The organism is Kitasatospora saccharophila, assembly GCF_039529925.1.
Lineage (GTDB): Bacteria > Actinomycetota > Actinomycetes > Streptomycetales > Streptomycetaceae > Kitasatospora > Kitasatospora saccharophila.
Genome location: NZ_BAAANS010000017.1, coordinates 1 through 57,149, shown reverse-complemented (window position 1 = coordinate 57,149; position 57,149 = coordinate 1). Strand labels below are relative to the sequence as shown.

Genomic DNA, 57,149 nt, shown 5'->3' with positions numbered 1-57,149 from the left:
CGAGCTGCGCGAACTGCGGCAGCTGCGCGAACTTCGCGCCCGGGAGCAGCGCGGCCGCCGCGAGGAGCGGCCGTCCGCCTCCTCCGGCTCCCGCTCCCGGCTGGACCAGCCGCGCACCGGCCGGCCCGGGCTGATCCGGCTGCCGGCCTGGGACCCGGAGGCGTTCGGCAAGCTCTCCGAGCGGATCGCGCGCTTCCTGGGCACCGGGCGGTTCATCGTCTGGATGACGGTGGTGATCGTCGTCTGGGTGCTCTGGAACACCCTGCTGCCGGAGGCGGTGCACTTCGACAGCTACCCCTTCATCTTCCTCACCCTGGTGCTCTCCCTGCAGGCCTCGTACGCGGCCCCGCTGATCCTGCTCGCGCAGAACCGCCAGGACGACCGGGACCGGGTCAACATGGAGCAGGACCGGGCCCGCAGCGACCGCAACATCGCCGACACCGAGTACCTGACCCGGGAGGTCGCGGCGCTCCGCCAGGGCCTCGGCGAGGTCGCCACCCGGGACTTCGTCCGCTCCGAACTGCAGTCGCTGCTCAAGGAACTGGACGACCGCCGGGAGTCCGCCGACACGTTGTGACCCGCGGCACGCTACCGGCGAGTCGGGGGTGGGGCCCGGCGCCGTACCATCAACACATGGCCAACGAGACAGAGGTGGCGACCGGGGTGACGGAGCAGTCCGTCCGGGAAGCCCTGGCGAGCGTCCACGACCCGGAGATCAACCGCCCGATCACCGAGATCGGCATGGTGAAGTCCGTCGAGATCGGCGACGGCGGCGCGGTGAAGGTCGCGGTCTACCTCACCGTCTCCGGCTGCCCGATGCGCGAGACGATCACCCAGCGGGTCACCGACGCGGTGTCCGCGGTGCCGGGGGTCTCCTCCGTCTCCGTCGAGCTCGACGTGATGAGCGAGGAGCAGCGCCGCGAGCTCTCGCAGCTGCTGCGCGGCGGCGCCCCGGAGCGGGAGATCCCGTTCGCCAAGCCCGGCACCCTGACCCGGGTGTACGCGGTGGCCTCCGGCAAGGGCGGCGTCGGCAAGTCCTCGGTGACGGTCAACCTGGCGGCGGCACTGGCCGCGGACGGCCTGAAGGTCGCCGTGGTGGACGCCGACATCTACGGCCACAGCGTGCCCCGGATGCTGGGCGTCGAGGGCCGGCCCACCCAGGTCCAGGACATGATCATGCCGCCGTCGGCGAACGGCGTGAAGGTCATCTCGATCGGCATGTTCACCCCGGGCAACGCCCCGGTCGTGTGGCGCGGCCCGATGCTGCACCGCGCCCTCCAGCAGTTCCTCGCCGACGTCTACTGGGGCGACCTCGACGTCCTCCTGCTCGACCTGCCGCCCGGCACCGGCGACATCGCCATCTCGGTCGCGCAGCTCGTCCCGAACGCCGAGATCCTGATCGTCACCACCCCGCAGATGGCCGCCGCCGAGGTCGCCGAGCGGGCCGGCACGATCGCCCTGCAGACCCACCAGAAGATCGTCGGCGTGATCGAGAACATGTCGGGCATGCCCTGCCCGCACTGCGACGAGATGATCGACGTCTTCGGCACCGGCGGCGGCCAGACCGTCGCCGACGCCCTCACCCGCACCGTCGGCGCCACCGTCCCCGTCCTCGGCTCCATCCCGATCGACGTCCGCCTCCGCGAGGGCGGCGACGACGGCCGCCCGGTCGTCCTCTCCAACCCCGACTCCCCCGCCGGCGCCGCCCTGCGCACCATCGCCGGCAAGCTCTCCGGCCGCCAGCGCGGCCTCTCCGGCCTCTCGCTGGGCCTGACCCCGAAGAACAAGTTCTGACGGCCCACCAGCCAGCAGGACGAACGGCCCCGGGCACCGCGCCCGGGGCCGTTCGCGTGGGGTCACTCCGGGCGGCGGGCCGGGGGCGTCGAGGCGGTGACGGCCGCGGCCTGGGCGGCGGCGTGCTGGGTGGTGGGGCAGTGCGGGTGGGAGCGGATCGCGGCGGCGATCGCGAGCAGGGCTTCGACCTGGGCGACGGCGGCTGCCTCTTGGGCGCTGAACCTGCCGTTGTAGCGGCGGTGGCAGTCGGTCAGCAGTTGCCTGGCCGCGCTGACGTGGATGTCGTAGTTGTCCATCGTGCCGTCCCCCCTCGGGTCGTGTAGGGCTCACCGTAGCGGGCGCCGGGGCTGCGGAACCGGGAGGGTGGGCGCGGCTGTCCACAGGGTGTGGACGAGCGACGGAGTACGGGGTGCCTGGCGGCGGTGGTGCTGGGCCTGGGCCTGCTGCTGGTGCTGGCGGCGGGGGTGGCCGCCGCCCTGTCCGGCAGCCGCCGCGCCTGGGTCGCGGTGCTCGTGGTGGCCCTGCCGCTGCTGCTGCTCGGGGTCTGGCGGGCGACGGCGCTGGCCCCGATGCTGGAGTGCGGCGGCGGCTGGATCGAGCGGGCGGGGAACGGCTCGTACCGGTGCTACGGGTGAGGTACGGCGCTACCGCCCGTCGTACGCCGCCAGGTCGGTGACGGCGGTGAAGCCGACGCCGTACGCGGAGACCGAGCGGCCGTAGGCGCCGATCAGGACGCCGGGGGCCTCGCCGGCCAGCACCCAGCCGTGTTCGGACTCGCGGTAGCGGAAGGGCTGCGGGAGGCCGTTGACGGGGAGGGTGAGCGAGGACCAGGCGGGGCCCTCCAGGTCGTCGGCGAGGTCCCAGGCGAGGGCGGACTGCTGGTCGAGCCAGTTCTGCCGCAGGGCGCGGTCGAGGTTGCCGGGCCAGGTCGCGGCGAGCAGGCCGGCGCCGGCCAGCCAGGCGGCGGAGGAGGCGGAGGTGGCCTCCAGGGTGCCGGTGTTGTCGGCGCTGCGGCGGACGTCGCGGCGGGCGACGGTGACGACCACGGCGAAGCGGCGGGTGTCGCGGGCTTCGGGGCCGCGGGCGGGTTCGTCGCCGTGGCCGAGGGTGCCGTAGTCGGGGGCGCCGGTGTCGGCGGCGGCCCGCTGGCCGGTGCCGACCTGGCCGAGCCAGCGGCGCCCGGTCCAGCCCTCGTCGAGGCCGTACCAGGGGAAGTCGGCGGCGTGGTACCCGGCCAGCGGGTCGGCGGCGCGGCGGGCGGCGGGGGCGCCTGCCGTACGGTGCGTGACGTCCACTGCGGGCCTCTCCTCTGCTGTGCTCCCCGGGCGCTCCATGGTCGCGCACCCGGGCCCCCGCGTCCGGGAAAACCGGGCCGGACGCGGCCGGTCGTGACGGAGCCCACAGGGTCCGCCGTCCGGAGGGGCAGTGCACACGATAGCGGCGCGGACGGCGATGCCCCGCCTTGCCGGAGCAGGACGGGGCGTCGTCGGGGCGTCGCGGGGGGCGCGGGTCGGCTCAGGTGGCGTCGGGGTCGAACGGGGGGCGTTCGCCGACGCTCAGGGCCGGGCCGGGGTCGGCGGCGGCCTTGGCGAAGTCCACCGAGGCGGTGGGCGTCCGGGTGGCGCCGCCGGAGTCGCCGTTCAGCGCGGACTTGATGTCGACGCTGTCCTTGAGGTCCTTGAGCCCGAGCGGGTCGTTGCCGTCGCCGATCAGCTGCTTGCGGACGAAGGTCTTCGGGTTGAGGTCCTCGAAGTCGAAGTTCTGGAACTCCGGCCCGAGTTCGCTGCGGATGTCCTCCTTCGCGTTGTCCGCGAAGGAGCGGATCTTGCGAATGAAGCCCATCGTGTCCTGGATCAGCTTGGGGAGCTTGTCCGGGCCGAAGATCACGATGGCCATGACGATGATCGCCACGACCTCCAGTCCGCCTATGTCTCCGAACACCTGAACTCCCAGCACCCGACAACGCTGAATCAAGGGTAAACGCGGGCGGCCGTTCCCCCGGCCCCCGGAGGATGAAACCGTGGTAAAGACCACCCGGGTGACCGGCGTCGACGGCGTGCCGGTGAAGGCAGGCTAGCGCAGGAGTTGCCGCGGGTCACCGGTGGGCGGGGACGTCGCGTCCAGTTGGTAGCGGGTGCGCAGCGAGTACTCCTGCACGTCCACCTGCTGCTGGGCGTTCACCGGCTGCTGGGCGTTGACCGGGACGATCGCCCCGCCGACCGGGGTGACGCTGCTGGGCTGCCGTTCGGTGCCCTGGCCCGCGGTGACGCTGCCGACCCCGCCGAGGGTGACGGCGGCGACCGAGAACGCCCCGGCGGCGGCGAACACCAGCCGGCGGCCGCGGGCGGCGGGCGGCCGGGCGACGGGCGGCTCGCCGAGCGCGGCGGCCAGCGGGCGGGGCAGCGCGTCCGGGCGGCGGCGCGGGACGGTGGTGGGGCGGACGCCGAACAGGCCGGCCCGCGGGTCGATGCCGGGTATCGGCGCGTCCGCGCCGAGGGCGCCCCCGCCGAAGCCCGCGCCCCGGCCGAACGAGCCGCCGTTCAGCCGACTGCCGCCGAACACGCCGCCGGACCCCGACGGACCGTCAGGGCCCGGCTCTTCCTCGGGGAGCGCGGCGACCGCCATCAGTCTCGCCATCAGGGCCGCCGACGGGCCGGGCCCGGCGGCCTCGCTGAGGGCGCGCTTGACCGACCGGGACTGCTCGGCCTCGGCCAGGCAGTCCGGGCAGGTCGCCAGGTGGGCCTGGACCCGCTCGCGGGCGTCGTGGCCCAACTCGCCGTCCAGGTAGGCGGAGAGCCGGTCGCCCAGGTGGTGTTCCTCGGCCGGCGGCTCGACCGGGCGGACGGCCACCGGGCGCAGCTCGGCCCCGGCCGGGGCCGGCTCGGCGCGGCGCAGCGGCGCCCAGCGCGAGCGGCCGTTGGCGTCCGCGCGCTCGGGGGCGCGATCGCTCATGACCCCCTCCGGTCGCTGACGGCCTGCTCGGCGCCGACCGGCACGGGCTCGGCGGAACCGCCCCGGCGCGAACGGCCCGCGGCGGCGTTCGGCGCCCGGTGCTTGAGGGCGGCGCGCAGGTGCGAGCGGCCGCGGTGGATCCGGCTGCGGACGGTGCCGAGCTTCACGCCGAGCGTGGCGGCGATCTCCTCGTACGAGAGGCCCTCGATGTCGCAGAGCACCACGGCGGCCCGGAACTCCGGGGCGAGGGTGTCCAGCGCCTGCTGGACGTCCGCGTCGAAGTGGGTGTCGCTGAAGTGCTGGGCGGGGCTGGGCTCGCGGCTGGCCAGGCGCTCCGCCGCGTCCTCGGCGAGGGCGTCGAAGCGGATCCGCTGGCGGCGGCGCACCATGTCCAGGAACAGGTTGGTGGTGATCCGGTGCAGCCAGCCCTCGAAGGTGCCGGGGGTGTACGTGGACAGCGAGCGGAACACCCGGACGAAGACCTCCTGCGTGAGGTCCTCGGCGTCGTGCTGGTTGCCCGTCAGCCGGTACGCCAGGCGGTAGACGCGGGCGCTGTGCGCCTCGACGATCTCCTCCCAGCTGGGCGGCGTCCAGCTCTGCGCGTCGGGCCCCTCCGCGAAGGACGCGAGCGTGCCGGCGGCCCCGGCCACCGAGTCGTCGGCTGCGGTCGACTTGTCCAGGGGGGAGTGCACAGACTGGTTCATCACGGGCTTCGGCGTACGGATCGACGTGATGCCGCGGGAGTGCCGCTGCACAGGGACGTCGCCCTCGGCCACACCTCCTCGGTCGGCTCTTCTGCCCAGCAGAGCCACCACCATATCCACCTCACCCGTCAAGCCAGGATAAGAGCGGTCGAACAGCGGCCGCCCCGGGCGGTCCGGCCACCCGTAGCAGTTCAACGGCCAGCCGTCGAACGCGGTTCCCGGGCGGCCAGTAGTCTGTCGCTGGAATTTGTCGACTTGGGTCGGCAACGGCGCTCCGGAAGAGGCAGCCATCACCGAGTTCGGGCCCCAGCGAGCGGCCCTCGCCGACACCTACGTCGGCGAGGACGCGGTGCTGACCTACGCCCGGGCCCAGTCGGCCCGCACCGGCATACGCGCGATCGGCCCCAGCGGCGGCGCCGCCCTGCGCCTGCTCGCCGCCGCCCTCGACGCCAAGGCCGTGGTCGAGATCGGCACCGGCACCGGCGTCTCCGGCGTCTACCTGCTGCGCGGCATGCGCGCGGACGGGGTGCTCACCACCGTCGACTCCGAGCCGGTCCGCCAGCAGTACGCCCGCGAGGCGTACCTGGCCGCCGGGTTCACCGGCAACCGGGCCCGCTTCATCCCCGGCCGGGCCCGGGACGTGCTGCCGCGGCTCGCGGACGGCCAGTACGACCTGGTGTTCTGCGACGGGGACCCGGCGGACTCCGGGTTCCACCTCACCGAGGCGCTGCGGCTGCTGCGGCCGCGCGGCGTGGTCTGCTTCGAGGGCGTCTTCCAGGAGGGCCGGCTCGCCGAGCCCGAGCTCGACGACCCGCAGACCCGCGCGGTGCGCGACCTGGTCGCCGACATCCGGGAGAGCGACGTCCTGCTGCCCGCGCTGCTGCCGGTCTCGGACGGGCTGCTCTGCGCCGTCAAGCGCTGACCCGTCGCAGGGCGCGGGGACGCGGGCGCGGGACGCGGGTACGGACGCGGGCGCGGGTCGTTCCGCACGCGGAACGGGCCCGGCCCCGTAGCGGGGAACCGGGCCCGTCGAGCACCTCGCCGATCGCCGGGGAGATGCGGGGTCACCTGCCTGCAGGTCAGCCGCAGGCCTTCTTGAGGGCCTCGCCCAGAGCGTCCGCCTCGTCCGGCGTCAGCTCCACCACCAGGCGCCCGCCCCCTTCGAGCGGAACTCGCATGATGATGCCCCGCCCCTCTTTGGTGACCTCCAGCGGGCCGTCACCCGTCCGCGGCTTCATGGCCGCCATGCTCGTTCCCCTTCCTGCAACCGTTCAGGTACGCACCGGACAGTCCGTCCACCGCCGGTATCGAACGCATTGATCGGAAGCCATTATCCCGCATGCAACGGCTGGATGACCAACATCACTCTCTGCGCCAACCGCCCCCAACCTGCCACAAAGCGCCCATTACCTGCTGAAAGCCGCATCCCGCCGCACTCCGACACGCCTACCGAGGGTGTGACACCTCACACTCCCCGTGCCCGCGGCCGCTCCGGCATGCTGGCCCCTGAACAGCCACCAGTGGCAGCCACCGCGTCCCGGGGAGCCCCACCATGTCCGACACCGTGCGCCACGAGCGCGACGGCGCCCTCGCCGTCCTCACCATCGACCGGCCCGACGCCATGAACGCCCTCGACACCGCCACCAAGGCCGCCCTCCGGGACGCCGTGGCCGCCGTCGGCGCCGACCCCGCCGTCCGGGCGGTGCTGCTCACCGGCGCGGGCGGCAAGGCGTTCTGCGTCGGCCAGGACCTCAAGGAGCACGTCGGCCTGCTCCAGCGGCAGCGCGAGACCGGCGAGGGCGCCCTGCGCACCGTCGCCGAGCACTACAACCCGCTGGTCCGCGCGCTGGCCGGGATGCGCAAGCCCACCGTCGCCGCCGTCAACGGCGTCGCGGCCGGCGCCGGGGCCTCGCTCGCCTTCGCCTGCGACTTCCGGATCCTCGCCGACACCGCGGGCTTCAACACCTCCTTCGCCGGGGTCGCCCTGACCGCCGACTCCGGCGCCTCCTGGACCCTCCCCCGGCTGGTCGGCCACGCCCGCGCCACCGAGCTCCTGATGCTCCCCCGCACCGTCCGCGCCGACGAGGCGCTCACCCTCGGCCTCGCCACCCGCGTCGTCCCGGCCGCCGAACTCGCCGCCACCGCCCACGAGTTCGCCCTCGCCCTGGCCAACGGCCCGACCGTCGCCTACGGCGCGATCAAGGAGTCGCTGGCCTACGCCGCCTCGCACTCGCTGGACGAACTCCTCGACAAGGAGGACGAACTGCAGACCCGCGCGGGCAACAGCGAGGACCACCGCATCGCCGTCGACGCCTTCCTGGCCAAGCAGAAGCCGCTCTTCACCGGTCGCTAGCCGCTCCCCGGCGGGCCGGTGGCGCTAGCGCGCGTGGCAGTCGGCCAGGTGGTCGTTGACCAGTCCGCAGGCCTGCATCAGGGCGTACGCGGTGGTCGGGCCGACGAAGCGGAAGCCGGCCCGCTTGAGGGACTTGGCGAGCGCGGTCGACTCCGGGGTGACCGCCGGGACGTCCGCGAGGGTGAGCGGGGCGGGGCGGGCCGGGTCGGGGGCGTGGCTCCAGACCAGGGCGTCGAGTTCGCCGTCGGCCATGGTCCGGGCGGCCCGCGCGTTGGCGATGGTGGCCAGGACCTTGGCGCGGTTGCGGATGATGCCGGTGTCGTTCAGCAGCCGTTCGACGTCCGCGTCGCCGAACCCGGCGACCTCCGCGGTGTCGAAGTCCCGGAAGGCCGCCCGGAAGCCCTCCCGGCGGCGCAGGATGGTGATCCAGGACAGGCCGGACTGGAACGCCTCCAGCGAGATCCGTTCGAACAGGGCGCGGTCGCCGTGGACCGGGCGGCCCCATTCGGTGTCGTGGTAGGCCCGGTAGTCCTCGGCCGACTCGCCCCAGCCGCAGCGCCGCAGCCCGTCGGCCCCGAGGACCGCACCCGTCACGCGCGGTCGCCCTTCGGCTCGGCCTTCGGCTCGGCCTTCGGCTCGGCGTCCTCGTCGGAGACCACCTCGGTGGCCTCGGTGACGACCGGCCCCCGGGGCTCCTTCTCCAGGACGGCGGTGAAGGACTCCAGGCCGGGCAGCGGTTCCCCGGCCGCGGCCGCGGCCCCGGACGCCGCCACCGAGCCGCCGACCACGCCGACGGCCTCCAGTTCGGCGATCCGGGCGTCCCGGAGGGCGAGTTCGGCGCCGAGGCGGTCGAGGACGTCGTCCACCTCGTCCATCCGGTAGCCGCGCAGCGCCATCGGGAGGCGGAGTTCGTCCACGTCGGTGCTGCTGAGCGCGCGGTCCTGCGGGAGGCGCACGGCGAGCCGGTCGTGTTCGGCCTCGGGCAGCGTTCCGCCGCCGCCGAGCGCCACCACTGCGGCGCCGCCGACCACCAGGGCCATCGCGATCACGATCACCACGAACACGAGCTGTCCTCCGTCAGTTCCCGGCAGTTCCCGGTCGGCTTCGGCCCGCCCGCGAGGGCTACGGTGGGATCATGGTCCCTGTACAGGCCGGGGCCCATCATTGCACCCGGGAGCGCTGAGGAGGAGACACCGGTGGCACTACGCCTCGGCACGCGGGAGTTCGGCCCGGACGAACCGGTCATCATGGCGATCGTCAACCGCACCCCGGACTCGTTCTTCGACCGGGGGGCGACCTTCGCCGACGAGGCGGCGTTCGCGGCCGCGGACCGGGCGGTGGCGGAGGGCGCGGCGATCCTGGACATCGGCGGGGTGAAGGCCGGTCCGGGCGAAGAGGTCACCGTGGCGGAGGAGTTGCGCCGCACGGTGCCGTTCGTGGCGGAGCTGCGCAAGCGCCACCCGGACGCGGTGATCAGCGTGGACACCTGGCGGCACGAGGTCGGCGAGGCGGTCTGCGAGGTCGGCGCGGACCTGCTGAACGACGCCTGGGGCGGTTTCGACCCGAAGCTCGCCGAGGTCGCGGCCCGGTACGGCGCGGGCCTGGTGTGCACGCACGCGGGCGGCGCCGAGCCGCGCACCCGCCCGCACCGGGTGGGGTACGAGGACGTGATGGCGGACATCCTGGCGGTGACCGTCGGGCTGGCCGAGCGGGCGCTCGAACTGGGCGTGCGCCGCGACGGGTTGCTCATCGACCCGGGGCACGACTTCGGGAAGAACACCCGGCACTCGCTGGAGGCGACCCGGCGGCTGCCGGAGATGACCGCGACCGGCTTCCCGGTGCTGGTCTCGCTCTCCAACAAGGACTTCGTCGGCGAGACGCTGGACAAGCCGGTGGACGAGCGGCTGCTCGGCACCCTGGCCACCACGGCGGTCTCGGCCTGGCTGGGCGCGCAGGTCTACCGGGTGCACCAGGTCGCCGAGACCCGCCAGGTGCTGGACATGGTGGCCTCGATCCGCGGCACCCGTCCCCCGGCGGTGGCCCGCCGGGGGCTGGCCTGACCGCCCCTGCCGGGAGCGGCGCTACGCGGGGGTGCCCTTCGGCCCCCGCGCGGCGTCCAGGACCTTCAGGACCTCCGCCACGTCGTCGGTGACGTGGAACAGTTCGAGGTCGGCGGGGTTGGCCTTGCCCTGGGCGACCAGGGTCGACTTGAGCCACTCCACCAGGCCGCCCCAGTAGGCGCTGCCGAACAGGACCACCGGGAACCGGGTGACCTTCTTCGTCTGCACCAGGGTGAGCGCCTCGAACAGTTCGTCCAGCGTGCCGAGGCCGCCGGGCAGCACCACGAAGCCCTGGGCGTACTTCACGAACATCGTCTTGCGGACGAAGAAGTAGCGGAAGTTCAGGCCCAGGTCGACGTACTCGTTGAGGCCCTGCTCGAAGGGCAGCTCGATGCCCAGGCCGACGCTCAGCCCGCCGGCCTCGGTGGCGCCCTTGTTGGCCGCCTCCATCGCGCCGGGGCCGCCACCGGTGATCACCGCGTAGCCAGCCTCGGCCAGGGCCCGGCCGATCTCCACCCCGGCCTCGTACTCGGGCGAGCCGACCGGCGTCCGAGCCGAGCCGAACACGCTGATGGCGGTGGGGAGTTCGGCGAGCGCGCCGAAGCCCTCGACGAACTCCGAGGTGATCCGCAGCACCCGCCACGGGTCGGTGTGCAACCAGTCGCTCGGCCCGGTGGTGTCCAGCAGCCGCTGGTCCGTCGTACTCGTCTCGACCTGGTCGCGCCGCAGCAGGACGGGGCCCTTGCGCTTCTCGGGCCACGGCTTCTTCGGTCGGCGGACGGGGTCATCTCCGTTGGCTGTCATGACGAAACCCTACGCCTGACGAGGCACGATCCGGGGTAAATAACGGCCGTCGCGCGGACGGGGGTCGGGCGAACCCCCGGCTGCGCGACCGCCGTTCGCGGGCTACCGGGTGAGCCAGTCGCGCAGCCGCCGCTCGACGTCGGCGATCGCGCCGAGCGAGCAGTGCTCGTCCCGCTTGTGGGCCAGGTTCGGGTCGCCGGGGCCGTAGTTGACGGCGGGGACGCCGTGCGCGGAGAACCGGGCCACGTCCGTCCAGCCGAACTTGGCCCGGGCCTCGCCGCCGATCGCGGCCAGGAAGTCCCGGGCGGCGGGCAGGCCGAGGCCGGGCAGCGCGGCGGGCGAGGCGTCCACGACCTCCAGCTGGTAGCCCTCGAAGACCGACCGCAGGTGCTCCTCGGCCTGCTCCAGCGAGCGGTCGGGGGCGAACCGGAAGGCGACGTGGATCTTGCACTCGTCGGGGATGACGTTCCCGGCGACGCCGCCGTCGATCCGGGTCGCGTTCAGGCCCTCGCGGTACTCCAGGCCGTCGATCTCCACCCGGCGCGGGCTGTACTCGGCGAGCCGGCGCAGCACCTCCGCGGCCTTGTGGATGGCGTTGTCGCCGAGCCAGCCGCGGGCGGCGTGGGCCCGGACGCCGGTGAGCGTGACGTCGGCGCGCAGGCTGCCCTGGCAGCCGCCCTCGACGACGGCGCCGCTGGGCTCCAGCAGGACGGCGAAGTCGCCCGCCAGCCAGTCCGGGTGGGTCGCGAACAGGTGGCCGAGGCCGTTGCGGGCGGCCTCGACCTCCTCGCAGTCGTAGAAGACGTAGGTGACGTCCCGGTTGGCGTCGGTGAGAGTGGCGGCGAGCCGCAGCTGCACGGCGACGCCGGACTTCATGTCGGAGGTGCCGCAGCCGTAGAGCAGGTCGCCCTCGACGTGCGAGGGCACGTTGTCGGCGATCGGCACGGTGTCCAGGTGCCCGGCGAGGACGACCCGCTCGGCCCGGCCGAAGTGGGTGCGGGCCACCACGTTGTTGCCGTACCGGTCGACGGTGAGGTGCGGCAGGGCCCGGAGCGCGGCCTCGACGGCGTCCGCGAGGGCGGCCTCCTCGCCGCTGACGGAGGGGAAGTCGACGAGGCGGGCGGTCAGGGTGCCGCCGTCGAGGCTCAGGTCGAGGGGCGCGTTCGGGCTGCTCATGGCCGTTACCTTATCGATAGGACGCGGCCCCGCCGGTGCGCCGGGCGGCCCGTCGGCCCCCACCGCGGGCGGCCGCGCAACCGCGCGGGCCCGTACGGCCGTCCGAGCGGTTACGGTGTCCGCGAACAGCGCGCGCCGGGTCGCGCGCGCCGCGACCGCATCACCGGAGAAGGGGGCCCCCGTGGGCGAGGACGCCGAGTACGACGCGCAGGAGGCCGGGTACGACGCGGCGGGCGCCGAGTACGACGAGCGGCCCCGCCGGCGGCGCCCGTGGCGGCGGGTGCTGGTCGGCGTGCTGGCGCTGGCGGTGGTCGGCGGCCTGGTGGTGTGGCTGAACCGGGACAAGATCACGCCCCCGGACGAGGGCTGCACGGTCACCACCGCGACCGGCACCGGGACGCTGGAGCTCCCGGCGGCGGCGAACGCGGCGACCATCACGGCGGTGGCGATGTCGCGCGGCCTGCCGGAGCGGGCGGTGACCATCTCGCTGGCGACGGCCATCCAGGAGTCGAAGCTGCGCAACCTGCCGGGCGGCGACCGGGACTCGGTGGGCCTGTTCCAGCAGCGCCCCTCGCAGGGCTGGGGCACGGTCGACCAGATCATGGACCCGGTGTACGCGACCAACAAGTTCCTGGACGCGCTGGTGAAGGTCGACGGGTACGCGCTGATGCCGCTGACCGACGCCGCCCAGCAGGTGCAGCGCAGCGGCTACCCGCAGGCGTACGCCAAGCACGAGAACAACGCGACGCTGCTCGCCACCGTGTTCACCGGCCGCGAGCCGGCCTCGCTGGACTGCGTGGTGCACCGGCTGCCGGACCCGCACCCGACCGACCCGGCCGGGGCCGCCCCGGACGCGGCGAACCTGTCCGAGCGGGTGCGCCGGGAGTTCGGCAAGGCGGTGGCGGTGGCGGACGCCGAGAAGGCGGCCAAGGACCCGCGGGAGGTGCTGGCGTTCACCCCGCGGCCGACCGCGAGCACGGCGGGCGCCGGCGGCGAGCACCAGACCGGCTGGGCGCTGGCGCAGTGGTCGGTGGCGCAGGCCGCGCAGCTGGGCATCGGCCAGGTCGCGTACGACGGCAAGGTGTGGCGGGTGGACAGGCCGGGCGAGGGCTGGAAGCCGCTGGCGGGCGCCCCGTCCGACCGGGTGCTGGTGACGCTGGGCGAGCCGGTCAAGCGGAAGTGACGCCCCGGCGGTGCGTTGACGCACTGGTGCGCGGGTGACCGCCCACCGGGTGATTCGGGTCAACTCCCGCTGACGGAGGGCCGGTCGGCGGCCGCTCCGGGGACGGTCCGCCGGTGGCCCGCGCAGGGCCCGGCCCGCAAGGGGAGTGACGGTTCGGCGGCGGCGGCCGCTCGACCGGTACGTCCGTGATGCCCGAAAAAGGATCGTCCGATCTTTGCCAACCCTTGACCTTGACCGGCCGAAACCTTCCCGGTGCTCTTGCGGTCATACACGTCGCCCGCCGGGCGGACCGCCCCGCGCCGTCCGCCCGGCGGACCGTCGACCTCACCTCTTAGGAGCACCATGTCCCTCCCCCTCACGCGCCGGATCGCCCAGGCCGCGCTGCTCGTGGCCGCCACCGCGGCGCCGCTCGCGGCCGCGGCGGGCGCCGCCTCCGCCACCGAGGTGGTGCCGCAGACCGACCTGGGCGCCGGCGTGACCAAGCTGGCCGACGTCCCCAACTCGGGCGACACGGTGCAGGGGGCCGCCCACGAGCTGGGCCACGTGGTCGGCACCACCGGCGCCGCGACCCTCGCGGCGGGCGGCCCGGCCACCGCCGACGCGGCCGGCAGCACCGTCGCGCACAACCTGCCGTCCACCGACGACGCGCTCGGCAAGCTCGGCCCGGTCGGCAAGGCCGGCCAGCTGACCGGCTCGCTGGAGACGCTCACCGACAAGGTCGCCCCGGCGGTCGAGGAGAAGGTCGGCCCGGCGGTCACCGACAAGGTCGTCCCGGCCGCCCAGCGGGCCACCGGCACCCCGCTGTCCACCGTCGCCGGCAACCTGCCCACCGAGCGGCTCACCCAGAGCCTGCCGGCCGCCGACAAGCTGGGCCCGGTCACCGGAGCCGTCCAGTCCCTCCCGGTCGCGGGCGCCGTCGCGGGCCTGACCGAGCACGAGTCCGCCAACCGCCTGGGCGGCGTGCCCTCGCTCGGCGGCGACAGCCCGCTGGGCGGCCTGACCGGCGCGCTCGGCCCGGTCGGCGGCCTGCTCGGCGGCGTGGGCGGCGGCGGCCTGCCGATCGGCTGACCCGGCCGCGCGGAACACGACGGGAGGGGCGGAGCCGACCGGCTCCGCCCCTCCCGTTCCGCGCGCGTCCCAGTGCCGCGTCAGCGCTTGAGCCGCTCCACGGCCGAGGCCACCCGCTCGTCGGTGGCGGTGAACGCCACCCGCACGAACCGGTCGCCCGCCGGGCCGTAGAAGTCGCCGGGGGCCACCAGGATGCCCAGCTCGGCGAGTTCGGCCACGGTCTCCCAGCACGGCTTGTCCTGGGTCGCCCACAGGTACAGGCTCGCCTCGGAGTGCTCGATCCGGAACCCGTACGCCTCCAGCGCGGCCCGCAGGGCGCTGCGCCGCTGGGCGTAGCGGGCCCGCTGCTCGGCCACGTGCGCGTCGTCGGCGAGCGCGGCCGCGGTGGCGGCCTGCACCGGCGCGGGCACGATCATGCCGCCGTGCTTGCGGATCCCCAGCAGTTCGGCGACCACCACCGGGTCGCCGGCCACGAAGGACGACCGGTAGCCGGCCAGGTTGGAGCGCTTGGACAGCGAGTGCACGGCCAGCAGGCCCTCGTGCGAGCCGCCGCAGACCGACGGGTGCAGCACCGACACCGGCTCGGCCTCCCAGCCGAGTTCGAGGTAGCACTCGTCGCTGACCAGCAGCACCCGGTGGGCCCGGGCCCACTCGACGGCGCGGCGCAGCTCGGCCGCGTCCAGCACCCGCCCGGTGGGGTTGGACGGCGAGTTCAGCCACAGCAGCCGGACCTTGGAGCCGTCCAGCTCCTCGACGTCCTCGTAGGCGACCGGTTCGGCGCCGCAGAGCAGCGCGCCGACCTCGTAGGTGGGGTAGGCGAGCTTCGGGTAGGCGACCTGGTCGCCGGGGCCGAGGCCGAGCTGGCCGGGCAGCCAGGCCACCAGTTCCTTGGAGCCGACGGTGGGCAGGACGGCCTCGGGGCCGATCTCGGCGCCGCAGCGGCGGTTCAGCCAGCCGGCGATCGCGTCGCGCAGCGACAGCGGGCCCCACACGGTGGGGTAGCCGGGGGTGTCGGTGTGCGCGCCCAGGGCCTGCTGGATCAGCTCGGGCACCGGGTCCACCGGGGTGCCGACGGAGAAGTCGCAGAGCCCGTCCGGGTGCGCCTGTGCGGTGCGCTTGTGCGGTTCGAGCTTGTCCCACGGGAAGACCGGCAGGCGGTCGGAGACGCGGCGCGCCGCCCCCGGGTGTCCCGGGAACGGCGCGTGCGTGCTGTCGTTGGTGCTCACAGCGTGGATGCCACCGATCGGCTCAGTGTTCGGCGTTCTGCGGGGGCAGCGCGGCGATGAACGGGTGGTCGCGCTCGATCAGGCCGAGCTTGGAGGCGCCGCCGGGCGAGCCCAGGTCGTCGAAGAACTCGACGTTCGCCTTGTAGTAGTCCTTCCACTCCTCGGGGGTGTCGTCCTCGTAGAAGATCGCCTCGACCGGGCAGACCGGTTCGCAGGCACCGCAGTCCACGCACTCGTCCGGGTGGATGTAGAGGGACCGCTCGCCCTCGTAGATGCAGTCCACGGGGCACTCTTCGATGCACGCCTTGTCCTTGACGTCGACACAAGGCTGCGCGATGACGTAGGTCACGCTGTCGTTCCTCCTCGGAAGGGCTGCCGCCCTACTGTTTACTCGGTCGCGCTTTGCGCGCGGCGTCGTCGATGCCCGCCCCTAGTATCGCGGGTCGGGGCACGCAAATGCACAGGAGGTGCGCTCGATGGTCGGCCCAGTGCCGCTGGAGGCCCGTCCGGAGGTCCGGATAGACCCGTCTGACGTGGGACGACGCGTGTCGGTCCGGCGTGTCGACGGCGTGGCGGACGGCCGTCCGGTGTTCCGCGATGTGATCGGTGTGCTCACCTCGTGGGACGACACCGGGTTGACGGTCGAGCCGCGCTCCGGAGCGCCGGTGCGCTTCGCGGCCGAACTGCTGGTGGCCGGCAAGCCCGTCCCGCCGTTCCCGGCCCGCCGCACCGCCGCGCCCGCGGCCGACCCGGTCGACCTGCAGCGGATCGCCGCCCGCGGCTGGCCCGCCGTCGAGCAGGAGCCGCTGGGCGAGTGGACGCTGCGCGCCTCGTCCGGTTTCACCCGGCGGGCCAACTCGGCGCAGGCGCTGGGCGATCCGGGCCTGCCGCTGGACGCGGCGCTGGAGCGGGTGCGCGCCTGGTACGCGGCCCGTTCGCTGCCCGCGTACGTCGAGGTGGTCTCCCCCGGCTCGCCGCCCGCGCTGGCCGCCGAGCTGGACCGGCTCGGCGCGGCCCTCGCCCCGACGCTGGTGCGCACCGCCCCGCTCGGCGAACTGGCCCGGGCCGGGCGCCCGGCGGACGTCCGGCTGGCCCGCACCGCCGGGCCCGAGTGGCTGGCGCTGTACCGCCGGGTGGGCGGCGACCCCGCCCTGGAGGCGGCGGCCACCGCGGTGGTGCACGGCGGCCCCTCGGTCTGGTTCGCCCGCGTCCCGGGTCCGGACGGCGCCCCGCTGGCCATCGGCCGGCTGGTGGTGGACGGCGCCTGGGCCTGCTTCGGCGCGGTCGAGGTGGCCCCGGCCGCCCGCCGCCGCGGCCTGGCCACCGCCGTGATGGCCGCGCTCGCCGCCCGCGGCGCCGAGGAGGGCGCCACCGGCGGCTACCTGCAGGTGGAGGCCGACAACGGGGGCGCGATCGCGCTGTACGACCGGCTGGGCTTCACGACCAGTCACACTTACCACTACGCCCGCCTCCCCCAGCGGTAGCGTGCACCACCAGAGGTGAGCCACCACCAGCCACGACCGCTGCTGAACCGAAGGCCGCAGTGACCGAGCAGAGCAGAACCCGCTTCCGCACCGAAGCCCGGGGCGAACACCCCGACCCGGTGCTGCTGTGCCTGCTCGCCGCCGCCGAGCACACCCTCGGCGACCCCGGCGACAGTGCCGAACAACCGTCCCTGGACGCCCTGCTGACCGCCTGTCAGGCGGCCCTCGACCGGCACGCCGCGGCGATCCGACAGGCGGTCGCCGAGCGCCGTCCGAACGGCCCGGAGGAGACCGCCGCGCTGCTCGCGGCGGTGCTCGGCGGCCGGGAGCGCTTCCACGGCCGCCAGTCCGACTACCTGCGGCTGGAGTCCTCGCTGCTGCCGGAGGTGCTGCGCCGCCGCCGCGGGCTGCCGATCATGCTCTCGCTGGTCTGGCAGGCGGTGGCCGCCCGGGCCGGGCTGACCGTGCACGGCGTCGCGCTGCCGGGCCACTTCATCGTCGCGGTGGGCGACCCGGCGGGCGGCGACGAGTACGTCCTGGCGGACCCGTTCCACGGCGGCCGGCTGCTCGACGTCCCGGACGTGGAGCGGCTGCTGGCCGCCTCCGGCCAGCACTTCTCCCCCGAACTCCTCACCCCGGCGCAGCCGTTGGACACCGTGCTGCGCGTCCTGGGCAACATCCGGCGCTGGGCCGCCGACCGCCCCGAGCACGCCCGCACCCAGCTCTGGGCCGCCGAGCTCGCCCTGCTGCTGCCCCGCCACCCCGCCCAACTCCGGCTGGAGCGGGCCGAGTTGCTGGTCAAGACCGGCGACTTCCTGTCCGGTGCCGCCGAGATGGAGGCGTACGCGAAGATCCTGGACGCCTTCGACCCGGAGAGCGCGGCGAAGGTCCGGCTGGAGGCGAGGTCGGCCAGGCACCGCCTCAACTGACGGCCGGCCGGCCGCTCACAGCCAGCCCTTCTCCCTCGCGACCCGCACCGCCTCCGCGCGGTTGCGGGCGGCGGTCTTCTGGATCGCCATCGAGAGGTAGTTGCGCACCGTGCCCTCGGAGAGGTGCAGCCGGGCCGCGATGTCCGCGTTCACCGAGCCGTCCGCGGCGGCGGCGAGCACGTCGCGCTCGCGGGCGGTGAGCGGGTTGGCCCCCTCCGAGAGGGCGGCGGCGGCCAGTGTGGGGTCGATGACCTTCTCGCCGCGCAGCACCCGGCGGATCGCCTCGGCGAGTTCCGCGGCGGGGGCGTCCTTGACCAGGAAGGCGTCGGCCCCGGACTCCATCGCCCGGCGCAGGTAGCCGGGCCGGCCGAAGGTGGTGGCGATGACGACCCTGGTCTGCGGCCGCACCCGGCGAACCTCCGCGCAGGCGTCGATGCCGGTCATGCCGGGCATCTCGATGTCGAGCACGGCGACATCCACCCGGTGCTCGGTCACCGCCGCGGCGACCTGGTCGCCGCGGGAGACCTGGGCGACCACCTCCAGGTCGTCCTCCAGCGAGAGCAGCGCGGCGAGCGCCTCCCGCACCATGCCCTGGTCCTCGGCGAGCAGTACCCGCACCGGTCGTCCACCCGTTCCGTCCGTCACGCCGGGCAGCCTATTCCCCTCCGCCGCTGGGGCCGGGCCGCAGCGGGACGAGGGCGCGCAGCCGGAAGCCCCGGCCGCGTTCGGCGGGGCCGGTCTCCAGCCGTCCGCCGGCCTGTTCCAGCCGTTCGCCGAGGCCCGAGAGCCCGTTGCCGGCACCGGACTTGCCCGGTCCGGCGCCGTTGTCGACGACCTCCAGGACGGCGTAGCGGCCGTCCTCCTCCCAGGTCTCGTCGAGCTGGACGGTGCACCGGGTGGCGCCGCTGCCGTGCCGGACCACGTTGGTGACGGCCTCGCGCAGCGCCCAGGCGAGCACGCCGGACTCCTCGGCGCCGAGGCCGGGGCGCTCCTCGGCCAGCCGGGGGTCGGCGTCGAGGGCGATCTGGCTGGCGGCGAGCGCGGTGCGGGCGGCGGCGAGTTCGACCGGCAGGGTGGGGCGGCGGAAGCCGCTGACGGCGCTGCGGACGTCGGCGAGGGACTGCCGGGCGACCTGTTCGATGTCGCCGACCTGGGCGCGGGCGGCGTCGGCCTTCCCGGCGTCCATCAGGCGGCCGGTGAGCTCGCTCTTGATGGCGATCAGCGAGAGCGAGTGGCCGAGCAGGTCGTGCAGGTCGCGGGCCAGCCGCAGCCGTTCCTCGGAGGCGGCGAGGTGGGCGACGGCGGCCCGGGCCTCGCGCAGTTCGCGCATGGTGGAGACCAGGCGCTGCATGGCGAGCATGGCGAGTCCGGCCATCAGGCAGGGCAGGCCGATGCTGACCAGGATCTCGGCGTCGGCGCGGCTGGTGAGTCCGACGACGGCGAAGAGGCCGGTGGTGGCGAGCACGCCGACCAGCCCGAGCCGGCCGGGGAGGATCACCGAGGCGCACACCGAGGTGTACGTGAACAGGGTCAGCCAGGACTCGCCGAGGGTGTACGAGGTGGCGACGGCGATCACCGCCATCGCGGCGAGCGGCAGGTACCGCTTGGCCCGCCGGAGGCCCGGGTGGTTGCGGATCACGATCAGCGACAGGTAGCAGGCCAGGAAGACCACCAGCGCGACGCCGCCGGCGGCGCTCGCCGCCGGGGTGTGCTGACCGGTGGTCAGGTCCTGGACGGGGTAGGCCAGGTAGAGCGCCCAGATGGACGTCCAGGCGAGCTTGGCCAGCAGTTGCCGCCGGGTGTCCACCGGCGCGCCGGGGTAGGTGGTCCAGCGCCCTTCCATGCCGTCCGGCCCGTCCTCCCCGTTCTGGTCGGGGTGGCGGGCCGGCGCGGTGCTCTGCATGCGGGACATCATGCCCGTCGCGCGTCCTTGCGGTACAGGACGGCCGCGGCGGCGGTGAAGAGCGCCAGGAAGGCGGCCAGCACGGCGATCGCCGCGGTGGCGACGCCCTGGCCGTGGACGAACGACGCCAGCTGGTTGTAGTCGTAGACCGGGTTGAACCGGGCGTAGCCCTTCAGCGAGTCGGAGACCGGGAACCAGGTGCCGCCGAACAGCGCCATCAGCATGTAGACGATCATCACCACGGGCTGGACGGCGTCCGGTTCGGCCGCGTAGCCGAGGGCGACGCCGAGCGCGGCGAAGACGAAGCTGCCGAGCCACAGGGCGGCGGCCAGGCCGAGCCACTGGGCGGCGGTGAGGTCGACGCCCTCGATCGCGCCGATCGCGAAGACCACCAGGATGGCGGGCAGCGTGGTGACCGCGCAGGCGGCGATCTTGCCGAGCGTGTAGGCCCGGCCGGGCAGCGCGGTGAGCCGCAGCTGCCGGGTCCAGCCGCTCTTGCGCTCCAGCGAGATGCGCTGCGCCGAGCCGGTCAGCACGGCGCCGACCGCGCCGAAGGTGGCCATCGAGACCATGAAGTACGACTTGACGGAGACGCCGCCGTCGACCGTGCCGCCGCTGCCGTAGGCGCTGATGAAGAAGACGTACAGCAGCGCGGGGTAGAGCACGGTGAACATCAGGTACCGCTTGTTGCGCAGGGTGCGCAGGATCTCCAGCCGGACCAGGGTGGTCATCGGACGCTCGCCTCCTCTTCCTCGGTGCGGTCGGCCTGCTCGGCCAGGTCCTGCTCGCCGGTGATGGTCAGGAACGCCTGCTCCAGGCCGAGGCTGGTGACCTCCAGCCCGCGCGGGTACAGGCCCGCCGCGTACAGCGCGGCGACGCCCGCGTCGGCGTCGGCGGAGCGGATCCGGACGGTGCGCACGCCGTCGGCGCGGGTGCTGACGTCCAGCCCGACGGTGCCGGGCAGCGCGCGCAGCACCGCCTCGTCGGCGGGGGCGCCGTCGGCGGGGTGGAGTTCGAAGCCGATCCGGCGGGCGCCGGCCCGGGCCTTGATCTCGGCGGAGGTGCCGTCGGCGATCAGCCGGCCCTTGTGCAGGACGAGGACGCGGTCGGCGATCGAGTCGGCCTCCTCCAGGTAGTGGGTGGCGAACAGCACGGTGCGCCCGGCGTCGGCCTGGGCCCGCATGGCGTCCCAGAACTGGCGGCGGACGGTGACGTCCATGCCGGTGGTGGGCTCGTCCAGGACGATCAGGTCGTTGCGGCCGGCCACCGCGAGGGCGAACCGGACCCGCTGCTCCTGGCCGCCGGAGAGCTTGTCGACCCGGCGGTCGGCGATCTCGGTGATCCCGGCGGTGGTCAGCACCTCGTCGACCCGGTGGCCCCTGGGGTGGACCTTGCAGGCCAGTTCGACGATCTCGCGGACCTTGACGTCGCTCATCAGGCCGCCGCTCTGCAGCATCGCGCCGACCCGGCCGGCGGTGATCGCCGCCCGCGGGGTGCCGCCGAACAGTTCGACGGTGCCGCCGTCGGGTTCGCGCAGGCCCAGCAGCAGGTCGAGGCTGCTGGACTTGCCCGCACCGTTGGGGCCGAGCAGCGCGACCGTCTCGCCGGGTCGCAGCACCAGGTCGAGGCCGTTCACCGCCTTCACCCGGCCGTAGCTCTTGCTGACGTTCCGGAAGGCCGCGACCTCCCCCGTTCCCGTCGCCATCTGGACCAAGTCCCTTCGAAGACGTCCTTCTTCCGACTCCTCAAGGCTCCTCGGAACGGGGGTGTCCGCGGCAGTGCGCGCCGTCGTGACCTCCGCATGACGGATGTCACGGCCGGGGCCGTTACAGCAGGCCGAGCGACTCCTTCAGGAACCGGACCTGGAGCAGCAGCAGGTTCTCCGCGACCTGCTCCTGCGGGGTCATGTGGGTCACCCCGGACAGCGGCAGCACGGTGTGCGGGCGCCCGGCGGCGAGCAGCGCGGTGGACAGCCGCAGGCTGTGCGCGACCACCACGTTGTCGTCGGCCAGGCCGTGCACGATCATCAGCGGCCGGCGCAGCGAGGGGGCCATCTCCACCAGCGAGTTGGCCCGGTAGACCTCGGGCTCCGCCGCCGGGTCGCCGTAGTAGCGCTCGGTGTAGTGGGTGTCGTACAGGTCGTGCTCGGTGACGGGCGCGCCGGCCACCGCGGCGTGGAAGACGTCCGGTTCGCGGAGCACGGCGGCGGCGGCCAGGTAGCCGCCGTACGACCAGCCGCGGATCGCGACCTTCGCCAGGTCGAGCGGGAACTCCTCGGCGAGCGCGTGCAGCGCGTCGACCTGGTCCTGGACGGAGACCTCGGCGGTCCGCCGGCTGATCGACTTCTCCCAGCCGGGGCTGTGCCCGGGGGTGCCGCGCCCGTCGGCGACGAGCACCGCGAAGCCCTGGTCGGCGAACCACTGCGAGACCAGGTGCGGGTTGTGCGCCCGCACCACCCGCTGCCCGTGCGGGCCGCCGTACGGGTCCATCAGGACGGGCAGTTCGCCGTCGACGTCGGGGTCGTAGCCGGTGGGCAGCAGCACCGCGCAGGGGATCCGCCGCTCGCCGGCGAACCGGAACACCGGGCGGGCGGCCAGCAGCGGGACGGCCGCGTGCGAGGCGACCACCAGCGGTTCGGCGCCCGCGCGGTGCACGGTGACGGTGGTGCCGGGGCGCATCGGGTGGGCGGTGGTGAGCACGGTGGTGCCCGCGCCGCGCACCGCGCCGAGCGCGCCGTCGCCGACCTCCCGCACGCCGTCCGGCCCGGCCTCGAAGACGCCCAGCCAGCCGGGCGGGCGGCGCTCGAACTCGGCGGCCCCGGCGGAGGCGGTGAACAGCACGGTGTCGCCGTCGGTGCCGAGCACCGAGCGGACGTGCAGCCCGGCGTCGGTGCGCGCCCGCTCGCCGACGGTCAGCACCCGGGCGCCGTCCCGGTCGGCGATCCGCACCAGCCGCCCGTCGGCCAGCCGCACCGGCACGCCGCCGAACAGCTCCAGCCAGTCCGCGTCCCGCTCGGTGACCAGCGCGGTGGTGGCGCCGGTCGCGGTGTCGGCCTCCAGCACCAGCTGCTCGCGCTGGTCGCGGGCCTGCACCTGGAGCAGCGGCGGCCCGCCGGCCGACCAGTGCACCCGGGCCAGGTACGGGTACGCCGCCCGGTCCCAGCGGATCTCGGTGCGGCTGCCGTCCAGGCCGAGCAGCCAGAGCCCGACCTCGGCGTTGGGCGTGCCGGCCGCCGGGTAGGCGACCTCGGCCGGCGGGCGGCCGGGGTTGGCCGGGTCGGCGATCCACCAGCGGCGCACCGGGGTGTCGTCGACCCGGGCGGCCAGCAGCGCGCCGCCGCCGGGGGCCCACCAGTACCCGCGGTCGCGGCCCATCTCCTCCTGGGCGATGAACTCGGCCTGGCCCCAGCTGACGCCGTCCGCCTCCGGCCCGGCCAGCAGCCGGTCGCCGCTGCCGTCGGCGGCGCTCACCCGCAGCTCGCCGCCCGGGGTGGCGTAGGCGACGTGCGCGCCGTCGGGGCTGGGCCGCGGGTCCAGCAGCGGGGTGGCGGCGGGCAGCTCGCGGGCCTTCCCGCTGTCGGTGTCGACCGCGAACAGCCGCCCGGAGAGCGCGAAGGCCGCGGTGCGGCCGGTGGCGTCCAGGGCGTAGCCGACGATCCCGGCGGAGGTCTCCCGGCTGCGCTCGCGGCGGGCCCGCTCGGCGTCGGACAGCTCCTCCGCGCCGCCGCCGAGCAGGTCCTCCGGGTCGGCGAGCACGCTCTCGGCGCCGGTGGCGACGTCGAGCCGCCACAGCAGGTTGGCCGGCCGCTCCTCGCCTCGGGAGCGCAGGAACAGCACCCGGGCGCCGTCCGGGGAGACGCTGAACGAGCGGGGCGCGCCCGCGGTGAAGCGCCCGGTGCGGGCGTACTGCCGGGGGAAGGTGTCGTGCGGCTTCTCGGTCGTCATGCGGTCGACACTACGGCCCGGGCCGCCGGTGATCACCCGGACGGCGCAGCTCACCCGGACGGCGGCGTACGGCCGTTCGGAGGGCCGCTGACCGGGGGCGCAGCGGGTGGGGGCGGGTGGCGCGACACCCCGGGCGGGCTCACGGAACGTTATCCAGTGGTCACTGATCGGGTATCAGTTGACCATCGTTCCGCCCGCTGCCCCGTCCCCGGGGCCGCGCACCCGAGGAAGGGTGTGAGCCGTCATGGCTTTGTCCGTCTCCGCCGTCTTGCTGATGCTGGTCGTGGTCGTGGTCCTGGTCCGCCGGTCGACCCTGAAGGTGAGCCACGCGCTGGTGTGCGCGCTGCTCGGCTTCTACCTGGCCTCCAGTTCGATCGCGCCGTCGATCCAGCAGGTGACGGCCAACCTGGCCGGGATGCTGAACGGTCTGAACCTCTAGCCGCCGGACGCGTCCGGCCTGCCCGGGGAGTCCCCTCCGGGCGGGCCGTTAAGCTGCCGGACATGACCTCCGTTCCCCCGGCCGACGCGCGCGGGCTGCTGCTGGTGCACGCCCACCCCGACGACGAGTCGATCAACAACGGCTCCACGATGGCCCGGTACGCGGCCGAGGGCGTCCGGGTCACCCTGGTGACCTGCACGCTGGGCGAGGGCGGTGAGGTGATCCCGCCGGAGCTGGCCCACCTGGAGCAGGGCCGCGACAATACCCTGGGTGAGCACCGGATCGGCGAACTCGCCGCCGCGATGCGCGAGTTGGGCGTCACCGACCACCGCTTCCTGGGCGGTCCGGGTCGCTGGCGGGACTCCGGGATGATGGGCACCGCGGACAACGACGACCCGTCCTGCTTCTGGCGGGCGGACGTGGACGAGGCCGCCGGGCTGCTGGCCGGGGTGATCCGCGAGGTCCGGCCGCAGGTGCTGGTGACGTACGACGAGAACGGCGGGTACGGGCACCCCGACCACATCCAGGCGCACCGGGTGGCGCTGCGCGGCTACGAGCTGGCCGCCGACCCGGCCTTCGGCCCGGAGCTGGGCGCGCCCTGGCGGATCGCCAAGGTCTACTACAACCGGATGCCCCGCTCGGTGATCGAGGCCGCGCTGGCCCGGACCGCCGCCGAGGCGCCGTTCCCGGGCACCGCCCCGGTCGGCGAGATCCCGGGCGTGGTGGACGACCGGGTGGTCACCACCGTGCTGGACAACGCCGCGCACGCCGGGGCGAAGGCCGCCGCGATGCGGGCGCACGCCACCCAGATCACCGTGGCCGGGCGCCACTTCGCGCTCAGCAACGACCTCGGGCAGCCGCTGCTGGCCACCGAGTACTACGAGCTGGTGCGCGGCCCGCTCGGCCCGGGCGCCCCGGAGACCGACCTGTTCGCGGGGGTGGCGGAGTGAGGTTCACGCACGCCCTGCTGGGCACCCGCGAGGAGCGCCTGGGCGAGCCGATGCCGCCGCGCGGCGTCCGGATCGCGGTCTACGCCGTGCTGTTCCTGCTCGGCGCGGCGGTGTCGGTGTGCGGAGCTTTCGTGCAGACCCTGTGGGGCGGCGCCGGCGTCGTGCTGGCGCTGGCGGGCTGCGCCGGGCTGTTCTACGGGGGCCTGCGGGCGACCGGCACCAAGCTCGGCGCGGGCTGCGCGCTGGGCGGCTGGTTCCTGGTGCTGGCGGCGCTGCTGGCACCCCGCCCCGAGGGTGACCTGGTGCTCTCCGCGACGCCGTCCGCGTACCTGTACCTGTTCGGCGGCGCGGTGCTCGGGGTGGTCTGCGCGACCCTGCCGACCCGCTCCGGGTTCCTGTTCGGCGTACCGGCGCCGGAACCCCGACGGACCGTCAGGGACGGCGACCGCTAGCGCGTACCGGGACGATCCGGAGCCGCGGGTTCCGGCGGTCGCCCGACGGCCCGGATCCCTTGTCGGTAAGGTGGTGCCCCGGCGGGCCACCCCCCTGTCCGGTCCGGCCGGGCCGGGCGGTAGCTTCGGCACCACTCGCGTGGCGGGGGCGCTCGCCGTAGCCGACACGTGAACAGCTGATGTCCCCGGGGCCGGTCGGCCCGCCGCGCGCCGCTCGCCGTCGTCCGGCGGTCAGCCGCCCCATACGCAGCGGACGGCCCGGCCGGCCCGGCCGCGAACCCGGAGCAGAGCAGCATTGAGCAGCCGCGAACCTGACAACGCCCACCCGCAGCCGCGCCGTGGCGGCCCTGACGCGTACCCGTCGGGCACCCCGCCGTACGGCACCGGCGTGCCCGGCGGGCTCGGCGCGGACCCGGCCGCCGGGCGGAACGCTCCCGACCGGCGCCCCGAGGAGCCCGAGGCCCCGAAGGCGACGGAGACCAAGCTGACCACCCGGGTGCGGATCAACATCCCCGGCTCCCGGCCGATCCCGCCGGTCGTGGTGCAGAGCAAGGTCAAGGAGGAGAAGCCCGCGAAGCCCGAGCAGCCCGCGGAACCCTCCGGCCCGCGCCACCGCGGCGGCGCCGGGGACCCGGTGCTCGGCGTGATGGACTCCGGCGCGCGCACCGCCACGCCGCCGAACCTGCCGCCGGAGTGGCAGGAGCCGGCCGCGCCCCGGCCCGGCGGCCCGAAGGGGTCCGAGTCGGACTCCACCGGCGAGTGGTTCAAGCCGCGCCAGAAGGGCCGCCCGGAGCCCGCTCCGGCGGCGTCCGCCCCGGCGGCTCCCGCGCAGCCCGCCCCCGCCGCCCCGCCCGCCCCGGCGGCCCAGCAGCAGGCCGCGCCGCTCCCGTCCGGCGCGCCCGCCTCGCCGTTCGCCCCGGCCGACCCGGCGTCCTCCCGCACCGGCGACCACCGGCTGCCGCGCCAGGACGACCGGTTCGCCGCGGCCCAGGACCCGTTCGCGGCCCCGCAGGACCCGTTCGCCCAGCAGCCCGCCCAGGACCCCTTCGCCCGGCCGCAGCCCGGACCGCAGCCCCCCGCCGCCGCCCGCGACCCGTTCGCCGACGGCCCGCAGGGCGCCCCGGCCGCGAACCACCCGGCCGACCCGTTCGCGCCGCAGCCCCCGCAGGACCCGTTCGCCCAGCAGCCCGCCCAGGACCCCTTCGCCCGGCCGCAGCCCGGACCGCAGCCCCCCGCCGCCGCCCGCGACCCGTTCGCCGACGGCCCGGGCCCGGAGCGGCGCCCGCAGGCCGCCGCCGGGGAGCCGGAGGACACCCAGATCGGCGGTTTCGACCCGATCACCGGCGAGGAGCCCGCGCCGGGCGCCGCCATATCGGACCCGCCGACCACCCAGCTGTTCCTGAAGGCCCCCGGCACCCCGGGCGACCCGTTCACCGACCCGTTCGCCGAGGCGCGGGGGCCCCGGCCGACCGGTGACGGCGGCGGCCGGTTCGGCGACCTGCCCGCCGAGCAGCCGTTCCCGGGCGGCCCGCGGGCGGCCGCGCCCAAGCGCGAGCAGGCTCCCGCGGCCCAGCCCCCGGCGGCCCGGCCGGCCGCCGGGGAGCCGAAGCCGGCCGCCCCGGCGGCGCCCGCCGCCAAGAAGAAGGGCGGCCGCGGCAAGAAGCTGGTGGTGACCGGGGTCGGCGGTGTGCTGTTCCTCGGCGCGGCCGCGTACGGCGCGGGCCTGATGATGAACCAGTCGGACATCCCCAAGGGCACCACGGTGCTGGGCACCGACATCGGCGGCGACTCCCGCGACCAGGCGGTGAAGGTGCTGGACGGCTCGGTGGCCAAGGTCGGGCAGCAGCCGGTCCGGCTGAAGGTCGGCGACCAGTCGCTCACCCTGGACCCGGCCAGCGCCGGTCTGAGTTTCGACACCACCGCGACGGTGGACGGGCTGACCAAGCACAGCTACAGCCCGGTCGACGTGCTGGGCTCGCTGACCGGCGACGCCAAGGCCGTCGCGCCGCAGGTGCGGATCGACCGGGCGAAGCTGAAGGCCGCGCTGGACGACCTGGGCGGCAAGTCCGGGCAGTCCCTGCAGGAGGGCTACGTCAAGTTCACCAGCTCCGGCGGCACCGAGGTGGTCCCGGGCGCGGGCGGCAAGGCGCTGGACTCGGCGGCCTCGGTCGAGCTGGTCGAGCAGGCGTACCGCGGCCGGGCGGCCGGCCAGGCGGACGCCGAGGTGGTGCTGCCGGTCACCGACGCCCAGCCGAAGGTCGGCCAGGACGCGCTGCAGGCCGCCGCCGACGGCCTGGGCAAGCAGGTGACGGCCGGCAACGTGACGGTGACGGCGGGCGGCAAGCAGTTCCTGTTCGGCCGCAACACCGCCGCCGGTGCGCTGACGCTGGCGCCGGACGCGAGCGGCGCCGTGGCCCTCAAGTGGGACCTGGACGCGCTGGCCTCCTCCGTCGGCACCGTCTTCGACAGGGTGCGGATCACCAAGAACGGCCAGCAGGTGCCGGTCACCACCCAGGACGTGGCCGACGCCATCGCCCAGGGCATCACCAAAACCGGCAAGGAGCGCTCGGTCAAGATCCCGTCCTGACGGCGCGTCAACCCGCGGGCCGGTCCGGAGCGCTGAGTCGGCGCCCCGGGCCGGCCCGTTGGCGAGTCCTCGCCAATGGCGTCACGGAACAGGACAAACCGGACGCGCAACCGGGCGGCCACGTCGCGTTACCAATCCTTGATCCGCCGCAGGTCGACAAGTCAGTTCACCGGTACGCAAGATGTGCCGCGTGCCGAGACCCCGCTTCCTCCCGCTCACCCTGACCGCCACGGCGGCGGCGCTGTCCGTCGCGCTGTGCTCCTGCAGCCCCACCTCGGGCTCCGCCGGCGGCGAACCGGCCCGGGCGGCGGCAGCGGCGGGCGGGGACGCGCCGCGGATGACCCAGCAGGAGATGAACTCCCGGCCGCGCGACGCGCTGCGCCAGGGCGGCACCCTGGTCTGGGCGATCGACCAGTACTCCACCCAGTGGAACCCGGTCCAGGCGGACGGCTCCGAGGCGTCCACCAACGACGTGGTCAAGGCGCTGCTGCCGACCTTCTGGCGCTCCGACGCGGGCGGCGTGCAGACCCCCAACCCGGCCTACCTCTCCGACGTGAGGAGCGAGACCCGGCAGGGCAAGCAGGTCGTGGTGTGGACGCTCAACCCGAAGGCCCACTGGTCCGACGGCACCCCGATCACCTGGCGCGACCTGCAGGCCGACTGGCAGGCGCTGGGCAGCCTGAACACCGACTTCAAGACCGCCACCACCAACGGCTTCGACCAGGTGGAGAGCGTGGTCCGCGGCAAGGACGACTTCCAGGCCGTGATGACCTTCAAGGAGCCGTACTCGGAGTGGCAGGCGATGTTCAACAACGCCGGCAACGCCCCGCTGCTGCCCGCGAAGTACGTCTCCACCCCCGAACTGTTCAACACCTCCTTCAAGAACCGGATCCCGGTCACCGCGGGCCCCTTCAAGGTGGACTCGCTGGACGCCGCGGCGCGCACCGTCACCGTGGTCGCCGACCCGGGCTGGTGGGGCGACAAGCCGCTGCTGGACAAGATCGTCTTCAGGGCGTACGACACCGGCGCGATGCCGCAGGCCTTCGCCAAGGGCGAGATCGACTTCTACAACAACGGCCCCAACACCGAGGGCTACCGGCTGATCCGGTCCACCGCGGGCGGCGAGGTGCGCAAGGCCGGCGGCCCCAACCTGCGGCACCTGGTGCTCAACGGCAGGAGCCCGCTGCTGGAGGACGCCCGGCTGCGCCAGGCGCTGATCCAGGCGATCGACCGGGCCGAGATCACCCGCACCGACCTGGCCGGCCTGGACTGGCCGTACGTGCCGATGAACAACCACTTCCTGGTGCCCTCCCAGCACGGCTACCAGGACAACTCGAACGGCCTGAGCCGCTTCGACCCGGACGCCGCGAGGGCCGTGCTCGACTCGCTGGGCTGGAAGCCCGGCCCGAACGGCGTGCGCGCCAGGGACGGCAAGGAGCTGGTGCTGCGCTACGTGGCGCCGGCCGCGAACAACCTGGCCGCCAACGAGAGCGAGGAGGTCACCCGGATGCTCGCCGCGATCGGGGTGACCGTCCAGGTCCATACCGTGCCGGCCGGCGAGTACTTCGACGGCTACATCTACAAGCACGACTTCGACCTGACCTCGTTCTCCCTGCTGGGCACGCCCTTCCCGGTCTCCAACTCGATCAGCACCTTCCAGCAGGACTCCGGCTCCAACTGGGCCCAGGTCGGCAGCAAGGCGCTGGACCGGGCGATGGCGGACGCCGCCAAGGCGGACACCGCCGACGAGGAGACCACGGCGCTCAACCTCGCCGACTCGGAGGCCTGGCAGGTCGCCGGCCTGGTGCCGCTGTACCAGCGCCCGGCCATCTACGGGGTGCGCAAGGAACTCGCCAACATCGGTGCGGCCGGCCTCGGGGATGTCGTCTACGAGAACATCGGCCTGGTGAAGTAACAACGTCCGCGGTAACGCTGCGGCGAGGACTCGCCAATGGCGGGAAAATGCCAGCCGGGCGGCGCCCCGAGTGCCGCCCGAATTGGGTGAGCCATACCCGTGAATTCGCTTCGGCACGCCCGAAAACACCGATGTCCGATAATCGGACACTCAATTGCACTCGCCAATTGCGATGAACAGGGCCAAACCGGACATCGTCTCTACGCGCGTCATCCGACCTCGGAGAGCAACTCGACGTCCTGATACCGGACCTGACAGTGCGTCGTTACGGACATGTGAACGCGACTTGATCGATTCTGTCCGGTTTTGACCGTCTTGCCAGCCCGGTGTCAAGAGTCCGAGAACTACGAAGTGGTTGACATTCCAGCACGAAGGAGGAAATGCGCCATCGACAACTGGGGAACTCTTGACGTTCGATAAACGACTTGCAAGAGTCCATTCATCCAAGTTCTTACTCCTTGCTTCTGCACGGACCACGGTCGGGAGCTTTAGCACCATGACGACGCCTACTGGGGCCACGACGGACGGGAACACCTCCCGTCCCGGGTCGACGTCGGACCTCGCGGACAACGCCACGGCCGACGCGCCCGCCGATCCGGGCTTCCGCGGCCTCTCTCCCGGGAAGCTGATGTGGCGCCGCTTCCTCCGTGACCGCACCGGCGTGGTGAGCGCGTGCGTGGTGCTCTTCTTCGTCGCGGTGGCGATCCTGGCCCCGCTCATCTCCATGCTGTACGGCAAGGACCCGAAGACCCACTACGGCCAGAACGCCAGCGACCTGCTGACCGACTCCGGCCTGCCGACCGGTCCCAACGGCGGCATCAGCGGCGACTTCTGGTTCGGCCTGGAGCCCGGCCTCGGCCGCGACGTGCTCACCCTGCTGATCTACGGGATCCGCACCTCGCTGATCATCGCCGTCGCCACCTCGGTGCTGACCACCGCGATCGGCGTCGCGCTCGGCATCGCGGCCGGCTACCTCGGCGGCAAGACCGACTACTTCATCGGCCGGGTGATCGACGTCCTGATGTCGTTCCCGTCGCAGATCTTCCTGATCGCGACCATGCCGGTGGTCACCGGCCTGCTGGTCGCCCGCGACCAGAACCCGCCGGGCTGGCTGCCGTTCGTCTCGGTCACCCTGGTGCTGTCGCTGCTCGGCTGGATGAGCCTGGCCCGCATCCTGCGCGGCGTGTCGCTCTCGCTGCGCGAGCGGGAGTTCATCGAGGCCGCGAAGGTCACCGGCGCCTCCCCGATGAGGATCATCTTCAAGGAGATCCTGCCGAACCTGTGGACCCCGATCCTGGTGCAGTCCACCCTCGCGCTGCCCGCCTTCGTCACCGCCGAGGCCGGCCTGTCCTACCTCGGCGTGGGCGTGACCGAGCCGACCCCGGACTGGGGCCGCATGATCGCGGACGGCGCGACCTTCCTCCGCACCGACGTCACCTTCCTGCTCTTCCCGGGCATCGCCATGGTGGTGTTCGTGCTGGCCTTCAACCTGCTCGGCGACTCGGTCCGGGACGCGTTCGACCCGAAGACCAACCGCTGACGGACCCTCAAGACTCCGGGGGGACGGGAAAGCCAGGCCCCGGGCACACCCACGAAGATTTCCGCACAACTATCCCAGGCAGGATGAAGATGAGCTCTCACAAGACACGGCTCGCGGCAGCCATTCTGGTGGCCGGGGCCCTGACCGTCACCACGGCGTGCTCCAGCGGCCACAGCAACGGCGACGGCGCCAGCGCCTCGAAGGCCCCCGCCAAGATCTCCTCGATCTCGATCGGCACCGCCGAGGACTCGAAGGGCCCCGCCGCCGCGGAGCCGGGCGCGAAGACGGGCGGCACGGTCAACATGATCGACCGCGACGACTTCTCGCACCTCGACCCGGCCCAGATCTACCTGAACTACAACAGCGAGGTCTCGCTGCTCTTCACCCGCCAGCTGACCGGCTACAAGCTCCAGGCGGACGGCTCGCAGAAGCTCGTCGGCGACCTCGCCACCGACACCGGCAGCACCACCGACGGCGGCAAGACCTGGAAGTTCACGCTGAAGGACGGCGTGAAGTGGCAGGACGGCTCGCCGATCACCTCGGCCGACGTCAAGTACTCGATCGAGCGCACCTACGCCAGCTTCATCAAGTCCGGCCCGACCTACATCCAGGGCTGGATCTCGGGCTCCGACTACCGCACCGCCTACGAGGGCCCCTACGGCGGCAAGCAGCTGGACGCGGTCCAGACCCCGGACGACAAGACCGTGGTCATCACCTTCCAGGACATCCACCCGGACGCCAACTTCACCCTGGCGATGACCGGTTACGGCATCGTGCCGCAGGCCCACGACACGAAGGAGGAGTACGACAAGAAGCCGTTCTCCTCCGGCCCGTACCAGATCACCGAGCACGTCACCGACCGCTCGCTGGACCTGGAGCGCAACCCCAACTGGGACCCGGCCACCGACCCGATCCGGAACGCCTACCCGGACAAGTGGCACATGAGCTTCGGCGTCCAGCTGCAGCAGTCCACCGAGCGCTTCATGGCGGACAACGGCGACGACAAGACCGCGTTCACCTTCCACAACACGGTCCACCCGAACTACACCGACAAGGTGAAGGGCGACGACAAGCTCAAGTCGCGCACCCTGGAGGGCCTGACCCCGTACGTCGACTACTACTACATCAACAACGACCGCATCAAGGACAAGAAGGTCCGCGAGGCGCTCATCAAGGCGTTCCCGCACAAGCAGACCCGCCAGCTCCAGGGCGGCACCTCCTACGGTGACTACGCCACCTCGTACATGAGCCCGACCACCCTCGGCTACGAGTCCTACGACCCGTACGGCATCCTGCAGAAGCCGGAGGGCGACCCGGAGGCGGCCAAGAAGCTGCTGACCGAGGCGAACGCGGTGGGCACCACCATCGTGTACCCGTACAACAACACCCCGATCCAGCAGAAGGTCACCGAGGCCATCCGCGACGCGCTGGAGAAGGCCGGCTTCAAGTTCGTCCCGAAGCCGCTGGACGCCAAGACCTACTACGACACCATCGCGCTGGTCGACAACGGCGCCGACCTGTACTGGGGCGGCTGGGGCGCCGACTGGCCGACCGGCTACACCTCGCTGCAGCCGGTGTGGGACGGCCGGGGCATCGCCGACGGCGGCCAGAACCTGGCGCACGTGAACGACCCGGCGATCAACTCCGCGATCGACGCCGCCGCCAAGATCGCCGACCCGGTCGCCCAGGGCAAGGCGTGGGCCGCGATCGACAAGCAGCTGCAGGACAACGCGTACTCGATCCCGGACGTCTACCAGCGCTCGCTGAGCCTCTACGGCTCGGGCCTGGGCGGCGTGAAGTTCGACTCGCTGATGGGCCTGCAGTACCCGCTCAACATCTACGTCAAGTAGTAGTCGTCACCGAGCAGCAGCTCACGGCGGGACACCGGCACGACCTGCCGGTGTCCCGCCCCGATCAGGAGAGCCCCGTCCGATGCTCCGATTCCTCGTCCGCCGAACCCTCGGCGCGCTAGTCATCCTGTTGATCGTCTCGATGGTCACGTACGCGCTGTTCTTCGCGATTCCGGCGGATCCGGCGAGGCTCTACTGCGGCAAGACCTGCACGCCCGAGAACCTCGCCCTGATCAGGCACGACATGGGCTTCGACCACGCTTGGCCGGTCCAGTACTGGAACTGGCTGACCACCATCTTCACCGGCGGCACCTTCAACGGCGTGCACTGCGGCGCCCCGTGCTTCGGCTACTCCTTCGACAAGAAGGAGCTGGTCGGCGGCATCCTCGCGGACCGCTTCCCGACCACCCTGTCGCTGACCGTCGGCTCCGCCGTCGTCTTCCTGATCGTCGGCATCGGCACCGGCATGCTGGCCGCCCACAAGCAGGGCAAGCCCGCTGACAAGATCGCCAGCTCCTTCTCGCTGCTGGCCTCCTCGATGCAGATCTACGTGGCCGGCCCGCTGGCCCTGTGGGCGCTGTGCTACAGCACCGACCTGCTGGAGCTGCCGACCTACGTGCCGATCACCAAGGACCCGGTCGGCTGGGCCAGCGGCCTGCTGGTGCCGTGGATCGTGCTGTCGCTGATCTGGACCGCGAACTACACCCGGATGACCCGTTCCTCGATGGTCGAGCAGCTGTCCGAGGACTACGTGCGGACCGCCCGGGCCAAGGGCATGTCGGGCACCTCGGTCTTCATGCGCTACGCCTGGCGCGGCGCGATGGGCACCATCGTCACCGTCTTCGGCATCGACCTGGGCGTGCTGCTCGGCGGCGCCATCATCACCGAGACGACGTTCAGCCTGCACGGCCTGGGCGAGCTGGCGATCCACTCCTTCAACGACTCCGACCTGTCGCTGCTGGTCGGCGTGACCATGGTGGCCGCCACCCTGATCGTCTTCTTCAACATCATCGTCGACGCCGCCTACGCCCTGATCGACCCGCGCATCCGCCTGGCCTGACGGCCACACCCCGGCCGACCGCAGTCCCGACCTCACGTACCGCACCGAGGAGCCCAGTCCATGACCACCCAGGCCAAGCCCGAGGAGGTGTCCGCCGGCAGCGGCGGCACGCCGTTCCTCTCAGTCCGCGACCTCTCGGTCCGCTTCAGCACCGAGGACGGCGTGGTCCGGGCCGTGGACAGCCTCTCCTTCGACGTCGCCCCGGGCTCCACGCTCGGCATCGTCGGCGAGTCCGGTTCCGGCAAGTCGGTGACCAACCTGGCCGTGCTGGGCCTGCACAACCCGGACCGGACCGAGATCACCGGCTCGATCAAGCTGGACGGCCAGGAGCTGGTCGGCGCGTCGAACCGGGAGCTGGAGAAGCTCCGCGGCAAGAAGATGTCGATGATCTTCCAGGACCCGCTGACCGCGCTGTCGCCGTTCCACACCATCGGCAAGCAGATCGCCGAGACCTTCCGCAAGCACACCGGCGCCTCCAAGAAGGAGGCCCGGGACCGGGCGATCGAGATGCTGACCCGGGTCGGCATCCCGCAGCCCACCAGCCGGGTCGACGACTACCCGCACCAGTTCTCCGGCGGCATGCGCCAGCGCGCGATGATCGCCATGTCGCTGGTCTGCGACCCCAAGCTGGTCATCGCGGACGAGCCGACCACCGCGCTGGACGTCACCGTGCAGGCCCAGATCCTCGACCTGCTCAAGGACCTCCAGCAGGAGATGGGCACCGCGATCATCCTGATCACCCACGACCTGGGCGTGGTCGCCCGGACCGCGCAGGACATCATGGTGATGTACGCGGGCCGGGCCGTGGAGCGCGGCACCGTCCGCGAGGTGCTGAAGGCCCCCCAGCACCCGTACACCTGGGGCCTGCTGTCCTCGATGCCGAGCCTGACCGGCGACGTGGACGTGCCGCTGCGGCCGGTCCGCGGCACCCCGCCGAGCCTGATCAACCTGCCGTCCGGCTGCCCGTTCAACCCGCGCTGCGACTTCCCCGCGCAGGTGGCCGGCGGTCGCTGCACCACCGAGCGCCCGCCGCTCTCCCCGGCCGCCGGGCACGCCGCCGCCTGCCACCTGGAGCCGGCCCGGCGGCAGGACATCTTCATCGACCAGATCAAGCCGCGGCTCGGCTGAGAGGCACACCATGAGCAACGAGACGACCCTCAAGCCCGCCTCCCGGTCCGCCCTCTCCGGCGATCCGCTGCTGTCGATCACCGGCCTGAAGAAGCACTTCCCGGTGATGGACGGCTTCCTGTTCAAGCGCCAGGTCGGCGCGGTGCACGCGGTGGACGGCGTGGACCTGGAGGTGTTCCCCGGCGAGTCGGTGGGCCTGGTCGGCGAGTCCGGCTGCGGCAAGTCGACCACCGGCCGCCTGGTGACCCGGCTGCTGGAGCCGACCGCCGGCGAGATCCGCTACGCCGGGCAGGACATCACGCACGCGAGCCGCAAGGAGCTCGCGCCGATCCGGTCCGAGATCCAGATGATCTTCCAGGACCCGTACTCCTCGCTGAACCCGCGGCACACCGTCGGCTCGATCATCGGCGCGCCGATGGAGATCAACGGCATCCAGCCGGCCGGCGGCGTCCAGCGCCGGGTGCAGGAGCTGCTGGAGACGGTCGGCCTCAACCCGGAGCACTACAACCGCTTCCCGCACGAGTTCTCCGGCGGCCAGCGCCAGCGCATCGGCGTGGCCCGGGCGCTGTCGCTGAACCCGAAGCTGATCGTCGCGGACGAGCCGGTCTCGGCGCTGGACGTGTCGATCCAGGCGCAGGTGGTCAACCTGCTCCAGGAGCTGCAGCGCGAGCTGGGCATCGCCTTCCTGTTCATCGCCCACGACCTGTCGGTGGTGCGGCACTTCTCGGAGCGCGTCGCGGTGATGTACCTCGGCAAGATCGTCGAGATCGCCGACCGCAAGTCGCTGTACGAGGCGCCCCGGCACCCGTACACCCACGCCCTGCTGTCCGCCGTCCCGGAGGCCGACCCGGACGACGACCGCGAGCGGATCCGGCTGACCGGCGACGTCCCCTCGCCGCTCAACCCGCCGTCCGGCTGCCGCTTCCGCACCCGCTGCTGGAAGGCGCAGGAGAAGTGCGCCACCGAGGAGCCGCCGCTGGTGCGGCTGTCCGGCAACGCGGAGAACCACCTGACGGCTTGTCACTTCCCCGAGGAGGGGAGCACCGCCGCCGTCCCCGCCCAGCGCGCCGAGGTCTGAGCCCCCGGCAGCACCGCGGAAGGGCCCCGCCGATCCGTTCGGCGGGGCCCTTCCGCGTCCGTGCGGCGGGTCAGATCAGGTTCTCCCGCTCGCCGGCGAAGTGGCAGGCCGAGTCGTGCCGGGCCCGTCCCTCCAGCCAGTCCCGCACGGTCAGCGCCGGGTCCTCCCGCGCGCACTTCTCCTGGGCCTTCCAGCAGCGGGTGCGGAAGCGGCACCCGGAGGGCGGGTTGGCCGGCGAGGGCACGTCGCCGACCAGCACGATCCGGTCCCGGTGCTCGCGCGCGGCCGGGTCGGGCACCGGCACGGCGGACAGCAGCGCCTGGGTGTACGGGTGGGTGGCGTGTTCGTAGATCTCCAGGTCGGTGCCGATCTCGACCATCCGCCCGAGGTACATCACGCCGACCCGGTCGGAGATGTGCCGGACGATCGACAGGTCGTGCGCGATGAACATGTACGACAGGTTGAACTCGCCCTGCAGCTGCTCCAGCAGGTTGATCACCTGGGCCTGCACCGACACGTCGAGCGCGGAGACCGGCTCGTCGCAGATGATCACCTCGGGCTTGAGCGCCAGGCCGCGGGCGATGCCGATCCGCTGGCGCTGGCCGCCGGAGAACTGGTGCGGGTACCGGTTGATGTACTCCGGGTTGAGCCCGACCACGTCCAGCAGGTCCTGCACGGCCTTGCGCCGGTCGCCCTTGGGCGCGACCTCCGGGTGGATCTCGAAGGGTTCGCCGATGATGTCGCCGACGGTCATCCGCGGGTTCAGCGAGGTGTACGGGTCCTGGAACACCATCTGGATGTTGCGGCGCACCGCCTTCAGCGCGGCGCCGGACAGGTGCGAGATCTCCTCGCCCTTGTACTTCACCGACCCGGCGGTGGCGGGCTCCAGGTTCATCAGGACCTTGGCGAGGGTGGACTTGCCGCAGCCGGACTCGCCGACGATGCCGAGCGTCTCGCCCTGCATCAGGTCGAAGGAGACCCCGTCGACGGCCTTGACCGCGCCGACCTGCTTCTTGAACAGGACGCCCTTGGTCAGCGGGAAGTGCTTGCGCAGGTCGCGCACCTCCAGGATGGGTTCGCCGCGCGGCACGTCCTGGGCGAACGCGACCTCCTCGGGGGTGGTCGCCCCGAGCGGGGTGGCACCGTTAACCGTCACGGAGGGTCTCCTTCCAGAAGAAGCACGCGCTGCGCCGTCCGGCCAGCGGTGTCCCGTCGTCCTCGGTCACCTGCTCCAGCGGCGGCACCTTCTGCCGGCAGACGTCCTGCGCCCGGGGGCAGCGCGGGTTGAACGCGCAACCGGGCGGGATCCGCAGCAGGTTGGGCGGCAGGCCCTTGATCGCGAAGAGCTCCTGGCCCTTCTGGTCGAGCCGCGGGATGGAGTCCAGCAGCCCCCGGGTGTAGGGGTGGGCCGGCCGGGCGTAGAGCTCGTGGACGGGGGCGGTCTCGACGATCCGGCCCGCGTACATGACGGCGATCTTGTCCGCGACGTCGGCGACCACGCCGAGGTCGTGGGTGATCAGGATCAGGCCCATGTGGTACTCGGCCTGGAGCTCGGCGAGCAGGTCCATCACCTGGGCCTGGACGGTGACGTCCAGCGCGGTGGTGGGCTCGTCCGCGATGATCAGGTCCGGCTCCAGGGCCAGCGCCATCGCGATCATGATGCGCTGGCGCATGCCGCCGGAGAACTGGTGCGGGTAGTCGTTGACCCGCTCCTTGGCGGCGGGGATCCGGACCCGGTCCATCAGCTCGATCGCCTTGGCCCGGGCGTCCTTGCGGTTGGCGCCGCGGTGCTTGCGGTACATCTCGCCGAGCTGGTAGCCGACGGTGAGCACCGGGTTGAGCGAGGACAGCGCGTCCTGGAAGATCATCGCGATCTTCTGCCCGCGGATCTTGCGCCGCTCGTCCTTGGACATCTTCAGCATGTCCCGGCCGCGGAACAGGATCTCCCCCTGCGGGATGCTGGCCGGCGGCATGTCCAGGATGCCCATGATGGCCTGCGCGGTGACGGACTTGCCGGAGCCCGACTCGCCGAGCACGGCCAGCGTCTCGCCCGCGCTGACGGTGTAGTTGACGCCGTTGACGGCCTTGGCGACGCCCTCCCGGGTCTTGAACTCGACGTGCAGGTCCTTCACGTCCAGCAGCGGCCCGGTGAAGGGTTCCTCGCGGGCCGGTCGGGCCTGGTCGGCGACGGTGCTCATGTGCCTTTCCCCTCGCTCAGCGCAGCTTCGGATCGAGGGCGTCGCGCACCGCGTCGCCCAGCATGATGAAGGCCAGCACGGTGACGGAGAGCGCGGCGGCCGGGAAGAACAGGGCGAACGGCGCCTGCCGGATCACCTTCTGCGCGGAGGAGATGTCCACGCCCCAGGAGATGGTCGGGTCCTGCAGGCCGATGCCGAGGAAGCTCAGCGTGGCCTCGGCGGTGATGTAGCCGCCGAGCGCGATGGTGGCGACCACGATCACCGGGGCCACCGCGTTGGGCAGGATGTGGCGGAACATCAGCCGGTTGGTGCCGGCGCCGAGCGCCCGCCCGGCGACCACGTAGTCGGACTGCTTGACGGTGATCACCGAGCCGCGCATCACGCGGGCCAGCTGCGTCCAGCCGAGGAAGGCCAGCGCGATCACCACCGACCACACGGTGCGCGTCGAGAAGGCGTTCAGCAGCACCAGGGCGCCGAGCAGCAGCGGGATGCCGAAGAAGATGTCGATGATCCGGGAGATCACCGAGTCGGTCCAGCCGCCGAAGTACCCGGCCACCATCCCGGCCAGGCCGCCCAGGATCGTGACCGCCAGGGTGACGCAGATGCCGACCGTGATGGACGCCCGGGCCCCGTACAGCACCCGGGCGTAGATCGAGCGGCCCTGGCCGTCGTAGCCGAACCAGCCGGCCCCGAAGAAGTCGGTGTAGTCGGGCTTGCGCAGGTAGTCCTTGGTCAGGTCGGCGGCCCGCGGGTCGGTGTCGGTGAACAGCCCCGGCCAGATCGCGATCACGATCAGCAGCAGGATCAGCAGCGTCGAGATGATGAAGGTGGGCCGCTTGCGCAGGTCCCGCCAGGCGTCGCCCCACAGGCTGCGGGCCTGCTCCCGCTTGACCGGGTCGGGCTCGATCAGTGTCTCCTGCTCCACGGCCAGTCCCTGCTGGCCCACGTAGTCCAGGTGGTCGCTGTCGGTGGGCTGGATGTTGCGCAGCGGGTCGTTGTCGTCGGGGATGTCCTCGTTGCGCTCAGGCATAGCGGATCCTCGGGTCAAGGACGGCGTACAGCAGGTCGACGACCAGGCTGGCGACCAGGTACACCAGCACCAGCACGGTGACGATGCCGACCACCGTCGGGCCTTCCTTCTGGTTGATCGCCTTGTAGAGGACGTTGCCGACGCCGGCGATGTTGAAGATGCCCTCGGTGACGATGGCGCCGCCCATCAGCGCGCCCAGGTCGGTGCCCAGGAAGGTCACCACCGGGATCAGCGAGTTGCGCAGCAGGTGCCGCCCGATGATGGTGTGCCGCGGCAGGCCCTTGGCGACCGCGGTGCGCATGTAGTCGGCGCGCAGGTTCTCGCCGATCGAGGTGCGGGTGAGCCGGGCCACGTACGCCAGCGACAGGGACGCCAGCACCAGGCCCGGCAGGATCAACTGGGTGATGTCCTCGGAGTCCTGGACGGTGGCAGTCACCCACCCCAGGTTGATCGCGAAGATCGTCTGCGCGATGTAGCCGAGCACGAACACCGGGATCGAGATGACGATCAGGGTCAGCACCAGCACCAGGGTGTCGGCGATGCTGCCGCGGTACAGGCCCGCGATCAGGCCCAGCGGCAGGCCGATGAAGATCTCGAAGAAGAAGGCGACCAGGGCCAGCCGGATGGTCACCGGGAAGGCGTCCGCCATGATCTCCGAGACCGGGCGGCCGGTGAAGCTGGTGCCGAAGTCCAGGTGGAAGATGTTGTTCATGTAGTGCAGGTACTGCTTCCACAGCGGCTGGTCGAGATAGTACTTGTGCCGCAGGCTGGCCACCTGCGCCGGGTCGGCCGCCTTGTCGCCGAACATCGCGGCGATCGGGTCGCCCGGCAGGCTGTAGACCATCAGGAAGATCAGCAGCGTGGCCCCGAAGAACACCGGGATCATCTGGAGCACGCGGCGTAGCACGTAGTGGCCCATGGGAGCCCTCCCTCCGAAGGGGTGACGTAGTACCGGAGCCCCGCCCTCCGTGCGGGGAGGACGGGGCCGGCGCCGGGCACGGTCAGCCCTTGACCTCGACCTGGGTCCAGGCCGGGTTGCCGAAGGAGTCGAACGTGACGTTCTGGACGTTGGTGGAGAAGCCGGAGTTGGTCCGGTAGTACCAGAGCGGGATGGCCGGCATGTCGATCGCCAGCTGCTCCTCGGCCTTCTGGTAGCCGGTCGCGGTGTCCTGGATCGAGGCGGCCTGGTCGGCCTCGGTGGCGAGCTTGTCGAACTCCGGGCTGGAGTAGCCGGTGTCGTTCGAGGCCGCGCCGGTGCGGTAGACGTCCGCCAGGAAGTTGGCGTTCAGCGGGTAGTCCTGCACCCAGCCGGTGCGGAACAGGCCGTTGATCTGGTGGCCGGTGATCGCCGCGCGGGCGGTCTTGAAGTCGGTCTTCGGGTCGCCGCTGCAGTTCACCCCGGTGGCCTGCCGGATGGAGTTGCAGACCGCGTCCACCCACTCCTTGTGGCCGCCGTCCGCGTTGTACGTGATCTTGATCGCGTTGCCGGGGACGCCGCCGCCCTCCTGGATCAGCTGCTTCGCCTTGTCCGCGTCGTACGTGCAGAAGTCCCCGCAGGTACCGGACTTGTAGCCCTCGACGCCCTCGGCGACCCAGGCGGTGGCGGACTTGCGCGAGCCCTGCAGCACCGTCTTGGTGATGGTGTCGCGGTCGATCGCCATCGACAGGCCCTGCCGGACCTTGGCCTTGTCCTGGCCCTGCCAGTCGGCCTGGTAGAGGGTGAAGCCGATGTTCTGGATCGCGCCCTGCGGGGCGTCGATCGCCCGGTCGCCCAGGTCGTTCTTGTAGTTCGCCAGCGCCGACGGCGGCACCTGGTCGATCACGTCCAGGTTGTTCGACTGCAGGTCCGCGTAGGCGGCCTCGGCGGTGGTGTACATCTTGAAGACGACGCCGCCGTTCTTCGGCTTGTCCACGCCCTGGTAGTTGGCGAACGTCTTGGTGACCACCTGCGAGTTGTGGTCCCAGCTGACGAACTCGTACGGCCCGTTGCCCACCGGCTTCTGCCCGTAGCCCGCCGGGTCCTTGAAGAACCCCTCCGGGAGCGGCGAGAAGGCCACGTACCCCAGCTTGTACGGGAAGTACGAGACCTTGTTGTACAGCTTGATGGTGAAGTGCGTGTCGTCCTGGACGGTCAGGCCGGACATCTTGTCGGTGCTCGGCGAGCCGCTCTCCGGGTGGAGGTCCTTGTAGCCCTCGATGTCACCGAACCAGGAGCTGTTGATCTGGTTGTTGTTGACGTTGGCCGCCCAGTTCCAGGCGTCCACGAAGCTCTGCGCGGTCACCGGCGTGCCGTCGTGGAACGTCCAGCCGGACTTCAGCGTGACGTTGTAGGTCTGCGAGTCGCTGGTGTCGATCGAGTCCGCGACCTGCATCCGCAGCTTGCCGTTGGAGGGGTCGTAGTCGGCCAGGCCCTTGAACAGGTTCTGCACGATGCGTCCGCCACCGGTCTCGTTGGCGTTGGCCGGCTGCAGCGGGTTCTGCGGCTCGCTGCTCTGGTAGGTGAAGGTCTTGCTGGTGTCCGACGAACCGCCACCGGAGCCGCCGCCGCTGCTGCCGCAACCCGTGGCCACCAGGGCCACGGACGTCGCACTGACAACAGCCCAGCGCACGCGGGTGCCTGCAGGCATGGAGCTTCCTCCTCAGGGGTGTGTGAGACGCATCTCACCTCATGAGAAGGGCCGGGCAGTTGCGGCGCGACCGCAGTAGGGCCGAACGGGGAGGGGGCACCGGGAGTGTCTCCCGGTGCCCCCTCCCCGTCCGTGCGGTGCGGCTGCTACGCGGCCGCGGCCTCCCGCTCGGCCGCGAAGTGGCAGGCCGACTCGTGCCTGGCGCCGCCGGCGAGCAGCTCGGGGACGGCCAGCAGCGGGAGCTCGGTGGAGCAGCGCTCCTCGGCCTTCCAGCAGCGGGTGCGGAAGCGGCAGCCGGAGGGCGGGTTGGCCGGCGAGGGGATGTCGCCGGAGAGGATGATCCGCTCGCGGTTCTCCCGGTCGCTCGGGTCCGGCACCGGCACCGCGGACAGCAGCGCCTGGGTGTACGGGTGGGTGGCGTGGTCGTAGATCTCCAGGTCGGTGCCGATCTCGACCATCTTGCCGAGGTACATCACGCCGACCCGGTCGGAGATGTGCCGGACGATCGAGAGGTCGTGGGCGATGAACATGTAGGAGAGCTCGAAGTCCTGCTGCAGCTGCTCCAGCAGGTTGATCACCTGGGCCTGCACCGACACGTCGAGCGCGGAGACCGGCTCGTCGCAGATGATGATCTCCGGCTTGAGCGCCAGGCCGCGGGCGATGCCGATCCGCTGGCGCTGGCCGCCGGAGAACTGGTGCGGGTACCGGTTGATGTACTCCGGGTTCAGGCCCACCACGTCCAGCAGGTCCTGCACGGCCTTGCGCCGGTCGCCCTTGGGCGCCACCTCGGGGTGGATCTCGAAGGTCTCGCCGATGATGTCGCCGACGGTCATCCGCGGGTTCAGCGAGGTGTACGGGTCCTGGAACACCATCTGGATGTTGCGGCGGACGGCCTTGAGGGCCGCGCCGGACAGCCGGGAGATGTCCTCGCCCTTGTAGAGGACCTGGCCGGCGGTCGCCCGCTCCAGGTTCATCAGGACCTTGGCGAGGGTGGACTTGCCGCAGCCGGACTCGCCGACGATGCCGAGCGTCTCGCCCTTGTGCAGGGTGAAGGAGATGCCGTCGACGGCCTTGACCGCGCCGACCTGCTTCTTGAACAGGACGCCCTGGGTCAGCGGGTAGTGCTTGACCAGGTCGCGGACCTCCAGGATGGGCTCAGCCATGGAGGGTCTCCTTCCAGAAGTGGCAGGCGCTCGCGCGCCCGGCGATCTCGGCGCCGTCCCGGTCGGTGACCTGGTGCAGGGCCGGGCTCTCGGTGCGGCACAGGTCGGTGGCGGCGTCGCAGCGCGGGTTGAACGCGCAGCCGGCCGGGACCTTGTAGAGGTTGGGCGGCAGGCCCTTGATCGCGTACAGCTCCTCGCCCTTCTGGTCCAGTCGCGGGATCGACCGGAGCAGGCCCTCGGTGTAGGGGTGGGCGGGCTTGGCGTACAGGTCGTGGACGGGGGCGGTCTCGACGATCCGGCCCGCGTACATGACGGCGATCTTGTCCGCGACGTCGGCGACCACGCCGAGGTCGTGGGTGATCAGGATCAGGCCCATGTGGTACTCGGCCTGGAGCTCGGCGAGCAGGTCCATCACCTGGGCCTGGACGGTGACGTCCAGCGCGGTGGTGGGCTCGTCCGCGATGATCAGGTCGGGCTCCAGGGCCAGCGCCATCGCGATCATGATGCGCTGGCGCATGCCGCCGGAGAACTGGTGCGGGTAGTCGTTGACCCGCTCCTTGGCGGCGGGGATCCGGACCCGGTCCATCAGCTCGATGGCCTTGGCCTTGGCCTCCTTCTTGGAGGCGCCCTCGTGCACGCGGAACATCTCGCCGAGCTGGTAGCCGACGGAGAGCACCGGGTTGAGCGAGGACAGCGCGTCCTGGAAGATCATCGCGATCTTGCGGCCGCGGATCTTCCGGCGCTCCTCGTTGGACATCTTCAGCATGTCCTGGCCGCGGAACAGGATCTCCCCGGAGGTGATCCGGCCGGGCGGCATGTCGAGGATGCCCATGATGGTCTGCGCGGTGACGGACTTGCCGGAGCCGGACTCGCCGAGCACGGCCAGCGTCTCACCGGCGGCGACCGAGTAGTTGACGCCGTTGACGGCCTTGGCGACGCCGTCCCGGGTCTTGAACTCGACGTGCAGGTCGCGGACTTCGAGCAGCGGGGTGCCGGGGGCCGGACGGTCCTTGGCGGCAGTGGTCTTCTCGGGTGCGGTGGTCATGGTGCGGGCCGCCTCTCTCAGCGCAGCTTCGGGTCGAGGGCGTCGCGGACCGCGTCGCCGAGCATGATGAACGCCAGCACGGTGACGGAGAGCATGCCGGCCGGGAAGAACAGCACGAACGGCGCCTGGCGGATCACCTTCTGGGCCGAGTTGATGTCGATGCCCCAGGAGATGGTCGGGTCCTGCAGGCCGATGCCGAGGAAGCTCAGCGTGGCCTCGGCGGCGATGTAGCCGCCCAGCGCGATGGTGGCGACCACGATCACCGGGGCCACCGCGTTCGGCAGGATGTGCTTGAACATGATCCGGCCGGTGCCGGCGCCGAGCGCCTTGGCCGCGGTCACGTAGTCGGACTGCTTGACGGTGATCACCGAGCCGCGCATCACGCGGGTCATCTGGGTCCAGCCGAGCACGACCAGCGCGAACACCACCGACCAGACCGTGCGGACCGAGAAGGCGTTCAGGATGACCAGCGCGCCGAGCAGCAGCGGGATGCCGAACACCATGTCGGTGAAGCGGGAGATGATCGTGTCGACCCAGCCGCCGTAGTAGCCGGCCGCCATGCCCAGCAGGCCGCCGACGATCGTGACACCGGCGGTGACGCAGATGCCGACGACCATCGAGGCGCGGGCGCCGTAGATCATCCGGGCGTAGATGGAGCGGCCCTGGCCGTCGTAGCCGAACCAGTCCGCCTGGAAGAAGTGCAGGTAGTTCGGCTTGCCCAGGTAGTGCTTGCTCAGGTCGCCGGCCCGCGGGTCCACCGAGGTGAACAGGCCGGGGGCGATCGCGAACAGCACCAGCAGCACGATCAGCACCGCGGAGATGATGAAGACCGGGCGCTTGCGCAGGTCGTGCCAGGCGTCCAGGCCGAGGCTGCGGGGCTTCTCGGCCTTCGCCTCGGCGGTGGCGCCGCCCCGCTGCGCGGGGATCTCGGCATTCTTCTCGATCAGGTCAGGCATACCGGATCCTCGGGTCCAGGACCGCGTAGAGCAGGTCGACGAGCAGGCTGGCGAAGAGGAAGACCAGCACCAGCACCACGACGAAGCCGGAGACGGTCGCACCCTCGCTGCGGCCGATGGCGTGGTACAGCGCGTTACCGACGCCCTGGACGTTGAAGATGCCCTCGGTGACGATCGCGCCGCCCATCAGGGCGCCCAGGTCGGTGCCCAGGAAGGTGACCACCGGGATCATCGAGTTGCGCAGCAGGTGGGTGCCGATCACCTTGCGCTTGGGCAGGCCCTTGGCGACCGCGGTGCGCATGTAGTCGGCCTTCAGGTTCTCCGCGATGGAGGTCCGGGTGAGGCGGGCGACGTACGCGAGCGAGATCGAGCCGAGCACGACGGCGGGCAGGATCAGCTGGCCCAGGTTGGTGGAGCTCTGCACCGTCGGGGTGACCCAGCCGAGCTGGATCGCGAAGACGTTCTGGAAGATGAAGCCGAGCACCGGGACCGGGATCGAGATCAGCAGCAGGGTCAGGACCAGCGTCGACTTGTCGAACGCCTTGCCGCGGCGCAGCCCGGCGAACAGGCCGATGCCGATGCCGATGACCAGCTCGAAGACGAAGGCCAGCAGCGCGAGCCGGATGGTGACCGGGAGGGCCTCACCGATCACGTCGATGACCTGGCGGCCGTTCATGGTCTTGCCGAAGTCGCCGGTGAACAGGTTCCCCATGTAGTTCAGGTACTGCTGCCACTTGGAGACGTCGAGTCCCATGTCGTGCTTGAACGCGGCGAGCTGGGCCGGGTCGGCGGCCTTGTCGCCCCACATCGCGGCCGCGGGGTCACCGGGCAGCATGCGGGTCATGAAGAAGATGATCGTGACCGTGCCCAGGAACACCGGGATCATCTGGAGCAGTCGCCTCGCGACGTAGCGCCCCATCGTGCCTCCAATTGACTGCTCTGACGTGCCGTCAGTCCCGGTGTCAGAGTTCTGGACGTGACAACGGCCGGTGCCGGGCCGCCCGGTGGGGCGGTGCACGGCACCGGCCGTGTCTGTTCGAGCCGTGCGGTGCCGGCTCGGTTACTTCTGCTTGACCTCGACCTGGGTGAAGACCGGGTCACCGAACGAGTCGTACTTCACGTTCTGCACGTTGTTCGAGTAACCGGCGGTGGTCTTGTAGTACCAGAGCGGGATGGCCGGCATGTCCTTGGCCAGCTGGGCCTCGGCCTGCTGGTACAGCTCGGCGGTCTTCTCCACCGAGGTGGCCTTGTCCGCCTCGGCGGCCAGCTGGTCGAACGCCGGGCTGGAGTAGCCCGCGTCGTTGGCCGCGGCGCCGGTGCCGAACACGTCGCGCAGGTAGTTGGCGTTCAGCGGGTAGTCCTGCACCCAGCCGGTGCGCATCAGACCGTCGACCTTCTTGTTCTTGATCAGGTCGCGCGAGGACTTGAAGTCCGGCTTCGGGTCGCCGACGCACTCGACGCCGGTGGCCTGGCGGATGGAGTTGCAGACCGCGTCCACCCACTCCTTGTGGCCGCCGTCGGCGTTGTACAGCACGGTGATCTTGTTGCCGGGGACGCCGCCGCCCTCGGTGATCAGCTGCTTGGCCTTCTCCGGGTTGTACGTGCAGTACTCGCCGCAGGTGTTGTCCTTGTAGCCCATGGCGCCCGGGGCGACCCAGGAGTTGGCGGGCTGGCGGGAGCCGTTGAGCACCGTCTTGGTGATGGTGTCGCGGTCGATCGCCATCGACAGGCCCTGGCGGACCTTGGCCAGGTTCTCCGGCTTCCAGTCGTCCGCGTACAGCGAGAAGGAGATCGACTGGATGGCGCCCTGGGCCTGGTCGACGGCGCGGTCGCCCAGGTCGGTCTTGTACGAGGCCAGGTCGCTCGGGTCGACCTGGTCCAGCACGTCCAGGTTGTCGGAGACCAGGTCCTTGTAGGCGCCCTCGGCCTGCGAGTAGTTCTTGAAGACGATGCCGCCGTTCTTCGGCTTGTCGACGCCCGCGTACTTGTCGTAGGCGGCGACGGTGACGGCCTTGTTGTGCTCCCACGAGACGAACTTGTAGGGGCCGTTGCCGATCGGGGACTGGCCGTACTTCGTCGGGTCGCTGTAGAAGACCTCGGGCAGCGGCGAGAAGGCGGTGTAGCCGAGCTTGTACTCGAAGTACGAGACCGGGCCGGTCAGCGCGATGGTGAAGTGGGTGTCGTCGACGACCTTCAGGCCGGACATGGTCTCGGCGGTCGGGTCGCCCTCGTCCGGGTGGACGTCGGCGAAGCCCTGGATGTCGGAGAACCAGTCGGAGTTGATCTGGTTGTTCTTGGTGTTGGCCGACCAGTTCCAGGCGTCCACGAAGGACTTCGCGGTCACCGGGGTGCCGTCGTGGAAGGTCCAGCCCGACTTCAGGGTGACGGTGTAGTTCTGCGCGTCGGTGGTCTCGATCTTGTCGGCCACCTGGTTGCGGAGCGCACCGGTGCTGGGGTCGTAGTCCACCAAGCCCTTGAACAGGGCCTTGACGATGCGGCCGCCGCCGACCTCCATGGCGTTCGCCGGCTGGAGCGGGTTCTGCGGCTCGCTGCTCTGGTAGCTGAACGTGCCCTGAGCGTTGGCGGCGCCGTTGGAGCTGCCGCCGGAAGAGCTACCGCCACTGCCGCAAGCGGTAGCGGCGAGGGCGACCGCGACGGCTGCGACAACCCACTTGGCCTGGCTGGCACCACGCATTGGGTGTCCTCCTGAAATCGTGTTGCAGATCACTCGCGGCCTGGCGCGCACCCCTGCGCAGGAGCCTCGACCCGAGCTCGACTGCACCCACTATCGGTCACTCACGGATACGGAACTGACCAATACGGATTTCAATTTGGTCACATGAACGGTGGATGAATCCCGGAAAACGGACATTCAAGACATACCCAGACATGGGCGAAACGGACAGTTGTCACGCATGACGATCCGTGACGTCCGATTAACGAACCGCTCGCACTCGCGGACAGGTGACGCACCGTCACCGAAAACACGACCGGCCGGCGTCCGCGAGGACGCCGGCCGGTCGGCCGGACAGGGGGGTGCCACCCCCGGGCGTCAGCCCTTCTTGGCGCGCGAGGCGGTGCGGCCGCGCTCCTTGGCGTCCAGGACGACCTTGCGGATGCGCACGGTCTCCGGGGTCACCTCGATGCACTCGTCCTCGCGGCAGAACTCCAGCGACTGCTCCAGCGAGAGCTTGCGCGGCGGCACGATGGACTCCGCCACGTCGGCGTTCGAGGAACGCATGTTGGTGAGCTTCTTCTCCTTGGTGATGTTCACGTCCATGTCGTCGGAGCGGGAGTTCTCGCCGACGATCATGCCCTCGTACACCTCGGTGCCGGGGTCGGTGAACAGCACGCCGCGCTCCTGCAGGTTGGTCATCGCGAAGGCGGTGACCACGCCGGAGCGGTCGGCGACCAGGGAGCCGTTGTTGCGGGTGGTCAGGGTGCCGAACCACGGCTCGTAGCCCTCGTGGATCGAGTGCGCGATGCCGGTGCCGCGGGTGTTGGTGAGGAACTCGGTGCGGAAGCCGATCAGGCCGCGGGACGGCACCACGAACTCCATCCGGACCCAGCCCGAGCCGTGGTTGGACATGTTGTCCATCCGGCCCTTGCGGATGCCCATGAGCTGCGTGACGGCGCCCATGTGCTCCTCGGGGACGTCCACGGTGAGGCGCTCGACCGGCTCGTGGGTCTTGCCGTTGACCTCGCGGGTGACCACCTGCGGCTTGCCGACGGTCAGCTCGAAGCCCTCGCGGCGCATGGTCTCGATCAGGATGGCCAGCGCCAGCTCGCCGCGGCCCTGCACCTCCCAGGCGTCCGGGCGCTCGGTCTCCAGCACGCGCAGCGAGACGTTGCCGATCAGCTCGCGGTCCAGGCGGTCCTTCACCTGGCGGGCCGTCACCTTGCGGTCCACCTTGTTGGTGGACTTGGCGTCGGCGCCCTTGCCGGAGCCGCCCTTGCCGACCAGCGGCGAGGTGTTGGTGCCGATGGTCATCGAGATCGCCGGCTCGTCGACGGTGATCAGCGGCAGCGCGATCGGGTTCTCGGTGTCGGCGAGGGTCTCGCCGATCATGATGTCGCCGATGCCGGCGACGGCGCAGATGTCACCGGGGCCGGCCACCTCGGCGGGCTTGCGGGTGAGCGCCTCGGTCATCAGCAGCTCGGAGATCCGGACGTTCTGGATCGAGCCGTCGCGCTTGATCCAGGCCACCGTCTGGCCCTTGCGCAGCTCGCCCTGCTCGACCCGGAGGAGGGCGATGCGGCCGAGGAAGTTGTCGGCGTCCAGGTTGGTGACGTGCGCCTGCAGCGGGGCGGCCTCGTCGTAGACCGGGGCCGGGACGTGCTCCAGGATGGTGGAGAAGAACGGCTCCAGGTTCTCGGAGTCGGCCGGCACGGTGCCGTTCTCGGGCTTGGTCAGCGAGGCGACGCCGTCGCGGGCGCAGGCGAAGACGATCGGGAACTCGATCTGGTCCTCGTCCGCGTCCAGGTCCAGGAACAGGTCGTAGGTCTCGTTGATGACCTCGTCGATCCGGGCGTCCGGACGGTCGGTCTTGTTGATGCAGAGGATGACGGGCAGCCGGGCCGAGAGCGCCTTGCGGAGCACGAAGCGGGTCTGCGGCAGCGGGCCCTCGGAGGCGTCGACCAGCAGGACGACCGCGTCCACCATCGACAGGCCGCGCTCGACCTCGCCACCGAAGTCGGCGTGGCCGGGGGTGTCGATGATGTTGATGGTGATCGGCGCGCCACCGTCCTTGGGGTGGTACTTGACCGCGGTGTTCTTCGCGAGAATGGTGATGCCCTTCTCGCGCTCCAGGTCGTTCGAGTCCATCATCCGGTCGTCGAGCTGCTGGTGGGCGGCGAAGGCACCGGCCTGCTTGAGCATGGCGTCGACCAGGGTGGTCTTGCCGTGGTCGACGTGGGCGACGATGGCGACGTTACGAATGTCGTTGCGCGTGGGCATGCGGCGCTGATTCTCCCGGAATCGTGGGTCACGGTGCCCGGCCCGCGTCAGCATTCACCGGTCCACCCACCGGGCACGGCACATGCCCCGGCTTCTCCCCATCGTACGGGGAAGGGCCCAATGGAGCCGAAACGGGCGGCTGCGGGGCGGTGGAGATCACAAGTGGGTCTCACTCCTTCCCGTACGCACCAAGGACCGGGAAGCTACGCCGGTGAAGAAGAAGACCCGGTCCGCGATCCTCCTGGTGGCCTTCCTCGTGTCCCTGGTCGGCGCCATGCTGCTGTCCGGATTCGAGTACCCGCCGCCGTACGTCGCGCTGCCCGCGATCTACGGCGGCCTGATCGCCGGCGGCCTGCTGACCCAGTCCGCGCTGACCCTGCTCGCCCGCCCCGCCGGGCTGGTCCCGACCGGGTACGCGCTGGGCGTGGGCCGGGCGACCGGGGTACGGCGGCTGGGCGGCGTCCCGCTGGTGCTGCGGTCGGTGCCGCTGCCGGTGCTCACCTGCTCGCGCCTGCTCGTCCCGGGGCCGCGCGGGCGGGCCTGGGCGGCGGTGACGGCCGCGTGCCTCCCGGCGGTGCTGCTCGGCGGGTGGCTGCTGGCGACGACCAGGGGCGGCTGGCAGCTGTTCGGCCTGATGGCGGCGGTGCTGCCCCTGATGGAGCTGGTCCTGCAGAGCCGCTTCCCGGGCTGCCCGGGCTGGGTGGTGTTCCGGCTGCCCACCGCCTCCCCCGCCGCGCTGGCCGAGGCGTACGCCTCCCCGGGGCTGCTGGCGGCCGCCCCGGCGCTGCTGGGCGGGCGGCCCGCCGACGCGGTGGCCGCGCTGGCCGCCGCACCGGAGGAGGGCGGCCTGAACGTCGGCGTGTTCCGGGTCCGGGCGCTGCTGGCGGTCGGCGCCTGGGAGGCCGCCCTGGAGCGGGCCGGGCGGATCACGCCCGCCGCGCCGGTCGCCCACCTGGACTGGGTCGGCGGGCTGGCGCACGCCGAGGCGCTGGTGTGCGCGGCGGACGCCGGGCTGCTGCCGCCCGCCGAGTACCTGCCGCGGCTGGCGGCGCTGGACGCGGTGTTCGAGGGCCGCGCGCTGCGGACCCCGGTGCGGGCCGACCTGCTGCGGCTGCGCGGGGAGCGGGAGGCGGCCGTGAAGGCGGCCGACCGGGCGCTGCGGATGCAGGTGGACCCGTTGTCGGCGGCCGGTGCCGAGTGCTCGCTGGCGGCGGCGCTGTTCGCCGTCGGCCGCCCCGAGCAGGCCGCGCGGGCGCTGGACCGGGCCCGGCGCCTGTACCCCGGCCTGGCCCGGATCGCCCTGGTGGAGCGCCGGGCCTCGGCCGTCGTGCTGGACTAGGGCCTAGAGCGCCAGCTCGAACCAGACGATCTTGCCCTTGGGGGTGCGGCGGCTGCCCCAGCGCTCGGCCAGCAGGGAGACCAGCTGGAGGCCGCGGCCGCCCTCGTCGGTCTCCTGGGCGCGGCGCTGGCGGGGCTGGGCGTAGGCGTCGTCCCAGACCTCGCAGACCATGGTCTTGTCGCGCAGCAGGCGCAGCCGGATCTCGCCGCGGCCGTGCCGCAGCGCGTTGGTGACCAGCTCGCTGACCAGCAGCTCGGAGGTGTCGACCAGTTCGTCCAGGCCGCGCTCCAGCAGCCAGCCGCAGGCGGCCTCGCGGGCCTTGGCGACCGAGGTCGGCTCGGAGGGGAACCGCCAGTCGCCGACCGAGCCCTTGGGCAGGGCCTTGACCTTGGCCATCAGCAGGGCGATGTCGTCCTCGCCGTGGTGCGGGTTGAGCTCGTCCAGCACCTGGTCGCAGAGTTCCTCGATCCGTTCCGACCCGGCGGCCAGGGCGGCCCGGAAGGCGTCGATGCCCTCGTCGAGCTGGTGCTTGCGGGACTCCACCAGGCCGTCGGTGTAGAGGGCCAGCACGGCGCCCTCCGGCAGGTCGACGGTGACCTCCTCGAACGGCTCGCCGCCGACGCCGAGCGGCAGGCCGGGCGGCACGGTGATGGTGCGGGCGCCCTGGCCGGGGGCGAGCAGGACCGGCGGGAGGTGGCCGGCGTTGGCGAAGGTGCAGCGCTGCTTGACGGCGTCGTAGACGGCGTAGACGCAGGTGGCGAGGTAGACCTCTGCGCTGGAGCGGTCCGGGTCCTCGTCGTTGCCGAGGCCGCGGGCGATCTCGTCGAGGGCGGAGAGCACCTCTTCGGGGTCGAGGTCGAGCATCGCCAGGGTGCGTACGGCGGTGCGGAGTTGGCCCATCGCGACGGCGGCGCGCAGGCCGCGGCCCATCACGTCGCCGATCACCAGGGCGGTGCGGCTGCCGGGCAGCGGGATGACGTCGAACCAGTCGCCGCCGACCTCGGTGTTGTTGTTGCTGGGCAGGTAGCGGCGGGCGATCTCCAGGCCGGAGGCGGCCGGGTTGCCGGGGGGCAGCAGGCTGCGCTGGAGGATCAGCGCGCGCTCGTGCTCGCGGCGGTAGAGCCGGGCGTTGTCGACGCAGACGGCGGCGCGGGCGACCAGCTCCTCGGCGATCGCGACCTCGCGGGCGTCGAACGGCTCGCTGCCGATCGCCCGGGACAGCTGGACCAGGCCGAGCACCTGGTCGCGGGCGACCAGCGGCACCACCAGGGTGGAGCGCAGCAGCGGGTCGGGCCCGGGCTGCGGGACGACGCTGCGGCCGGTGCGCAGGGCGCGGGCGTGCGGCGAGCGCGGCGGGTAGCAGAGCGTGCCGCCGGCCTCGGCGACCCGGACGCCGCCGCGCTCGCTGCCGAGCACGGACGGGGCGTTGCCGACCACGCTGGAGACGGCGACCCGGCGCAGTTCGCCGCTCTCCGGGTTGGCGCTGAGCGGGGCGGAGTCGCCGGTGAGCAGCGCGGTGTACAGGTCGACGGTGGCGACGTCGCAGAACTGCGGGACGATCACGTCGAGCAGTTCCTTGGCGGTGGTCTCCAGGTCGAGGGTGGAGCCGATGTGGGTGGACGCCTCGTTCAGCAGGGCGAGGCTGCGGCGCACGCCGGCCGCCTCGCGCTCGGCGATGTGCCGGCTGGTGACGTCCTGGACCTGGCCGGCCACGCCGATCGGGCGGCCGCCGGCGGCGGTGAGCCGGTACAGCGAGACGGCCCAGGTGCGCTGGTCCTCGTCGCGGCCGGCGCTGGGGCGGGCGGCCCGGACCGGGCCGGACAGCCGCAGGTCGAGGACGGGCTCCTGGCCGGTGAGGACCTTGCGCAGGGCGAGCAGCAGCCGGTCCGCGTCGGAGGGGCGGAACACGTCCCCCGGGGCGAGGCCCTGCAGGGCGGCGGGGCTGCGGCCGACGCCGGCCGCGAAGGCGGCGTTGACCCGCTGCAGCTTGAGGTCGGTGTCGAACAGGAAGAACCCGGTGGGGGTCTGGCCGATGACGGCCTCGGAGGCGGCCAGGTCGGTCTCGATGGCGCGCAGCCGTCCGAGGTCGACGGCCAGGCAGGTGGCGGAGCCGTCGGCGCTGGCGGGCATCGCGTAGACCTCGGCGAGGCTCTCGGCGCCGGCCTGGTCCCGGTAGGGGGCGGTGCCGACCCACTCCTCGCCGGACAGGATGCGCTCCAGCCGGGCGCGGCCGCGCTGCCACAGCTCGCGCGGGATGAACGCGGTGATCGGGTCGGCGCCGACCGCCTCGGCGGCGGGGACGCCGAAGAACTCGGCGGCCCGGTCGCTCCACTGCGCGATCCGCCCGTCCGGGCCGATCGCGAAGGTCGCGACCCTGATGTAGTCGTAGATGGTGCCCGAGGAGCCCTGGCCCCAGCCGAGCGGCAGCGGCACGGGGGTCGTCGGGGCACCCGGCTGCTCCGGCACCGCGGCATGACTGCCGCTGCCGTGCGTCACGTTCCGTGCCGGGAAGCTGTTCAACGGACCGACCCCTCCAACCCGCGCCCATCCGGTGTCGAGAAGACCGAGTATTCGATGTCCGAGTATTCATCATTCGGGCACGGGCGCACACGCCCTTCAACGTCACAACATCGAATCGGGTGGTTGAACCTCCGAGTTCGCGAGTTCGAACCAGACGACTTTGCCCAGCCCTTCGGCCCTGGTGCCCCAGCGCAGGGCGAGCCTGCGGACCAGTTCGAGGCCGCGCCCGCCCTCGTCGCCGGCCCCGGCGTGGCGCTCCCGGGGCGGGTCGGGCAGCGGGTCGGAGATCTCCACCAGGAGCAGTTCGCCGAGGGTCAGCCGGACGCCGATCGGGGCGCTGGCGTACCGGACGGCGTTGGTGACCAGTTCGCTGACCAGCAGTTCCGCGGTGTCGGTGAGCTCCTCGGCGCCCCAGTCGGAGAGCGTGCCGCGGACCAGTCGGCGGGCCCGGGAGACCGCGGTCGGTTCGGCGGGCAGCGTCCAGCCGGCGGTGGGCTCCTCGGCCCGGCCCTGGCCGAGCCGGGCCAGCAGCAGGGCCACGTCGTCGGGCTCGCGGCCCTGCTCCATGGTGCCGAGGACGGCCTCGCACGCCTGCTGGATCGAGGCGTACGGCTGTTCGAGCACGCTGATCAACCTCCCCAGTCCCACGTCCAGGTCCTTGTCCCGCGACTCCACCAGCCCGTCCGTGCACAGGGCGAGCAGGCTGCCGTCCGGGATCCGCATCTCGATGGACTCGAACGGCACCCCGCCGACGCCGAGCGGCGCGCCGGAGGGCAGGTCGAGCACCTGGCCGGCGCCGCCGGGCAGCGGGCCGCCGGAGCGGGCCGGTTCGGCGTCGGCGCCGGGCACCACCAGGACCGGCGGGATGTGGCCGGCCTTGGTGACGGTCAGGCTGCGCCGGGCGGGGTCGAAGACCGCGTAGACGCAGGTGGCGAGCAGCGCCTCGTCGGGGCCCTGGGCGAGGTCGTCGGCGAGCTCGTGGACGTGCCGCAGGACGACCTCGGGGGCCAGGTCGAGGGCGGCCAGCACCCGGACGGCGGTGCGCAGCCGGCCCATCGTGGCGGCGGCCCGCAGGCCGTGGCCCATCACGTCGCCGACCACCAGGGCGGTGCGGTCGCCGGGCAGCGGGATGACGTCGAACCAGTCGCCGCCGACCTCGGTGCCGCTGGAGCCGGGCACGTACCGGTAGGCGACCTCGACGCCGGTGGGCTGCGGGACCTGCTGGGGCAGCAGGGTGCGCTGCAGGGTGAGCGCGGCGGTGCGCTCGCGGGCGTAGAGCCGGGCGTTGTCGAGGGAGCTGCCGGCCCGGTCGGCGAGCTCGACGGTGAAGGCGAGGTCGTCGCGGTCGAAGCCCTCGCGGTAGCCGGCCCGGCTGACCACCAGCAGGCCGATCACGATGCCGCGGGCCCGCAGCGGGACCACCAGCCGGGAGTGGACGCCGAGCTCGCGGGCGGCCTCGACCTTGGGGTCGCCGGCGAAGGACAGCTCCTCGGCGCCGTTGCCGCCGGAGAGCAGCTCGGGGACGCCGCTGCGCAGCACCCGGCCGAAGACGGACTCCTCGTCGAAGGTGATCCGGGCGCCGTGCCGCAGCATGGTCTCCACCGCGGGGCCCTGCTGGATCGCGGCGACGCCCAGCTGCAGCAGCGAGGTGTGCCGGTCGTGGCCGTGCCGGGGCAGGTCGTCGCCGTACGCGACGGCCTGCAGCAGGATCACCCCGGCGTAGTCGGCGAGCCGCGGGACGACCGCGCCGGCCAGCTCCTGGGCGATCATCGAGGCGTCCAGCAGGTCGCCGACCCGGGAGCCGAACTCGTTGAGCAGCGACAGCCGGCGCCGGGCGCCCTCGACCTTGGCGACCGCCCGGTAGCGCTCGGTGACGTCCATCACCGTGCCGGAGATGCCCAGCACCCGGCCGGAGCGGTCGGTCATCCGGCTGTAGGAGATCGACCGGTAGCCGGAGCGGGCGGTGGACGGGGAGGCCAGCGTGACGTCGATGACCGGCTCCCCGGTGGCGAGCACCTGGCGCTGGACGGCGGTGATCTCGTCGGCGGAGCGCTCGGGCAGCGTCTCGCCGGTGGTGCGGCCGATGTGCTCCTCGGCGGGCAGGCCGTTCATCTCGGCCAGGGTGCGGTTGACCGCGGTGTAGCGCAGGTCGGTGTCCAGGACGGCGATGCCGAGCGGGGACTGCTCGAACAGCGCGTCGCGGACCGCGAGGTCCCGCTCGACGGCGCGCAGCGCGGCGGCCTCGGTGAGCGCGGCCTGCACGTACGGGGCGCCGTCGCCGTCGACCAGCAGCGAGAGCCGGGCCTCCACCTCGACCGGCAGGCCGTCCCGGTCGGAGATCTGGGTGAAGCCGTGCCAGGAGCCGCGGCGCAGCGTCTCCTGGAGGGCGGCGCGGGTGCGCCGCACCTGCTCCGGGTCGGGGATCAGCTCGTCGACGGCGCGGCCGACCAGCACCTCGCTGGGCCAGCCGAGCATCTCCTCGGCGGCGGGGCTCCACAGCACCACCCGGCCCGAGGTGTCGAGGATGACGATGGCCACCCGGACCACGTCCAGCAGGCTGCCGCCCTCGGTGCGGCGGCTGGGGTGCAGGGCGGTGGGGCCGCCGTCGGCGCGGCTGCCGGGGCGCTGCTCGGACGTGCCGGGGAAGGCCCGGGCGGGACGGCCGCGGGCGGAGGTCGGCGTGCCGCCCGGGGCGGCGGACGGCTGGGGGGCCGGGCCGGCGCTCGAGGCGCTGC

General features: G+C 72.4%; 51 protein-coding genes (1 of these 51 running past the window's edge). 21 read left to right on the top strand and 30 right to left on the bottom strand.

The window, feature by feature from the left end:
* Together ABD345_RS14715 and ABD345_RS14710 are read left to right on the top strand one after the other, a co-directional pair.
* A protein-coding gene (locus tag ABD345_RS14715) for a DUF1003 domain-containing protein (RefSeq protein ID WP_344552510.1) crosses the window boundary here: on the top strand, positions 1–577 show its 3' portion. The gene continues 56 nt to the left of window position 1, outside the view; 577 of the gene's 633 nt are visible here — the last part of the coding sequence; the start codon falls outside the window, past its left edge; its stop codon occupies positions 575–577.
* Positions 578–633: 56 nt separating this feature from the next.
* A complete protein-coding gene (locus tag ABD345_RS14710; RefSeq protein ID WP_344552509.1) occupies positions 634–1,794 on the top strand; it encodes an Mrp/NBP35 family ATP-binding protein in 1,161 nt (386 codons plus the stop codon).
* Between the two features lie 62 nt (positions 1,795–1,856).
* On the opposite strand, the gene ABD345_RS14705 is transcribed toward ABD345_RS14710, so the two are convergent.
* Positions 1,857–2,090: a hypothetical protein gene (locus ABD345_RS14705; protein ID WP_344552507.1), complete on the bottom strand. Its 234-nt coding sequence runs from the start codon at positions 2,088–2,090 to the stop codon at positions 1,857–1,859.
* Positions 2,091–2,180: 90 nt separating this feature from the next.
* Here ABD345_RS14705 and ABD345_RS14700 point away from each other — a divergent pair, with 90 nt between their 5' ends.
* Positions 2,181–2,429, top strand: coding sequence for a hypothetical protein (locus tag ABD345_RS14700; RefSeq protein ID WP_344552506.1), 249 nt, complete (start codon positions 2,181–2,183; stop codon positions 2,427–2,429).
* Between the two features lie 9 nt (positions 2,430–2,438).
* Here the strand turns inward: ABD345_RS14700 and ABD345_RS14695 are convergent, their stop codons facing one another.
* The 4 genes from ABD345_RS14695 to sigE form a co-directional block, all read right to left on the bottom strand.
* Positions 2,439–3,128: a hypothetical protein gene (locus tag ABD345_RS14695; RefSeq protein ID WP_380274526.1), complete on the bottom strand. Its 690-nt coding sequence runs from the start codon at positions 3,126–3,128 to the stop codon at positions 2,439–2,441.
* A gap of 181 nt (positions 3,129–3,309) precedes the next feature.
* A complete protein-coding gene (locus tag ABD345_RS14690; protein WP_344552504.1) occupies positions 3,310–3,735 on the bottom strand; it encodes a sec-independent translocase in 426 nt (141 codons plus the stop codon).
* Between the two features lie 132 nt (positions 3,736–3,867).
* Entirely contained in the window at positions 3,868–4,746 is an 879-nt protein-coding gene (locus ABD345_RS14685) for an anti-sigma factor family protein (RefSeq protein ID WP_344552503.1), read from the bottom strand.
* Positions 4,743–5,450: an RNA polymerase sigma factor SigE gene (sigE, locus tag ABD345_RS14680; RefSeq protein WP_078914669.1), complete on the bottom strand. Its 708-nt coding sequence runs from the start codon at positions 5,448–5,450 to the stop codon at positions 4,743–4,745. Before sigE ends, ABD345_RS14685 begins: the two co-directional genes overlap by 4 nt.
* 247 nt (positions 5,451–5,697) lie before the next feature.
* On the opposite strand from sigE, the gene ABD345_RS14675 reads away from it, so the two are divergent.
* On the top strand, positions 5,698–6,372 hold the full coding sequence (locus ABD345_RS14675) for an O-methyltransferase (protein ID WP_380274521.1): 675 nt from the start codon (positions 5,698–5,700) through the stop codon (positions 6,370–6,372).
* A 157-nt stretch (positions 6,373–6,529) separates the two neighbouring features.
* Here the strand turns inward: ABD345_RS14675 and ABD345_RS14670 are convergent, their stop codons facing one another.
* A complete protein-coding gene (locus ABD345_RS14670) occupies positions 6,530–6,697 on the bottom strand; it encodes a DUF3117 domain-containing protein (protein WP_014137929.1) in 168 nt (55 codons plus the stop codon).
* A 305-nt stretch (positions 6,698–7,002) separates the two neighbouring features.
* Here ABD345_RS14670 and ABD345_RS14665 point away from each other — a divergent pair, with 305 nt between their 5' ends.
* Positions 7,003–7,803, top strand: coding sequence for an enoyl-CoA hydratase/isomerase family protein (locus tag ABD345_RS14665; protein ID WP_344552501.1), 801 nt, complete (start codon positions 7,003–7,005; stop codon positions 7,801–7,803).
* Positions 7,804–7,827: 24 nt separating this feature from the next.
* On the opposite strand, the gene ABD345_RS14660 is transcribed toward ABD345_RS14665, so the two are convergent.
* Positions 7,828–8,397, bottom strand: coding sequence for a DNA-3-methyladenine glycosylase I (locus tag ABD345_RS14660; protein WP_344552500.1), 570 nt, complete (start codon positions 8,395–8,397; stop codon positions 7,828–7,830).
* Positions 8,394–8,867 carry a DivIVA domain-containing protein gene (locus tag ABD345_RS14655; protein ID WP_344552499.1) on the bottom strand — a complete coding sequence of 158 codons (474 nt, stop codon included), beginning with the start codon at positions 8,865–8,867 and terminating at the stop codon, positions 8,394–8,396. Before ABD345_RS14655 ends, ABD345_RS14660 begins: the two co-directional genes overlap by 4 nt.
* A 183-nt stretch (positions 8,868–9,050) precedes the next feature.
* Here ABD345_RS14655 and folP point away from each other — a divergent pair, with 183 nt between their 5' ends.
* Positions 9,051–9,863 carry a dihydropteroate synthase gene (gene folP / locus ABD345_RS14650; protein WP_344552580.1) on the top strand — a complete coding sequence of 271 codons (813 nt, stop codon included), beginning with the start codon at positions 9,051–9,053 and terminating at the stop codon, positions 9,861–9,863.
* A 21-nt stretch (positions 9,864–9,884) separates the two neighbouring features.
* Here folP and ABD345_RS14645 read toward each other — a convergent pair whose 3' ends face one another.
* Together ABD345_RS14645 and dapE are read right to left on the bottom strand one after the other, a co-directional pair.
* Positions 9,885–10,667 carry an LOG family protein gene (locus ABD345_RS14645; RefSeq protein WP_344552498.1) on the bottom strand — a complete coding sequence of 261 codons (783 nt, stop codon included), beginning with the start codon at positions 10,665–10,667 and terminating at the stop codon, positions 9,885–9,887.
* A 102-nt stretch (positions 10,668–10,769) separates the two neighbouring features.
* On the bottom strand, positions 10,770–11,843 hold the full coding sequence (dapE, locus tag ABD345_RS14640; RefSeq protein WP_344552497.1) for a succinyl-diaminopimelate desuccinylase: 1,074 nt from the start codon (positions 11,841–11,843) through the stop codon (positions 10,770–10,772).
* 181 nt (positions 11,844–12,024) lie between these two features.
* Between dapE and ABD345_RS14635 the strand changes: the two genes are divergently transcribed.
* Entirely contained in the window at positions 12,025–13,026 is a 1,002-nt protein-coding gene (locus ABD345_RS14635; RefSeq protein WP_344552496.1) for a VldE C-terminal domain-containing protein, read from the top strand.
* A gap of 342 nt (positions 13,027–13,368) precedes the next feature.
* Entirely contained in the window at positions 13,369–14,094 is a 726-nt protein-coding gene (locus tag ABD345_RS14630; RefSeq protein ID WP_344552495.1) for a hypothetical protein, read from the top strand.
* An 80-nt stretch (positions 14,095–14,174) separates the two neighbouring features.
* Here the strand turns inward: ABD345_RS14630 and dapC are convergent, their stop codons facing one another.
* Together dapC and fdxA are read right to left on the bottom strand one after the other, a co-directional pair.
* The gene (gene dapC / locus ABD345_RS14625; protein WP_344552494.1) at positions 14,175–15,320 is read right to left on the bottom strand and encodes a succinyldiaminopimelate transaminase; all 1,146 of its coding nucleotides are present in this window, start codon (positions 15,318–15,320) and stop codon (positions 14,175–14,177) included.
* A gap of 22 nt (positions 15,321–15,342) precedes the next feature.
* Positions 15,343–15,669, bottom strand: coding sequence for a ferredoxin (gene fdxA, locus ABD345_RS14620; RefSeq protein WP_030459925.1), 327 nt, complete (start codon positions 15,667–15,669; stop codon positions 15,343–15,345).
* Positions 15,670–15,796: 127 nt separating this feature from the next.
* On the opposite strand from fdxA, the gene ABD345_RS14615 reads away from it, so the two are divergent.
* Together ABD345_RS14615 and ABD345_RS14610 are read left to right on the top strand one after the other, a co-directional pair.
* Positions 15,797–16,804 (top strand): GNAT family N-acetyltransferase, encoded by a 1,008-nt coding sequence (locus tag ABD345_RS14615; RefSeq protein ID WP_425556818.1) that lies wholly within the window; start codon positions 15,797–15,799, stop codon positions 16,802–16,804.
* 59 nt (positions 16,805–16,863) lie between these two features.
* On the top strand, positions 16,864–17,733 hold the full coding sequence (locus tag ABD345_RS14610) for a transglutaminase family protein (protein WP_344552491.1): 870 nt from the start codon (positions 16,864–16,866) through the stop codon (positions 17,731–17,733).
* 15 nt (positions 17,734–17,748) lie between these two features.
* On the opposite strand, the gene ABD345_RS14605 is transcribed toward ABD345_RS14610, so the two are convergent.
* The 5 genes from ABD345_RS14605 to ABD345_RS14585 form a co-directional block, all read right to left on the bottom strand.
* Positions 17,749–18,378, bottom strand: coding sequence for a response regulator (locus ABD345_RS14605; protein ID WP_344552490.1), 630 nt, complete (start codon positions 18,376–18,378; stop codon positions 17,749–17,751).
* Positions 18,379–18,388: 10 nt separating this feature from the next.
* Positions 18,389–19,636: a sensor histidine kinase gene (locus ABD345_RS14600; RefSeq protein ID WP_344552489.1), complete on the bottom strand. Its 1,248-nt coding sequence runs from the start codon at positions 19,634–19,636 to the stop codon at positions 18,389–18,391.
* An 8-nt stretch (positions 19,637–19,644) separates the two neighbouring features.
* A complete protein-coding gene (locus ABD345_RS14595) occupies positions 19,645–20,367 on the bottom strand; it encodes an ABC transporter permease (protein ID WP_344552488.1) in 723 nt (240 codons plus the stop codon).
* Positions 20,364–21,341: an ABC transporter ATP-binding protein gene (locus ABD345_RS14590; RefSeq protein WP_344552487.1), complete on the bottom strand. Its 978-nt coding sequence runs from the start codon at positions 21,339–21,341 to the stop codon at positions 20,364–20,366. Before ABD345_RS14590 ends, ABD345_RS14595 begins: the two co-directional genes overlap by 4 nt.
* A gap of 121 nt (positions 21,342–21,462) precedes the next feature.
* Entirely contained in the window at positions 21,463–23,580 is a 2,118-nt protein-coding gene (locus ABD345_RS14585; protein ID WP_344552486.1) for a S9 family peptidase, read from the bottom strand.
* Between the two features lie 244 nt (positions 23,581–23,824).
* Here ABD345_RS14585 and ABD345_RS14580 point away from each other — a divergent pair, with 244 nt between their 5' ends.
* From ABD345_RS14580 to ABD345_RS14535, 10 genes are all read left to right on the top strand, one after another.
* A complete protein-coding gene (locus ABD345_RS14580; RefSeq protein WP_176189864.1) occupies positions 23,825–24,019 on the top strand; it encodes a DUF2304 family protein in 195 nt (64 codons plus the stop codon).
* Positions 24,020–24,081: 62 nt separating this feature from the next.
* Positions 24,082–24,969 (top strand): N-acetyl-1-D-myo-inositol-2-amino-2-deoxy-alpha-D-glucopyranoside deacetylase, encoded by an 888-nt coding sequence (gene mshB, locus ABD345_RS14575; protein ID WP_344552485.1) that lies wholly within the window; start codon positions 24,082–24,084, stop codon positions 24,967–24,969.
* The gene (locus tag ABD345_RS14570) at positions 24,966–25,421 is read left to right on the top strand and encodes a DUF6113 family protein (RefSeq protein ID WP_344552484.1); all 456 of its coding nucleotides are present in this window, start codon (positions 24,966–24,968) and stop codon (positions 25,419–25,421) included. The genes mshB and ABD345_RS14570 overlap by 4 nt, the downstream gene beginning before the upstream one ends.
* A gap of 295 nt (positions 25,422–25,716) precedes the next feature.
* Positions 25,717–28,008, top strand: a complete 2,292-nt coding sequence (locus tag ABD345_RS14565; protein ID WP_344552483.1) for a peptidoglycan binding domain-containing protein — start codon at positions 25,717–25,719, stop codon at positions 28,006–28,008.
* A gap of 190 nt (positions 28,009–28,198) precedes the next feature.
* Complete coding sequence (locus ABD345_RS14560; protein ID WP_344552482.1) at positions 28,199–29,923, top strand: ABC transporter family substrate-binding protein; 1,725 nt, start codon at positions 28,199–28,201, stop codon at positions 29,921–29,923.
* 496 nt (positions 29,924–30,419) lie between these two features.
* Positions 30,420–31,463: an ABC transporter permease gene (locus ABD345_RS14555; protein ID WP_344552481.1), complete on the top strand. Its 1,044-nt coding sequence runs from the start codon at positions 30,420–30,422 to the stop codon at positions 31,461–31,463.
* An 89-nt stretch (positions 31,464–31,552) separates the two neighbouring features.
* On the top strand, positions 31,553–33,313 hold the full coding sequence (locus ABD345_RS14550; protein WP_344552480.1) for an ABC transporter substrate-binding protein: 1,761 nt from the start codon (positions 31,553–31,555) through the stop codon (positions 33,311–33,313).
* Positions 33,314–33,395: 82 nt separating this feature from the next.
* The gene (locus tag ABD345_RS14545) at positions 33,396–34,373 is read left to right on the top strand and encodes an ABC transporter permease (protein WP_344552479.1); all 978 of its coding nucleotides are present in this window, start codon (positions 33,396–33,398) and stop codon (positions 34,371–34,373) included.
* A gap of 60 nt (positions 34,374–34,433) precedes the next feature.
* The gene (locus ABD345_RS14540) at positions 34,434–35,501 is read left to right on the top strand and encodes an ABC transporter ATP-binding protein (protein ID WP_344552478.1); all 1,068 of its coding nucleotides are present in this window, start codon (positions 34,434–34,436) and stop codon (positions 35,499–35,501) included.
* Positions 35,502–35,511: 10 nt separating this feature from the next.
* Positions 35,512–36,579 carry an ABC transporter ATP-binding protein gene (locus ABD345_RS14535; protein WP_344552477.1) on the top strand — a complete coding sequence of 356 codons (1,068 nt, stop codon included), beginning with the start codon at positions 35,512–35,514 and terminating at the stop codon, positions 36,577–36,579.
* 70 nt (positions 36,580–36,649) lie between these two features.
* Here the strand turns inward: ABD345_RS14535 and ABD345_RS14530 are convergent, their stop codons facing one another.
* The 11 genes from ABD345_RS14530 to typA form a co-directional block, all read right to left on the bottom strand.
* Positions 36,650–37,735, bottom strand: a complete 1,086-nt coding sequence (locus tag ABD345_RS14530) for an ABC transporter ATP-binding protein (RefSeq protein WP_380274507.1) — start codon at positions 37,733–37,735, stop codon at positions 36,650–36,652.
* Complete coding sequence (locus tag ABD345_RS14525; protein ID WP_344552476.1) at positions 37,725–38,777, bottom strand: ABC transporter ATP-binding protein; 1,053 nt, start codon at positions 38,775–38,777, stop codon at positions 37,725–37,727. The genes ABD345_RS14530 and ABD345_RS14525 overlap by 11 nt, the downstream gene beginning before the upstream one ends.
* Before the next feature lie 16 nt (positions 38,778–38,793).
* Positions 38,794–39,807: an ABC transporter permease gene (locus ABD345_RS14520; protein WP_344552475.1), complete on the bottom strand. Its 1,014-nt coding sequence runs from the start codon at positions 39,805–39,807 to the stop codon at positions 38,794–38,796.
* Positions 39,800–40,726 carry an ABC transporter permease gene (locus ABD345_RS14515; RefSeq protein ID WP_344552473.1) on the bottom strand — a complete coding sequence of 309 codons (927 nt, stop codon included), beginning with the start codon at positions 40,724–40,726 and terminating at the stop codon, positions 39,800–39,802. The genes ABD345_RS14520 and ABD345_RS14515 overlap by 8 nt, the downstream gene beginning before the upstream one ends.
* 82 nt (positions 40,727–40,808) lie before the next feature.
* Entirely contained in the window at positions 40,809–42,434 is a 1,626-nt protein-coding gene (locus ABD345_RS14510; RefSeq protein WP_344552472.1) for a peptide ABC transporter substrate-binding protein, read from the bottom strand.
* Between the two features lie 146 nt (positions 42,435–42,580).
* Positions 42,581–43,597: an ABC transporter ATP-binding protein gene (locus ABD345_RS14505; protein ID WP_344552471.1), complete on the bottom strand. Its 1,017-nt coding sequence runs from the start codon at positions 43,595–43,597 to the stop codon at positions 42,581–42,583.
* Positions 43,590–44,642 (bottom strand): ABC transporter ATP-binding protein, encoded by a 1,053-nt coding sequence (locus tag ABD345_RS14500; RefSeq protein ID WP_344552470.1) that lies wholly within the window; start codon positions 44,640–44,642, stop codon positions 43,590–43,592. The genes ABD345_RS14505 and ABD345_RS14500 overlap by 8 nt, the downstream gene beginning before the upstream one ends.
* Positions 44,643–44,659: 17 nt before the next feature.
* The gene (locus tag ABD345_RS14495) at positions 44,660–45,598 is read right to left on the bottom strand and encodes an ABC transporter permease (RefSeq protein ID WP_344552469.1); all 939 of its coding nucleotides are present in this window, start codon (positions 45,596–45,598) and stop codon (positions 44,660–44,662) included.
* Positions 45,591–46,517: an ABC transporter permease gene (locus tag ABD345_RS14490; RefSeq protein ID WP_344552466.1), complete on the bottom strand. Its 927-nt coding sequence runs from the start codon at positions 46,515–46,517 to the stop codon at positions 45,591–45,593. The genes ABD345_RS14495 and ABD345_RS14490 overlap by 8 nt, the downstream gene beginning before the upstream one ends.
* A 141-nt stretch (positions 46,518–46,658) precedes the next feature.
* Complete coding sequence (locus ABD345_RS14485; protein WP_344552464.1) at positions 46,659–48,293, bottom strand: peptide ABC transporter substrate-binding protein; 1,635 nt, start codon at positions 48,291–48,293, stop codon at positions 46,659–46,661.
* Positions 48,294–48,650: 357 nt separating this feature from the next.
* Positions 48,651–50,555, bottom strand: coding sequence for a translational GTPase TypA (gene typA / locus ABD345_RS14480; RefSeq protein WP_344552463.1), 1,905 nt, complete (start codon positions 50,553–50,555; stop codon positions 48,651–48,653).
* A 211-nt stretch (positions 50,556–50,766) separates the two neighbouring features.
* Here typA and ABD345_RS14475 point away from each other — a divergent pair, with 211 nt between their 5' ends.
* Positions 50,767–51,894: a hypothetical protein gene (locus ABD345_RS14475; RefSeq protein ID WP_344552461.1), complete on the top strand. Its 1,128-nt coding sequence runs from the start codon at positions 50,767–50,769 to the stop codon at positions 51,892–51,894.
* 3 nt (positions 51,895–51,897) lie between these two features.
* Here ABD345_RS14475 and ABD345_RS14470 read toward each other — a convergent pair whose 3' ends face one another.
* Positions 51,898–54,360, bottom strand: coding sequence for a SpoIIE family protein phosphatase (locus ABD345_RS14470; protein WP_380276432.1), 2,463 nt, complete (start codon positions 54,358–54,360; stop codon positions 51,898–51,900).
* Between the two features lie 156 nt (positions 54,361–54,516).
* The coding region (locus ABD345_RS14465) for a SpoIIE family protein phosphatase (protein WP_344552460.1) at positions 54,517–57,149 on the bottom strand (2,633 nt) is incomplete at its 5' end.

Bases quoted from the DNA above. Each gene is read 5' to 3' on its own strand.
- ABD345_RS14710 (WP_344552509.1), top strand. From the start codon at position 634: ATGGCCAACGAGACAGAGGTGGCGACCGGGGTGACGGAGCAGTCCGTC.
- ABD345_RS14705 (WP_344552507.1), bottom strand. From the start codon at position 2,090: ATGGACAACTACGACATCCACGTCAGCGCGGCCAGGCAACTGCTGACC.
- ABD345_RS14695 (WP_380274526.1), bottom strand. From the start codon at position 3,128: ATGGAGCGCCCGGGGAGCACAGCAGAGGAGAGGCCCGCAGTGGACGTC.
- ABD345_RS14685 (WP_344552503.1), bottom strand. From the start codon at position 4,746: ATGAGCGATCGCGCCCCCGAGCGCGCGGACGCCAACGGCCGCTCGCGC.
- sigE (WP_078914669.1), bottom strand. From the start codon at position 5,450: ATGAACCAGTCTGTGCACTCCCCCCTGGACAAGTCGACCGCAGCCGAC.
- ABD345_RS14670 (WP_014137929.1), bottom strand. From the start codon at position 6,697: ATGGCGGCCATGAAGCCGCGGACGGGTGACGGCCCGCTGGAGGTCACC.
- ABD345_RS14665 (WP_344552501.1), top strand. From the start codon at position 7,003: ATGTCCGACACCGTGCGCCACGAGCGCGACGGCGCCCTCGCCGTCCTC.
- folP (WP_344552580.1), top strand. From the start codon at position 9,051: ATGGCGATCGTCAACCGCACCCCGGACTCGTTCTTCGACCGGGGGGCG.
- ABD345_RS14645 (WP_344552498.1), bottom strand. From the start codon at position 10,667: ATGACAGCCAACGGAGATGACCCCGTCCGCCGACCGAAGAAGCCGTGG.
- dapE (WP_344552497.1), bottom strand. From the start codon at position 11,843: ATGAGCAGCCCGAACGCGCCCCTCGACCTGAGCCTCGACGGCGGCACC.
- ABD345_RS14630 (WP_344552495.1), top strand. From the start codon at position 13,369: ATGTCCCTCCCCCTCACGCGCCGGATCGCCCAGGCCGCGCTGCTCGTG.
- ABD345_RS14615 (WP_425556818.1), top strand. From the start codon at position 15,797: ATGGTCGGCCCAGTGCCGCTGGAGGCCCGTCCGGAGGTCCGGATAGAC.
- ABD345_RS14600 (WP_344552489.1), bottom strand. From the start codon at position 19,636: ATGCAGAGCACCGCGCCGGCCCGCCACCCCGACCAGAACGGGGAGGAC.
- ABD345_RS14595 (WP_344552488.1), bottom strand. From the start codon at position 20,367: ATGACCACCCTGGTCCGGCTGGAGATCCTGCGCACCCTGCGCAACAAG.
- ABD345_RS14590 (WP_344552487.1), bottom strand. From the start codon at position 21,341: ATGGCGACGGGAACGGGGGAGGTCGCGGCCTTCCGGAACGTCAGCAAG.
- ABD345_RS14585 (WP_344552486.1), bottom strand. From the start codon at position 23,580: ATGACGACCGAGAAGCCGCACGACACCTTCCCCCGGCAGTACGCCCGC.
- ABD345_RS14580 (WP_176189864.1), top strand. From the start codon at position 23,825: ATGGCTTTGTCCGTCTCCGCCGTCTTGCTGATGCTGGTCGTGGTCGTG.
- mshB (WP_344552485.1), top strand. From the start codon at position 24,082: ATGACCTCCGTTCCCCCGGCCGACGCGCGCGGGCTGCTGCTGGTGCAC.
- ABD345_RS14555 (WP_344552481.1), top strand. From the start codon at position 30,420: ATGACGACGCCTACTGGGGCCACGACGGACGGGAACACCTCCCGTCCC.
- ABD345_RS14550 (WP_344552480.1), top strand. From the start codon at position 31,553: ATGAGCTCTCACAAGACACGGCTCGCGGCAGCCATTCTGGTGGCCGGG.
- ABD345_RS14545 (WP_344552479.1), top strand. From the start codon at position 33,396: ATGCTCCGATTCCTCGTCCGCCGAACCCTCGGCGCGCTAGTCATCCTG.
- ABD345_RS14540 (WP_344552478.1), top strand. From the start codon at position 34,434: ATGACCACCCAGGCCAAGCCCGAGGAGGTGTCCGCCGGCAGCGGCGGC.
- ABD345_RS14535 (WP_344552477.1), top strand. From the start codon at position 35,512: ATGAGCAACGAGACGACCCTCAAGCCCGCCTCCCGGTCCGCCCTCTCC.
- ABD345_RS14525 (WP_344552476.1), bottom strand. From the start codon at position 38,777: ATGAGCACCGTCGCCGACCAGGCCCGACCGGCCCGCGAGGAACCCTTC.
- ABD345_RS14520 (WP_344552475.1), bottom strand. From the start codon at position 39,807: ATGCCTGAGCGCAACGAGGACATCCCCGACGACAACGACCCGCTGCGC.
- ABD345_RS14515 (WP_344552473.1), bottom strand. From the start codon at position 40,726: ATGGGCCACTACGTGCTACGCCGCGTGCTCCAGATGATCCCGGTGTTC.
- ABD345_RS14510 (WP_344552472.1), bottom strand. From the start codon at position 42,434: ATGCCTGCAGGCACCCGCGTGCGCTGGGCTGTTGTCAGTGCGACGTCC.
- ABD345_RS14505 (WP_344552471.1), bottom strand. From the start codon at position 43,597: ATGGCTGAGCCCATCCTGGAGGTCCGCGACCTGGTCAAGCACTACCCG.
- ABD345_RS14500 (WP_344552470.1), bottom strand. From the start codon at position 44,642: ATGACCACCGCACCCGAGAAGACCACTGCCGCCAAGGACCGTCCGGCC.
- ABD345_RS14495 (WP_344552469.1), bottom strand. From the start codon at position 45,598: ATGCCTGACCTGATCGAGAAGAATGCCGAGATCCCCGCGCAGCGGGGC.
- ABD345_RS14490 (WP_344552466.1), bottom strand. From the start codon at position 46,517: ATGGGGCGCTACGTCGCGAGGCGACTGCTCCAGATGATCCCGGTGTTC.
- ABD345_RS14485 (WP_344552464.1), bottom strand. From the start codon at position 48,293: ATGCGTGGTGCCAGCCAGGCCAAGTGGGTTGTCGCAGCCGTCGCGGTC.
- typA (WP_344552463.1), bottom strand. From the start codon at position 50,555: ATGCCCACGCGCAACGACATTCGTAACGTCGCCATCGTCGCCCACGTC.